The following is a 56,670-nucleotide window of genomic DNA, read 5'->3' as shown; positions in this document are numbered from 1 at the left end:
TGGGGAATCTGAATTCGAATTTTGGTCATCTTTTTGCGCAGCATCTTCAGGACCAACCCGTTCGCGCAGCACGCGTGACAATTCTTCAAAATTATAACGTGCGCTCGGGTCGTCGGTTTCCAATGGTTGTGACGTATCTTCTTCAACAGTTTGCGAAACGCTGTCATCTGACGATGCGGATTCAGCAAGCGGTGGGGCAACTGCTGCATCAGTATCTGATTGTTCGTCTTTCAGCTTCTTTGTCGCGCGGATGGTCCATAGCGTCGGTTGCTCTTCTGCATCAGACGCAGCCTGCTCTTCCACAGGTTCAAATGCACCATCTTCTGGATCGTCAGCCAAAGCGGTAGCCAGTTCCTCGGCTTCAATGTTCGTCAATTTCTCTGGTGCTTCCAGAAGCCCGCTATCCGCGTGATAAAGATGATCGATCAACTCAGTTAGATCATGCGGCGGTTTTTCCGCTTCCTGTCGGGCGTCGCTGACAGTCTCAGCTTTATTCTCAGCATCTCCAGCCACTTCGGGCTTTGTGTGCTCAGTGGTTTCAGCTTTCTCAACACGCTCCGAAACAGTTTCGCCCTCAAGCTGATCAAGCAGGCCATCAACAGGGGCAGCGTCAATATCTTCAGCGACGTCAATCGGCGTTGAAAGGGCATCAGCGCCTATGGTGGCCAGGTCGTGCAGCAATCCTGGCTCAAAAACCAACATGCGCGCCCGTGCCGAAATATCAAACTGGGCTGTTGCACCTTGTGCCAATAGGGCGGCTTCGATTGATGCAATCTCCGGTGGCGTGTCGCCATCCTGCGGCACACCGGCACCCGCAACGACTTCGTCGCCGTCATCAATCACCACATAATCTAGTTCAGGCGTAAACATCTGTGCGCTGGCCGCCAGATCATAGGCATCGCCACTGAACAGTTTGGGATCAATTGTGTCGGTTGAAATCACCAACAGGCCAGTCAAATCATCATTGACGAGCGGAATGCAGCTACAAGTGGTAGAGACAGGCTTTTTGCCAATTTGAAACCGCATCCGTGACAGGCTGGCACGGCCGTGGGAGCCCAAACGGATCAAGCGGTTGATTTGCCCACGCAATGGCACAGGGTCCGGCAAAAGCTTCACGCGTTTCTTCTTGGCTTTCGTGCGGAAAAGGCGTGCGGCGAGGTTGCGCCACAAAAGGCGCGTGCCATCCTCGTCCCAAAACCATACAGGTCTTGGGTCCAAGGTGTAACTCAGCACCCGTTTGCCAATTTCGCTATGTACCCAGTGTGAACGCATATACTTTCAAGACCTTGCCAAGGCTTATCACCAGCTTTGGTGAAAAAATTTACGTTTTCTTAATATAATCAATAGGTCCAGTCGTCTAGCGTCGGGCCTTGATCCGCGCCAAAAGACCTTTTTCATGGTTAAGATGAAAAAGTGAAAATTTTTTTGGAAGAGGGGCTTTTGCCCTCTTGCCAATTCAAAAGTCTGGCCCTATGTTCGCGCGCACAAATGATGTGCCGCCTTAGCTCAGTAGGTTAGAGCGCTAGATTGTGGATCTAGAGGTCCCCCGTTCGATCCGGGGAGGCGGTACCACCTTCCCCGAATGTTACAAATTTCCGTTTGTCCTACTTTGAGAGACGCAGGTCGCTCAGTTGGTCAGCAATCGCTGTGAAAACATCATTGAGCTCGCTTGCGTCCGCTGGGAAATAGGCCTTGCCCGCATCAGTGGCGCAATTGGTCAACATGATGCCGTTGTCGGACGTGGAGGTGACGCCAAGCCCAATCGTGTAAACCTCAATGCCGACATCCCTTGCCTTCGCATTCTCACAAACTTGCAAAGTGCGCTTGTTCATTTCAGTGCGGATTTGTGCTGAGGTAGAGCTTAGGTCGCCCATGCGCTCATTATAGTGCAGGCCATACATGGAATAATAATAGGTGTTGTTGAAGCTATCGCCGCTCGGATAACCCGTATTTTGGCCATCTGTCATCAAGATCATGACTTTGCTGGCGCCTTTGTCGTAACCAACACCTTCGGTGAATGGCTCTTGCGGTGACAGCACCCGCCACCCCCACATCGCGCCCATATGAATGTTCGTGCCCCCAAGCGCATCCATTGCGTTGATCTTGGTTTTGATCGACTTCATGTCGTTGGTGAGCGGTGTTACCGGGTCCACGGTGCAGCTGCCGTTAGGAGAATAATATCCAGTTTGATCTGCACTTGCGCCTTCATATTTACAAGTACGTTCCTGGCGCTCACGGAGACCAAGGCCCACAATATCGCATGTTTTACGTGTCACGTTGCCGTAGTAATAGCTCCACCAGCTCGAACTGGAGGTGATCGGCCGACCAAAGCAGTTACACGTGTTAGGCGGCATACTCGATTGACCTGAATCAGGTTCAAACTCGGAATAGCTCCCAGAAGAGTAAATGCGCCCGGACCACTCAGTCACTTCGCATTCGCCGGTGGAACCAGCGCTTGGGCAACTAGAAGGCGAATCATCCAGATAATTGAAACGGTAGGAAGTGCCGTCAGGTGTATCTGGTTGAAACAGCGGCACGATATAGCTGTCCCCATCAGAAGGGGTAGGGGCCTTATCAAACACATCCAATCGCTCAGCAAAAGGCAGTGAAGGGTTGTGAGGACGTGCCTCCACACAACCTGCCCAAGTTACATCGCTCATGGCATCAAACAAATCAAACCGACTCAGCCGCTGAGATGCCTTGGTGATGTCATGACCCGTTGTTGAATCATCGTCATCATCGAAATTGTCCCAGCTGATGGATGAGCGACCATCTTTGTCGATCCAGTTGGAATTTCGATAGGCTGGGTTGACTTTGATCATGTCTGTAAAGGGCACCAAGCCAAAATAGACCTTGTTGGGGAAGTCTTTATATTCGGAAATGATATCAACCGCCAAAACTGCCGCTTCGCGCAATCGCTCAATTTTTGTGCCGCCCATCGAACCAGAGTTATCGAGCACCATGGCAACTTCCAAACGGTTGCGTGCCCGTGTTGCCTCGGCTTCGATCAACGCTTCCATTTTGTCAATGCCGACAAATTTCACAAAGAAGGTAGAGCGGCTAATCCGCGCTTGCAGCAACAGGCGACCTTCCTCTTTGTCGATTTCTGGGTCGAGCATATTGACGGAAACGCCTGAATTGCCGATGCCTTCATTCAAGAGCTTGGCTGCTGCTGCTTTGATCTCAGCTTTGGTCTGGGTATGGATTTTCGGCTGCAGGGCCAATACGGCCGCATCCATTGAGATCTGAGCAGTAGATCGATTTTGCTGAATGGCTACGAAATCCACCACCGAACCGCCGGTGGCGATCAGCACAATCGCCATAACGCCGAAGATGACGGCGAAAGCACCGGACTCATCGCGATGAAACCGTTTAAGCAGCTTAGCAAGTAATAACATGTGGCCCACAAGTCAGCTAAATTAGGATGCTGAATTGTGGGCCAAAAAAGTAAACTAAATCACAATAACCTTCGCACCGATTGAGGCGCGTTTGTATAGGTCGATTATGTCGTCATTCGTCAGGCGAATGCAGCCGGAGGAGACCTTGCGGCCAATAGACCAAGGTGCCGTTGTGCCGTGAAGACGATATAATGTGTTGCCGATATATAGGGCGCGGGCACCCAGCGGGTTGTTGAGGCCTCCCGGCATAAAGGCTGGCAGCTCCGGCTGACGCTTGCGCATTTCGGCAGGCGGTGTCCAGCTCGGCCATTCGCGTTTGGCGGTGATTTTATGCGTGCCGCTCCATTCAAATCCCTCGCGTGCAACGCCAATGCCATAGCGCATGGCGCGGCCATGACCCAAAATCAGATACAGATAGCGCGAAGTGGTGTCGACAATGATTGTGCCTTTACCCTCTTGCGAGTTATAGGGCACAACTTGCCTAAGATAGCGCGGATGCTGGCCATATTTGTTTTGCACTTGCAAACCGTTGCGCGGCTTGCCTGTTGTCACCGTCATGCCGGAGGGCGGCGCGACATAAATTGTTTGGCCAAAGCTATTTTTGGTTTTCACCAGGCCATTATTGCCCGCAAATGCACTTTGGCCGCCTGTCGCCATCAACGCTACAGTCAACCCCAATGCCAAAATACCTTGCTTCAATGCTGAAAATTGCATGACTCATCACCTTGCCGCGTGCGCGGCGGTTTTCATAAAATTAGAGTCAAATGATAAAGGAGGACGCCAAATAAACCGTGAAGTGAGATGGTAACCATCCCCTAAAAAATAAGGGTTTATAGGCAGTTAAGCCGTATGGTTAACAGGTCTAGCAGTGACGAGAAATGGGCCTACAAAAAGGCGGTGTCTGCGTCGTCATCATCGTCCAGAAGGCGACTATCCAAGGCATCTTCTTCTTGCACCTTATTCAAATCTTCTTCTTGAACTTTATTGAGCAAACCAGACATGGATTGGTAATATCGCCGCCCATTTTGGAAAACTTCGTTCAATGCGTTTGACATGGCGGCAGCTTTGATCGGCTTGGCCACAACTTGGTCAGCACCCAAGCTCAATGCGCGCTCAATATTTTCCCTATTTGTGTAGGCAGACATAACGATGGTGGGAATGGTGTGCGCCGGACCGAAACGGCGGTCGCGGATAACACTTAACATGCCTGCACCTGAGATTTCCGGCATATACCAGTCGATCAGCAAGGCATCATAATGGCCGCTTTGCAAACGCAACAAAGCCTCGGCGCCCGTGTTCGCCTCATCGATATTGTGGAAACCAATTTGCTTTAGATTGGCAACTGCCAAACCGCGTGCATACTGATTGTCATCCACAATAAGCAGATTGATATTATGCAAAGCTGTGCTTGATCGCTCTGACAATTTTGTTAGCCTGCCAGTTAATAAATTGAGAATAGAATTTAGATTGTGGGAATGTAATTAATTCTGAACAGAAAGCAATGCCCAATTATGGATTCCCTAAACAATTCATCACGCTGTTTTTGGTGCGGAGACGATGAGCAATATATTCACTATCATGATAGCGAGTGGGGCTATCCTGTAGACGACGATCGGCGCCTGTTTGAAAAGGTGTGCCTTGAAGGTTTTCAATCGGGTTTGTCTTGGCTGACCATTTTGCGGAAACGCGAAAATTTTCGGGCTGCTTTCGACAATTTCGACATTGAAAAAGTCGCGCGATATGATGAGCGCGATGTGGATCGCTTGTTGGCAGATAAGGGCATTGTGCGCCACAAGGGCAAAATTGCAGCCACCATCAACAATGCTCAGCGTGCCATAGAGCTGCGCGATGAATTCGGAACACTGGCGGCCTATTTTTGGCAGTTTGAGCCGCAGCCAAGTGAGCGGCCCGAGGTGAAAGACGAAGCGACCTTGCGCAAAATGGCGCAAACAGAGGCCTCGCAAAAATTGGCGAAGGACATGAAAAAGCGCGGTTGGAAATTCTTCGGGCCCACCACTGCCTATGCCTTTATGCAGGCAATGGGATTGGTCAATGATCATACGGATGATTGCTTTGCCCATCAAAAGGCAGAAGAGGCGCGCAAAAACTTCTCACCGCCACAGCCAAAATAAGCCCGGTTTTATCGGGCTTTGACTTGTGCGATGGGGCATGATCGTTTAACTAGCGACGCGCATGGTGTTTTTCGTGCCATGCAATCAAGTTCGAACTCAACAACTAGGTATGATCATGGCTAAAAAAGCAAAGCGTTTAACGCCCATTTTGCCGCGCGGATTTGTAGACCGCGACCCCGATGAAATCATCGCGGTGGATGCCATGATCCATCGGATCAAAGCTGTTTACGAACGCTATGGCTTTGATCCGCTTGAAACGCCTATGTTTGAATATACCGAAAGCCTGGGCAAATTCTTGCCGGATACGGATCGGCCTAACGCGGGCGTATTCTCCTTGCAAGATGATGACGAGCAATGGATGAGCTTGCGGTATGATTTGACCGCGCCTTTGGCGCGTTACTTCGCGCAGAACTTTGAAACCTTGCCAAAGCCTTTCCGCTCTTATCGTCAAGGCTATGTGTTCCGCAACGAAAAACCGGGCCCGGGCCGCTTCCGTCAGTTTATGCAGTTTGATGCCGATAGTGTCGGTGCGCCGGATGCAGCAGCCGATGCGGAAATGTGCATGATGATGGCCGACGTGATGGACGAGCTAGGCCTGTCCGGCAAATTCGTCGTGCGGGTGAATAACCGCAAAGTGTTGGATGGTGTGCTGGCAGCAGCCGGTTTGGGTGATGACGCCGAAACCTCTTTGATCGTGCTGCGCGCCATCGACAAGATGGATCGTTTGGGCGTTGACGGTGTGAAGTTGCTGTTGGGCGAGGGCCGTGAAGACGAAAGCGGCGATTTCACCAAAGGCGCAGGCCTGAATGCTGATCAGATCGACCGCATTCTCGCCTACGTGACCGCCGATGCCGACAGTGGAAAACTGTTTGATGTGCTGGCCGAGCAGGTCGGCGACAATGAACAAGGCCAACAGGGCGTGGCTGAACTCAAAGAAATGCAGGCGCTCTTCGATGCGGCAGGCTATAGCCGCGATAAGGTGAAGATCGACCCGTCTGTCGTACGCGGCCTTGAATATTACACCGGGCCCGTATTTGAAGCGGAATTGACTTTCCCAGTGACCAACGAAAAGGGCCAGACCGTGATCTTTGGTTCCGTAGGCGGCGGTGGCCGTTATGACGGACTGGTGAGCCGTTTCCGCGCGGAAGCAGTGCCAGCAACGGGTTTTTCCATCGGCGTCAGCCGTCTGGCCCATGCCTTGCAGCTGGTGGGCGAATTGGGCGACAAAGAACGCTTTGGCCCCGTTGTTGTGCTGATCATGGATAAAGACGAGATCGCCAATTACCAGAAAATGGTCGCCGAATTGCGAGCGGCTGGCGTGCGGGCCGAGCTTTATCTCGGCCAGTCCAAAAATATGGGCAAGCAGATGAAATATGCTGACCGCCGCAATGCACCAGCCGTGGTGATTGAAGGCTCGGAAGAGCGGGCCGCTGGCGAAGTGCAGGTGAAAGATTTGGTGGCGGGAAAGATCGCTTCCAAAGACATCACCGACAACGCGGAATGGCGCGCCGCGCGCCCGGCTCAGGTCAGCGTGAAGCGCGATCAGTTGGTCGAACACATCAAATCGCTTGTCGCGCAAAACGAAACACCGGACGCTGCGAGCTAAGATGGCTTTCTCCGCAACAGAATTGCAGCAAAAGCGCGACGCGCTGGAAGCCAATATCCGGCAACGGGCTGACCTGACCGCGCCGGACATTTTACAAAAGTCGGATTTGTTTTTTGATCTGGCAGGTGAAGATATTGGTCGGCGCTTGTTGTTGACCACGGGCGCCGATGGCACCAATTATTGCCTGCGGCCAGATTTTACCCTGCCAATTGCAGCAGCCTACATCGAAAAACATCCAGACTTCGAACCAAAATCCTTTGGTTATCTGGGGCCAGTTTTTCGCCAGCGCGAAAATGGCCCGGCTGAGTTTGATCAAGCCGGGTTGGAATTTTTGGCTGCGGAAAATGGCGATCAGGCCTTTGAACAGTGTCTGGCCTTTGCCATCGAAACCGCTGCGCTTTATGGCGAAGAAAAGCCGCGCCTGCACTTAGGGGCGGTTGATCTGTTTGAAGCATTGCTAGATCAGATTGAATTGCCAGATGTGTGGCGCCCCCGCGTGCGCGACCGTTTTGGCCATGATGCCGCGATGGGGCGGTTGCTAGACCGCTTGTTTGCGCCAGAAGATCAACATGATCAGCCGGAGCTACCAAAAGATATCGATGCAGCCAAAGCCAAAATCCTCGAAATGATGGATGAGGCAGGCTTGTCGCAATATACCGGGCGTACCGCCGAGGAAATCGCTGTGCGCTATTTGGAAAAGCGGCAATTGGCAGAAGCGCCAGTGCCCGCCACCACAGTGCGCACCTTGCGGGAGTTCCTGTCAATCACAGGCCGGGCGCATGAGCAAGTGTTCCACATCACGGCCTTGGCGCAGAAGGTCGGCATCAATCTTGATCAGCAATTGGAGCGCCTGAGCGCACGGCTGACCAAGCTCAAAGCAGATGCACCTCACATTGAGGTGGAGTTTGATGCAGGCTTTTCGCCGCGGCTCGATTATTACACCGGGCATGTGTTTGAACTTACGTCAAATCTCACAGGCGACGTGTTGGCGTCTGGCGGGCAATATGACCGTCTGTTGCAGCGTTTAGGCGCGCAGAAACCTGTGACCGCGATTGGCTGCGCCGTCTGGGTAGATCGGTTGGAGCAGGGAGGCGCACGATGAGCTCGATACTTTTGGCCATTCCGTCTAAAGGGCGGTTGGAAGAAGCCACCCGCGAAGTTTTTGCAAATTTAGGCATGTCCATTGAGCGCCCTGGCGGCGCGCGCTCCTATCTTGGCGAAATGGCGTCCATGCCGAATGTGACGGTGCGCTTCCTCTCTGCCAGCGAAATTGCCCGCGAACTCATTGCTGGCAATATTGATGTGGGCGTGACAGGCGAAGACCTTGTGCACGAAGCGGCAGAACGCGGCATTGAGCAGGTTGAATTGGCAAAGCCACTAGGCTTTGGCGGTGCAGACGTTGTTGTGGGCTTGCCAGAGAGTTGGGTTGATGTGACCGCCATGCGCGATTTGGCTGATGTGGCGTCAGACTATCGTCACCGCCATGGCCAATGGCTGCGCGTGGCGACAAAATACATCAATTTGACCCGCAAACATTTTGCGCTGCACGGCATTGCAGAATATCGCATTGTGCAGTCCATGGGCGCGACAGAAGCCGCACCGGCGTCAGGCGCAGCTGAATTGATCGTCGACATCACATCTTCTGGGTCAACGCTAACGGCCAATCAGCTCAAAGTGCCAAAAGATGGGGTGATTTTGAAATCTGAGGCGAATTTAGTCGTTGCCCGCAATGCCAATTGGGATGGCGACAAGCTAAACCTGTTGCGGAGCTTTCTCGACAAAATGGAAAAGGGCCTCGGTGAAACAATCACCGAAGCCCTCTAAAATCGCAAGATTATTTGATTAGTCTTTGTCGATGGCAAATGCGCCTGGTCCATTCAACCAGAGGTACAAATAGCCACCTGCCATGGCCAGGTTCTTCATGAAGCTGGTCATTTGCGCTTGATCTGCAGGTTGGAAGTGCGCCATGTAGCCACTGGCCAAGCAAAACAGTGCAAGCAATAGCGCGGCGATGCGAGCCTTAAAGCCAACCAAAACAGCCAAGCCAGCAACAAGCTCAAAAAGGCCGACCAAATAAACACTGACACCCGGCATTGGAATGCCCAGTGCTTCAAAATAGCCAGCGGTTGCTGCAGCAGCAGTTAGCTTTGAAAATCCTGCCATGATGAAAATCACTGACATCAAGATGCGCGCCACAAGAGGCGTTGCCTTATTTACCCCGTCCATAATATTCTCCGTTTTTGACGTGACCCGCAAATTAATCAGACGTAAAAATTATACAATACATTAAAATTTGTACAATTTGTTCGAATAATAGAAACAATGTCTTGTCGTGTATCTTGTCTGGCCCAAGGGTGCACAGAGCGGCATAATGCCCCCATCTTTTCGAGTCGGAACCTTCCATGGAATATGAATTAACGCTGTTAGTGATGATGGCATGCGTTGCCTTCGCCGCCGGATTTATGGATGCTATTGCAGGTGGTGGCGGGCTGTTGAGCCTCCCCGCACTGCTGTTTGCGGGCCTGCCGCCCGTGGCGGCATTGGCCACCAACAAAATGCAATCCGTGGTGGGCGCATTAGTGGCAGCCACCACCTATGCGCGCAAAGGTTATGTAGACTTCCGCCAGTTGGGCTTTGCTATCGTGACCACCTTTATCGGGTCTGTCATTGGCGCTTTTTCCGCAACCCAGTTGAACACCGACATTCTTTTGTTGCTGGTGCCAATCTTGTTGATTGGCGTCGCGGCTTATTTCTTATTTTCACCGCGCCTTTCTGATGAGGCACGCGCAGATCGGCTGAACTTTGCATTGTTTGGGCCATTGATGGGCTTCACCATTAGCTTTTATGACGGCATCTTTGGCCCCGGCACTGGCTCATTCTTCACGGCTGGCTTTGTGACCTTGTTCGGTTTCGGGCTCACCCGCGCCGTCGGCTCCACCAAAGTGCTCAATGCCACATCGAATGCTGCTGCGTTGATCTTCTTCATCTATGCAGGTGAAGTGGTGTGGGCCGTGGGCGGTGCCATGATCATCGGGCAAATTGGTGGTGGCTATCTCGGTGCCATCACAGGCATGCGGTTTGGTGCACGCTTGATCAAACCGATGATTGTGGTGATTTCAACCGCGATGGCTGTTCGTTTGCTCTGGCCGCAAATCATTGATTTATTTGCAACTTAATTCAGTTGTAACTTTCGCTTAATCCGCCGTTAATTAACATGGTTCATATTGCGTTAAGAGGGGGGCCGATCCAATCGGCCATTTATGATGCAAATATGGAGGGGAAAACCTGTGTCTCAGGATCAAGATCAGGTTTCGATTGACGAGCGTCGTGAGATGATGGAGCTAAGCGCTGACGCAGCACAGCGCGTGGCAAATGCCAAAGATCACATTCTATCTCATGTACCAGACGCGCTCGATCGGTTTTACGGCAAAGTCGCAAAGACACCTGCACTCAAAGCCTTTTTTGAGTCAGAAGAATTGCAGCAAAGCGCACGAACGCGGCAAGTTTCTCATTGGGAACGCATCGCGGATGGTGCGTGGGATGAAGAGTTTTTGCGGGCCGGTCGCCAAGTCGGCCATGTCCACGCCACCATTGGTTTGGAACTCAAGCATTATGTTGCGGGATACGCTCTGGTCGCTGAAGACCTCATCAAAGGCGTTATGCTGGACATGCTAGCAGACGACAAAGGACGCAAAGGTCCTTTTGGCATTGGCGGCAAGTCTTCAGGCAATCAGCCCGACATTGTTGCGCAAACTGTTGCAGACATGATGAAAGTGCTGATGCTCGACATGGAACTGGCCATCAGTTCTTACGTGCATCAAACGCGGCGTGAAACTGAAATGGTCAATGCCGAAATGCAAGATGTATTGTCGGCCGCCGTGAATGGCGATTTCGACAAGCGCGTCGATTTGGAAGTGCAGGATGACAATCTAAACGCGCTCATTCAAAGCACCAATCAATTGATGATTGAACTGGGCGACCGCCTGGAAGAGGCGGACGACGCGTTGTTCTCGATGGCCAATGCGGATCTAACCCATCGGGTCGAAGGGCAACGCTCTGGTGCCTTCGCGCGCCTTCAGGGCAATATAAATGGCGTGGCCGATCAACTTTCGGACTTGGTGGGCAAAATTCAAGGCACATCTCGGGCGCTCAAAAGCGCAACTGGCGAAATCCTGTCGGGCGCCAATGATCTGGCAGACCGCAGCAACCGTCAAGCCGCAGCGATCCAAGAAACAACAGCGACGGTGAAAAGCATGTCACAGGCTGTTGCCGAAAATACCTCGCAAGCGCGAGAGGCGATGCAGCAAGCAGATGATGTGCGCCGCACTGCAGAAGAGGGCGGAGAAGTGATGGGCAATGCGAGCCAGGCGATGGAACGCATCACCGACTCGTCGAGCAAGATCTCCAACATTATTGGCCTGATCGACGATATCGCCTTTCAAACCAACTTGCTTGCGCTCAACGCGTCTGTCGAGGCAGCGCGTGCAGGTGAGGCGGGCAAAGGCTTCGCCGTGGTGGCTGTTGAGGTTCGGCGACTGGCCCAGTCTGCGGCTGAGGCTTCAAATGAAGTCAAAGCATTGATTGAGCAATCGGCCCACGAAGTCACTGATGGCACTAAGCTGGTTAATCGCGCGGCGGAAAGCCTCAATGCGATGTTGGATGCCGCACGCAAAAACAATGAGCTGATGGCATCCGTCGCTCAAAAAAGCGAAGAGCAATCCTCGTCAATTGATGAAATTTCAACAGCGATTATGCAGATCGATGAGATGACGCAGCATAATTCTTCCCTAGTGGAGCAAACAAATGCGGCCATCGAGCAAACGGAAAACCGTTCGCAAGAATTGGATATGATGGTGGATGTGTTCAAACTCACCACCGGGCATGAACATAAAGTGTCCAAAGCTGGCTAAGCTTTTCGGTTTTGAATTGATCATGAAAAAGGGGCGATCCGAAGATCGCCCCTAATGCTTTAAAGCGTTGGATAGCTGGCTTAGAAGCCCATACCGCCCATACCGCCCATGCCACCCATATCAGGTGCAGCAGGTGCAGCGCCTTTTTCTTCTGGGATCTCAGCAACCATTGCTTCTGTTGTGATCAACAGTGAAGAAACAGATGCGGCATCCTGAAGGGCAGTGCGCACAACTTTAACAGGGTCAATGATACCCATCTTGATCATGTCGCCATATTCAGATGTCTGCGCGTTGTAGCCATATGTGCTTGAAGAGTTTTCCAACACTTTGCCTACAACAACAGAGGCTTCGTCACCTGAGTTTGTCGCGATTTGACGGATAGGAGCTTGAAGCGCACGCTGAACGATCTTGATGCCTGCATCTTGATCAGCATTTTCACCTTTAGCAGTCAAAGCTGATGAAGCGCGCAGCAATGCAACGCCACCGCCGGCAACAATGCCTTCTTCAACCGCAGCGCGTGTTGCGTTCAACGCATCATCAACGCGGTCTTTACGCTCTTTAACTTCAACTTCTGTTGCGCCGCCAACTTTAATAACAGCAACACCGCCAGCAAGTTTCGCCAAGCGCTCTTGCAATTTCTCACGGTCATAATCAGAAGAAGTTTCTTCGATTTGAGCTTTGATTTGGCCAACACGAGACTCGATGTCTGCGTTTGAGCCAGCACCGTCAACGATTGTTGTGTTTTCTTTAGTAATGTCGACTTTCTTTGCAGTGCCGAGCATATCCAAAGTTACGTTTTCCAGCTTCAAGCCAAGATCGTCAGAGATCACTTGGCCGCCAGTCAACACAGCAATGTCTTCCAACATGGCTTTACGACGATCGCCGAAACCAGGTGCTTTAACAGCAGCAACTTTCAAGCCGCCGCGCAAACGGTTCACAACCAATGTGGCCAAAGCTTCGCCTTCAACATCTTCAGCGATGATCAAAAGCGGACGAGAAGACTGAACGACCGATTCCAAGATCGGCAACAAAGCTTGAAGGTTTGACAATTTCTTGTCGAACAACAAAATGTAAGGATCTTCAAGTTCAGCAACCATTTTCTCAGTGTTGGTGCAGAAGTAAGGTGACAGGTAGCCACGGTCGAACTGCATGCCTTCAACAACGTCAACAACAGTTTCAGAAGTTTTCGCTTCTTCAACAGTGATCACGCCTTCATTGCCAACTTTTTCCATTGCACGGGCAATCTCTTCACCGATGAATTTCTCACCGTTTGCTGAAATCGTGCCAACTTGTGCAACTTCTGCGCTTGTTGAGATGTCTTTTTTCGCTTTAGCGAGGTTTTCGATAACTTCGCTAACAGCCAAGTCGATACCGCGCTTCAAATCCATTGGATTCATGCCAGCTGCAACAAGCTTCACGCCTTCAACAACGATTGACTGAGCCAAAACAGTTGCAGTTGTTGTGCCATCACCAGCAACGTCATTTGTTTTTGACGCTACAGAACGCACCATTTGTGCGCCCATATTTTCGAACTTATCTTCAAGATCGATATCTTTCGCAACAGAAACACCATCTTTAGTGATGCGTGGCGCGCCGAAAGATTTGTCGATCACAACATTGCGGCCTTTAGGACCCAATGTCACTTTAACCGCGTTAGCAAGCACGTTGACGCCTTTAAGCATCTTGTCGCGCGCTTCGGTTCCGAATTTTACTTCCTTAGCAGACATTATGTTTGCTCCTTAGAAACTCATTATGTTGGGGGTGATCAAAAAGGCTAAAAAATTAGCCTTCGATTACGCCCATGATGTCGCTTTCTTTCATGATCAACAGGTCTTCGCCATCGATCTTGACTTCAGTGCCTGACCATTTGCCAAACAAAACGCGGTCATCAGCCTTCACATCAGGTGTGATGTGCTTGCCATCTTCGTCGCGTGCGCCGGGGCCAACAGCAACCACAACGCCCTCAGAAGGCTTTTCTTTCGCAGTATCAGGGATAATGATGCCGCCTGAAGTTTTCTCTTCAGAGTCGACACGACGAACGACTACGCGGTCGTGAAGTGGACGGAAGCTCATGTTCGCTCCTTCAATTTCCAAATGAATTGACAATAATTTCGCTGCTATTAGCACTCTCATTTGGTGAGTGCTAAAAAGCATCGAACAGGAGATAGTGGCCGGGGAGGTGAGAGTCAAGAACTCGCCCAACAAGTTTTATAAAAAAACGATATTTGGGAAGCTAAAGCGATGAATCTATGTTTGCATTGGCCAAAGGATTGCGTTTGGGCAAAACTAGCGCTAAGCCTTCATCGAGTTTTCTAAGGGTAGTTGGGATTTCATGTCAGGGCAAGACCAAACATTGGCCGCCAGTGCAAACTGGAGCGCGCCGCACCTAACCATCGTTGTGCCGACGTTTAACGAACGCGGCAATATTGAGCTGCTGGTTGAAAAGCTGGAGGCCGTTTTTCAGCAAATGCCATTTGAAGTGATTTTTGTGGATGACAATAGCCCTGACGGAACCGCTGAATTGGCCAAGGAGATCGGTCAAGAAAAGCCTTGGGTAAAATGCATCAAACGCATCGGTCGTCGTGGCCTATCATCTGCTTGTGTTGAAGGCATGTCGGCGAGCAACGCTCCTTACGTTGCGGTTATGGATGCTGACCATCAGCATGATGAAACCGTATTGACACAAATGCTTGCCCTTGTTGAGGGGGACAAAGATCTGGTGCTGGCCTCGCGTTTTCTCGATGGCCGCTCAGCGGGCGAAGGGCTTTCCCGCTTTCGGGAATGGGGGTCGAATGTCGCCAACGCCATCGCCAATCTGGTCACAGGTACTAAAATCACTGACCCGATGACCGGCTTCTTTATGCTCAAGCGGGAAAAGTTTGAGCAGGTGGCGCCGTACCTATCGAGCGAGGGGTTTAAGATCCTACTCGATATTATCGCCACCGCGCGCAATAAAGGCGTGCCCCTTAATATTGGCGAAGTCGGCTTTACCTTCCGCGCGCGACATGATGGCGAAAGCAAAATGAGCCCGCTCATTGCCGTGCAGTTTTTCGGGCTGGCGCTTTCAAAAATGACTGGAGGCTATCTGCCGTCCAGCTTCTTCTTGTTCGCAGCAGTTGGCGGCTTCGGCGTTTTTGTGCACCTTTTGGCGCTCACGATTGCCAGCAGTTGGCTTAACTTCAATTTCACCAACGCACAATTGTTCGCCACAATCGTTGCGATGACGTCTAACTTCCATCTCAACAACATGTTCACCTATGCAGACCGACAGTTGCGCGGCATAAACTATTGGAAAGGGCTGCTCAGCTTCTATGCTGTTTGCGCTATTCCAGCCATCGCAAATGTTTCGGTGGCGGCATTCTTGTTCGAGGCGAACTCCTTGTTCTATTTGGCGGCCATCGCTGGCATCATCATCAGCATCGTGTTTAATTATGCCATGACACGTATCTTCACTTGGCGGGTGTGACATGAAATTGGGGCAACGCGACACAGTTCGCTTGATGGCTTGGCCCAAAAATGATGCGAATTACGCAAAACTGGTTATTTGGCTCATTGCGCTCACTGCGCTTTGGCGTATTTGGGCAGGCGCAATGGTCGGCTTCGGCATTGGCGAAGCCTATTATCTGGCTTCTGCGCGCGAATTGCATTTGTCCTATTTCGATCAGCCCCCTTTATTTCTTTGGGTGCTTTGGTTCACCAATCTGATCACACCGGGCGAAGCGCCTGTTTTGCTCAGATTGCCGTTCATCTTGATGTTCAGCCTGAGCACATGGGTCATTTTCCAGATGGGGCGGCGCATACAGAGCGCCCGCGCCGGTTGGATTGCCGCATTACTATTCAACATTTCGCTGCTGTTCCAAATATCCATTGGCGGTTGGGCACAGCCCGAAGCACCGCTAATGCTGTTTTGGCTGCTCACCGTTTGGTTTTTGTTGGATATATTCGCCGAAGAGCCCAAAGCACCACTGATCAGCTGGGCTTGGGTCGGCCTTATGCTCGGCCTGACCTTCTTGTCGAAATATCATGCTGTTTTTCTGCTATATGGCACAGGACTTTTCGCACTGATCGTGCCAAGCGCGCGCAAGTGGATTGTGCATCCCGGTCCATATGTAGCAATGGCGATTGCAGCCCTGATTGCATCGCCCGTATTGATCTGGAACTGGCAAAATGAGTTTATCTCATTCACCTTTCAAGGCGGACGCGCATTTGGTTATGATTTTAGCCCATTGCGATTGCTACGCATGGTGGTGGGACAACTGATCTATATTACACCGTGGATCGCGCTACCGGCTTTGTTTGCGGCCATCGTGGTCATCATCAAAGGTCCGGGCGCCACTTGGCCGCAGTCTAAATCCAGAGGCACAGCGTTCTTTTTGGTGATGCTGGCCCATGGCCCGATCTTTTTGTTCACAGCAGTTGCTGCCTGGTCTGAAACCCAATTTCATTTCCATTGGCAAGCGCCGGGCTACATGATGTTGTTTTTGGTGCTCGCCATGTGGATTGATGCTGCTTGGACGAGACATAAAAACCTGCTGTCTGTTTTCTTGCTGCTGGCGACAATCATCAATTTCGCTTTGATGAGCGTTCTCGTCACACACACCTCAAATGGCTGGTTGCGACAGGTGGTGCCGGGTTTTGCGCAGGGCATAGACCCAACGCGCGATGCGTTACCATGGTCTGCTTTGTCTGATTTTTTGCGTGAGGAAGGCGCATTCGCTGACGGCAATTTTGTGGCTGGCGTTCACTGGACAGAATGCGGCCATGTCGACAATAGCGTCGCCGGAGAAGTGCCGTTTTTGTGCATCTCGAGCGATCCCCGCAATATCGCGTTCAATATTGACCCAACGACACTCGAAGGCGGCACGGGATACATCGCGACGTCGGTGTGGCCCGATGAATCTATTATGAGGAGCTTTTCACCCCTGTTTGAGAGCTTCGCGCAAATTGGCCAAGTCGATATCTTGCGCTCGGGCCGTGCTGAACTGGCGCCAGTACGTATCTATCGCGGCGACCGCTTAATCATTGACCGCGAATTTGGCCCCACAACCACCGGAGAATACAAACTGGCTTTGCTACCGCTCACCAAAATCGTGCGTATTACAGGTAGCGTTGATGAATTGGCAGCACCATTGGAGGTGGATGCCTATATTGGTGATGTGCGGATCGGCGCTGCAAATATCGTTGATGGCCAATTTCAAATGACAACTGGCATGAAAGCCACGTTGCCGCGCAGAACGGTAACGTTGAAATTGCAGTCACAAGACGGAAAGCCGGTTTTTGCCAAATCGATCAAAGTTGAACTCGGGTTCCACAGTTAGGGCATTATGCGTTTGGCGGACTGCGCCAAACCATTTCAACCTCAATATCATCGCGATCAATCGCCGCAAAACCATGCCGAACGTAAAAATGCTCAGCATCACTATCGGTGATTGCAGTTAGATAAATGTCTTCACCCGCCGCTGCCGCCTTGGCTTTTAGCTCTTGAACAATTACTTGGCCGATGCCGCGCCCCTGGTGGGCTGGTGAAATATATAGATGCGCCAGATATAGACCTTGTTCGCGCGGGAAGAGGGCGTAACACCCGATCAGTTGATCATCGGCCAACAATATCGTCGTATGCTCTGGGGCAAACTCATCAACAAAGCGCTGTCGTGCTCGTTCTGGTTTGAAGCGCCCAACCTTTTCCAAGCTGGGACGCATGGCGATAAGACGCAACTCGACCAAGGCTTCAAGGTCGGCCATTTGAGCTGGCCGACGCGCGAAATGTGGGGACATATAAAACTAGGCCGCGTTTCCAGCTTCCATTTTTTCCCAAGACATTTTCTTGCGATAGATGGTGGATGGACTAATTTCTAGCGCCGCTGCTGCCTGCGAAATATTGCCGTCAAACAGTGTAAGCGCTTCTTCAATAATGCGCTGTTCTTGCTTCCATAGAGGTTCAAGAATGGCAGATTGCGCCCGCGCATGACGATTGGCAATAGGAGCCGCACGTAGCTCTTCGCGACTTTGCTGATGCGCTTTGCTTTCAACATCGGCCAAACGCACCATGCGGGCGGTGACCAATTGCTCATCATGCATCACAACGATGCGTCGGACCAGATTTTGGATCTGCCGCACATTGCCCGGCCAATCACGTGCCATAAACTGTTCCGCAGTTTCCCGATCAAAGCCGATAAACTCTTTGCCTTCTTCTTCCGAATATCGCGAAAGGAATGTTTCAGCGATGGGCATAATATCCGCGGGGCGTTGCCGCAAAGGTGGCAAATGGATGGGCAACACATGCAAGCGATAAAACAAATCTTCGCGGAATTGTTTTTCGGTAATCATTTGCATGGGGTTGCGGTTGGTGGCGCAAATAATGCGAACATCCACCTTGCGTGGCATGGCTTCGCCAACGCGATTAATGCTGCCAGTTTGCAAAAAGCGCAGCAATTTTGCCTGCAAGCTTAAATCTAATTCACCAATTTCATCGAGGAACAAGGTGCCGCTATTGGCCAGCTCCACCGCGCCATCGCGATCTTGCATGGCGCCAGTAAAGGCACCTTTCACCACGCCGAAGAGCTCCGTTTCCATCAGGTCGCGAGGGATCGCGCCGCAATTGATGGCCACAAATCGACCGTCTGAACGATTGGACCGCGCATGAAGCGCTTCCGCACAAACTTCTTTGCCCGTGCCGCTTTCCCCGGTGATAAATACAGGTGCGTTGGAAGGCGCAATGCGGCCAATTTGCTCGTAAATCACCCGCATTTGGGGGGATGCACCAACAAATCCTTCAAAATCCAAACGGTCACCTTCTTCTGGCGGTGGAGAGAATTGATATTTTTTGCCGTGTCGGGCGGAAAGTTCTTCTAAACGTTCAAACAGAGTTTTGGCCGTAACGGGCTTGGCAAAATAATCATGAGCACCCGCACGCATGGCCGCAACGGCCATGGTCACAGAGCCCCCCTCAGAAAGCGCGATGATGAGGGCGCCTTGAGAATAATGTGCAATCTTGGAAAGAGCGATTTCAGCATCAGAATCAAGTTCGTCAATGCTGTTGAGGTCCACAAAGATGATGTCGAAATCGTGAGATTTCAGCGCGCTCAAGCCCTGCTTTCCGCTGGAGACGTGGGTGCAGGTAAGTTGCATCCCATTGCCTTTATTGTCCAAAAAATCCTGGCAATCGTTCAAAACTGAATTGCTATGGTCGACAATCAATAGACGCGGTGGCCGTGACGAGCCGCATGAACTTGGCATTCTGCCGTTACTCCCGATTCTGGGTCATATATCGCATTCTTGCTCCCCCCATCTTTCCTAATTAGGGTAAACAAAGTGTTTGCATTTGATGCAAAACTGTAAAAATAGCGCAAAACGACAAGTTTGCGATTGCTTTGACGGACAAAAAAGCGATGCTATGTTGGTAATCGGGGAATCTAGATTGAAGGGCATTTAGTTTAACGTGCGCGCACTCATATTGTTTTTTATCTCTGTTGCGTGTTTGAGTGTGGGTATAACCGCCTACTTCGGGCTTGGTGTGACCCTCATGGATGCCATTTTGGTGACAGGTCTTTTCGCTTTGACCTGCTTTGTGGTCATCGAAGGCCTATTTCGCCGCCGCACGGAAAAATATTTGGCCCAGCGCGTTTCTGAAATTGCTCAACAATTAGGCGTGGTTGCCCGCACCAATGAGATCATGTCCGATCAGGTGAATTATCTCTCCAACATCAATGTGAATAATCGTTTGGAAGATGTTGAAGCCGATATTTCGGTTTTGGGCACTGTTGTGCGCGAATTGGCAGAGGCCGTTGCCGAAGTTGAAGAGGCGCAAGCCACCCAAGCTATGGCCCCGCCGCCAGCGCCTGAACCAGCGCCAGCCGCCCCCTCAAATGTCGCACCGATCAAATCAAGTTTTTCGGCAGAAGAGAACGCCGACGAAGACGAAGAAGATGTGCCGATTTCAATTTTGCAGGACGCGCTGGCCGAGGGCCGTATGCGCCAATATCTGCAACCCATCGTCACGCTGCCGCATCGTCGCGCATTGGGCTATGATCTTGTGCCAAAAATCTCGCAGCCAGGTGGTAAGCTATTGAATGCAAGTGAATTCTTGCCACAAACCGATCTTACCGGAACCATCTCCGAGCTCGAGCAAATGTTGGTGCGGCAGGCAGCCAACATCATCCATCGATCCAACATTACAGGCGAGCCGACTTCGCTGTTTGTCCCAATTTCCTATTGCTTGCTCAATGATACAGATGCTTGTGAACGCCTGATTGAATTGGTGCGCTCCAACCGTGCCGTAACAGCCAGCTTGTTCTTGATGATGGATGAGGAACGCTACGCTGGTCTAAACGAAAATCAACGCGCAATGCTGGCGCAGTTTGTGCGGATTGGCGTGGGCATTTGCCTCAATAAAGTGCGCAGTTTGCGGCTCAACTTCCAAGACCTATATGCACGCGGCATCAAATATGTGAAGGCAGATACACAACGTTTCATCGAAAGCCCGCAATCTTACTCCGACCTGCACAATGCTGATGTGGCAGACTTTGTGAAGCGTTATGATGTGGGCCTGATCATGGATAATGTAGTGCAGGAAGAGCAGATTTTGATGCTGCTGGACGACAAAATCCCATTTGCACAAGGTGAGCATATCGCGCCGCCATCTCCGGTTCGTCCTGATCTATTGGGCGAACAGCAAAAAGTTCAATCCTCCGCCTATTAAGGCGTGTCCCAACACGGAATGAAGTTAACCTATGTCCTTGAATAAAGTAGGCCTTTCCGGCCTAATCGATCAATATGATGCCCTGTTTTGCGATGTTTGGGGCGTGTTGCACAATGGCGTTGCTGGCCACAAAACGGCCATTGCCGCGTTGAGGGAAGCCAAAGCCATGGGCAAAGCTGTGGTGTTGGTGACCAACGCCCCACGTCCTTCGCGCGAGATTGCGGCAGAAATCACAAACCTAGGCGTGACCGCCGATATCTATGATGCCATCGTCACATCGGGCGATGCCACTCGTGACTTGATCCGCCCGTTTGAAGGGCAAACCCTTTATCGATTGGGGCCAGACAGCGATTCAGCACTTTTTGACGGCATTGACGTACATTTCGGCTCGCTCGAAGAAGCCAAGGCCATCATGTGCACCGATCTTGAATATGGTCGGACGCCTGAAGATTATGTGGACGACGCCATTGATTGGCGCGAGCGTGGGTTGCCATTCATTTGCGCTAACCCAGACAAGGTCGTGGAAGTGGGCGATGAGCTGATCTATTGCGGTGGTGCGCTGGCCGATGTTTATGAACAGGCGGGTGGCGAAGTCCGCTTGGCCGGTAAACCCTATGCGCCAATCTATCAGCGCGCGACGCGGCTAGCGGCAGAAAAGCTCGGCACAGACCCAGCCCCCAAACGCACCTTGGCCATTGGCGATAGCGTACGTACGGATGCAACGGGGGCGGCCCAAATGGGCTATGATTTCCTGTTTATCTCCGGCTCCATCCACGCGCAGGAATTTGGCGACGTGGAAAACCCTGATCCTGAAATGATCACCAATCTTGTGAAGCAAAGCGCTGCCAACACTGTTGGCTTTGCCCCACGCCTTTATTGGTAAAGCGCAGGGCATTGGGGGAAGGGCGGCAAGGTTAGAACATCGCGTCGATGTCGGACTGTGAAACGCCTTCGCCCTCATGGGCAGGGCCACTCACTAACTTTTCGCGATTGCGTTTTTCTTGGGCGCTCGGCTCACCAGTGCTGATGGGCGCGATATTGTTGTTTTCGATCATTTTGCACAGCACTTCGATGCGATCTTCAATCACTTCCATGGTGTGGATAATTTTGGTGACACGCTGGCCCGTGAGATCTTGAAAGCTACACGCCTCAAAGATAGCCATCATATGCTGTTCAACCTCGGCGTGATATTTTTCAGGATCGGACTTATCTGCCGATAAAACCTGTTCCGCCACATTCATAATGGTATCGGTCGCCACTTCAGTTGCTTTCACAATGGCGCCCAATTCGCGACCCATCTCTGGGATGCGTTTGGCGAAGATATCGTTGGCATCAACGCGTGAGAGTTCTGTGCGCAAGCTTTCAATGGCGAGCAAGATCTCGCGCAATTCTTGATGCATAGATCGGTCTAAACTCCGCACAAGGGGTTTGAGTGCCGTGGTGACTTTTTCCGCCAAAGCAATCACATCCTTTAGCGGAATGCGTTCTTCGTCTACATTTGCCAAATCAGTCAAATCAAGTTCTGCTGTAGGTTTCTTTGCTGTTTGTGCCATCATGCTAACCCGCCATCTGCTTTTCAAACACCGCTTGCATTTTGGCGAAAAGCACCTCTGTGGTGAACGGCTTGATGATGTAGTTATTCACGCCAGCCCGTTTGGCGGCGATCACATTTTCGGTGGCAGATTCTGCCGTGATCATAATGAAAGGGATCTGTGCATTTTGCGGATCGGCGCGCACGTGGCGCAACAATTCATAGCCAGTCATCGGCTCCATGTTCCAATCTGAAATGATCAAATCATATTTGTTACGCGCAGCCATCTGCGCCGCTTCATGCCCGTCTTTCGCATCATCGACATTTTCGAAGCCCAATTGCCGTAAAAGATTGCGCAAGATGCGCAGCATGGTTGCATAATCATCCACGATCAGAATGCGCATTGAACGATCCAAAGCCATTCTCTTACCCCTATTAATCATTAAATATGTGATTATGGTAAGCGGACGCGTTGAAATAGCGGTAAACCGGCAACTTGGGAAAAGCCCGTAGTCCGTGCTGGTAAAATTTGAAAAGCACCTGCTTGCAAATTGTTGCCAAAAGGGGCAGTTTGCGCCAATTAATTTCCGCCTTTGATTCAATAAGCAGGGCTCTCAATATGGCGTTTACAATTGTCGAAAATCTGGGTGAGTTGCCACAGCATTTGCGTGGCGGCGTTGTCGCCATTGGCAACTTTGATGGCTGTCATCGCGGGCACCAGTCGATTTTTGAACGAGCGAAGCAGATGGCTGCAGCCGATAATGTACCTGCTTTGGTGCTGACATTTGAGCCGCACCCGCGTGATGTTTTTGCGCCAGCGCCTTTCATGTTCCGGCTCACAGAGCGTAATCAAAAAGCGCGCTTGGTTGAAGCCATGGGCTTTGATGGCGTTGTGATCATGCCATTCACCAAAGAGTTTTCACAAAAATCGGCATCTGATTTTATTGAGAATTATATTGTCGATCAGCTTGGCGCATCGATTGTCACCGTAGGGGCTGATTTCCACTTTGGCAAAGATCGTGCAGGCACTCCGCAATATCTGGTTGAAGCGGGGCCGAAATATGGGTTCGACGTGGTGATCAACCATATGTTGGACGAAGGGGATGCGCCTGTTTCATCCACGCGTGTGCGCGAGGCGCTGCGCGATGGCGAAGTTGAATTTGCCAACCAATTGCTTGGCTATCATGCATTTATCGCTGGCGAAGTTAGCCATGGCGACAAGCGGGGCAGGGAGCTGGGATACCCAACGGCAAACTTGCATCTGTCGCCCCATGAAGGCTTGAAGCACGGTGTTTACGTGGTGCGCGCACGGGTCAAGGGCAAAACCTATAATGGCGTCGCCAACTATGGTCGCCGCCCGATGTTCGATAATGGCACCACCTTGTTCGAAACGCATATTTTCGACTTCGCTGAGGAAGTCTATGGCGAATATATGGAAGTTGCCCTTTGCCAATATTTGCGGGGTGAAGAAAACTTCAATTCACTCGATGAGTTGATCGCTGCCATGGATAAGGACAGTGAAAACGCCAAATCTGTGCTGGCTAAAGAGGTTGCCATCTCTGACATTGACGTCACGCTCGGCTTTTTCAGCGGCTAGGGGCAATGCGCCAAGTTTTTCGGGCTAAAGATTGACTTTAGGGGTATTTGTGCCCTAATTCGTTCAGACCAACAATATATCGGTGACCAACTCGTGGCCTTTTTTGATCACACGCCTATTCATTTTCCGTTCGTCGCGTCGCGACGGGCGATTAATCCTGCGCAGATCAATATTCCGATTATTCGAATTATTAGCCGGCCTTCGTAACCAGCGCGAAGCGCGCGAACGAAGTGTCGGATAAAAATTGTAAGTATGCCAGGGCGTATCAGCCCGATGGCTTTTCCAGTGACATAATGAATGACGGTTAGCACCATGAGCGACAATTCATCAGGCGCGGATAATCCGCAAAATGAGAAAAAAGACTATTCGGCAACGTTGAACTTGCCAAAAACAGACTTCCCCATGCGGGCAGGCTTGCCCAAGCGCGAGCCAGGCTGGCTTAAGCGCTGGGAAGATATGAACATCTATCAGCAGTTGCGCTATGCCTCGAAGGACAAAGAAAAATTCATCCTTCATGATGGCCCACCTTATGCCAACGGCAACATCCATATCGGCCACTCACTGAACAAAGTGCTGAAAGATATGGTTGTGCGTTCGCACCAAATGCAGGGCTATAACGCAGCCTATATCCCAGGTTGGGATTGCCACGGCTTGCCCATCGAATGGAAGATCGAAGAGCAATATCGTGCCAAAGGCAAGAACAAGGACGAAGTGCCGATCAACGAATTCCGCAAGGAATGTCGTGAGTTTGCTGCCCATTGGCTGGACGTACAGCGCGAAGAATTTAAGCGCTTGGGCGTGAATGGCGATTGGGACAATCCTTACATCACCATGGCCTATGATGCAGAAGCGCAAATCGCACGCGAATTGATGAAATTCGCCACCTCAGGCCAGCTTTATCGCGGCTCAAAGCCAGTGATGTGGTCCGTTGTGGAACGCACAGCCTTGGCTGAAGCGGAAATCGAATATCATGAATATGAGAGTGATGCGATCTGGGTGAAATTCCCCGTGTCTGCTGCTGGCGGCACTGGCGATCAGGCCGAGTTGGTCGAAAAACTGATGGATGCTAAAGTAGTCATCTGGACGACGACTCCTTGGACGATCCCAACCAACCGTGCGGTGTCGTACTCATCAGACATTTCCTATGGCCTTTATCAGGTTACTGATGCGCCAGACGAAAATTGGGTGGAAAAAGGCGAATTGCTGGTGCTGGCCGATAATTTGGCGGCAGATGTGTTCGGCAAGGCCCGCGTGGATGCGTTTGAACGCGTGAGCGACGTGCCTGCAGCTGTGCTGGCGACCATCGAATGTGAGCATCCTTTGAATGGCCATGGCGGCGGCTATGAATACACCGTGCCTTTGCTTGATGGCGATCACGTAACGGATGAAGCTGGTACAGGCTTTGTGCATACGGCACCGGGCCACGGCGCGGACGACTTTGAAATTTGGATGGACAATGCACGCGACCTTGAAGCACGCGGCATTGATACAACTATCCCGTTCTGCGTGGACGCGGGCGGTTATTACACCAAGGACGCACCGGGCTTTGAAGGTGCGCGCATCATCGATGACAAAGGCAAAAAAGGCGATGCCAACAATAAAGTGATTGCTGAATTGGCAGCCCGTGGTGCCATGGCTGCGCGCGGCCGCTTGAAGCACCAATATCCGCATTCTTGGCGCTCGAAAAAGCCGATCATCTATCGCAACACGCCACAATGGTTTGTGTATATGGATCGCGATATTGGCGGGGCAGGCGACACGTTGCGCACCCGCGCCATGGACGCGATCGAAGCGACAAACTTTGTGCCGCAAACAGGCAAACGCCGCTTGAGTTCAATGGTTGAAGGTCGCCCAGATTGGGTGCTGTCTCGTCAGCGTACATGGGGTGTGCCGATCTGTGTGTTCGTCAATGAAGATGGCGACGTGCTCAAAGATGAGGACGTGAACACCCGCATCGCAGATGCCTTTGAAAAAGAAGGCGCTGATGCTTGGTTTGCCGAAGGCGCAAAGGAGCGCTTCCTGACCGATAAATATAATGCGGCTGAATGGAAGCAAGTGACAGACATTTTGGATGTGTGGTTCGACTCCGGGTCAACCCACTCTTTCGTGCTGGAAAAGCGCGCTGATCACCAATCTCCTGCCGATGTGTATTTGGAGGGCTCCGACCAACACCGGGGCTGGTTCCAATCTTCATTGCTGGAAAGCTGTGGTACGCGTGGCCGCGCGCCATATAAGAACGTCATCACCCATGGTTTCACCATGGCTGAAGACGGGCGGAAAATGTCAAAGTCGATCGGCAACACCATCGCGCCACAAGATATCATCAAGCAATATGGTGCAGATATCTTGCGTCTTTGGGTGGCGTCAGTTGACTATTCGGAAGATCACCGGATCGGCGATACCATCATCAAAACCACGGTCGACGCCTACCGCAAAATGCGCAACACATTGCGCTTCTTGTTGGGCAGTTTGGCACATTACGATCCTGCGGATGAAGTTGCATTCGAGGATATGCCAGAGCTAGAGCAATATATGCTACACCGCATCGCGAAGCTCGATGAAGATGTGCGGACATATTACAAAACCTTTGATTTTAAACGTGTCTTTTCGACCTTGTTTAATTTCATGACAGTTGATTTGTCTGCGTTCTATTTCGATATCCGCAAGGATGCGCTCTATTGCGACCCGAAATCTAGCGTGAAACGCAAAGCAGCGATGACCGTTTTGAACAAACTTTTTGAGTGCCTCACAGCATGGTTGGCACCGATCATGGTGTTCACCATGGAAGAAGTGTGGTTGGAGCGGTTCCCAGATGGCGATAGCTCAGTGCATAAGCGCGAATTCCCAACGGTGCCGGCAAATTGGCGCAATGAGGAACTGGCCGAGAAGTGGGCGAAAATCCGCAAAGTGCGCCGCGTGGTCACCGGCGCGCTGGAAATTGAGCGCCGCGAGAAACGCATTGGTGCCTCGCTCGAATCAGCGCCAAAAATCTATGTCTCTGACGCGGATCTTTATGTGGCGCTACACGGGCAGGATGTGGCGGAAATTTCCATCACAAGTCAGGCAGAAGTGCTGCAAAATGAAGGCCCAACCGAAGCATTCCGTTTGGACGATGTGCCGGGCGTAGCTGTGGTTCCAGCAATGGCGGAAGGCACCAAGTGCGAACGCTCTTGGAAAGTTTTGCCCGAAGTTGGCCAAGATCCTGAGTATCCTGATGTTACATTGCGCGATGCACAGGCATTGCGCGAACTAGCAGCAGGATAAGTAAAAATGAAGGCGAATATTGCCCACAAAAGCCTATTTGCCTTCATTCTGGCCCTGTTGATTGACCAGGGACACAAGCTATTTATGCTCAATGTTTTGGGGTGGACTGGCGGCGAAATTGTCAACGTCACCCCATTCTTTGATTATGTTTTGGCTTGGAATACCGGCATTTCATATGGTTGGCTAGGCAACTCATCACCGTATGTCTTGATCGGGATTATGTCCGTTGCCATGCTGGGGCTCGCCATCTGGTGGGCCACCGCAAAAACAGACCTCACCAGATGGGGAATCGCCATTGTACTGGGCGGTGCATTGGGCAATTTGATTGATCGCATTGCTTATGGTGCCGTGGCAGACTTCTTTTCTTTCCATGCATTTGGCTATTATTGGTATATTTTTAATCTGGCAGATGTAGCAATTGCCCTTGGCCTTATTATCTTGTTATGGGATATAGTGCTAAGGCCCCAAGGCGATGTGTCCTCAAAATAGCCTTTTTTGAGACCTAAGGCCTTTCGGCAAGTATTTTGGAGTGGCATGCATGTTCGGAACGAACCAGAAATCAAATCTTTTCGCCAAATGGACCGGAACTGCGGCCTTGGTGGGCGCATCTCTTTTTGCCCTGTCTGCATGCACAACTGTTGAAGGCACCAACGCCTTTAAGGATGGCAACACCTTTGAACGTGAAGTGATGACGGAAACCTTGCGTGGCTTGGGCGTGATGGAACGGGAAGAAAAAGAAGATATTTCTGCCCCGCGCGCGCCGTTGGTTTTGCCAAAAGACACTAAGTTTTTGCCAATTCCAACAAAAACGGCCGTTGCAGCCTTGCCGGAAGATTCTGATGAGGTGCGGTTGGATGAAACCCAGCTCACCGAAAATGAAATTCGTTTGATCCGGGGTGCCCGTGTTGCTGACCTTAGCGACGCACAAGGCCGCGCATTCACCCCGAAAGAAGCGCAAGAAGTGGCGCGCCGCTTCCGCGAACAGCGTTTGGCCTATCAACAAGCGCTTAAAAATGGCGACAAACGGCCTCTTTATCTGCCACCTGAGAAGTATTTCACCAAGGTTGGCGGTCAAGATTTGATCTGTTTGGCGGAAAATGGCGATTTGGTGCCGTTGGATAGCCCACTTTGTCCGCCAGAGATCAGAGAAGCGTTGCAAGGCTCCTAACAAACGGGTAAACCCGTCCGATATATTTTTATTGCTTCGGAAGGGCTCTAATGGCCAAAAAAGACGCTGGCAGCACAAATGACCGCCAGGACGGTGATCGCATTGCCAAAGTGATGGCGCGCGCGGGCCTATGTTCGCGCCGCACTGCGGAAACATGGATTGAAGACGGCCGCGTTGCGGTGAACGGCAAAACCATCGATAGCCCCGCCATCAAAATCACCGCAAAAGACCGCGTACTTGTTGATGGCAAGCCATTGACCGAGCGCGAAGCAACGCGCGTCTGGCTTTATCACAAGCCGCCTGGCCTTGTTGTGTCTGAAAGTGATCCCGAAGGACGCCCGACAATTTTCCAAGCCTTTGAAGAAGCAGGCTTGCCGCGCGTGCTGACAGTTGGTCGGTTGGACATCAATACAGAAGGGCTCTTGCTCCTCACCAATGAGGGCGGCCTAAAACGGGCTTTGGAACTGCCATCCACAGGTTGGGCACGGCGCTATCGCGTGCGGGCCTATGGCCGCATCACACAAGAGAAACTGGACGAACTGAAAGATGGCGTGACCATCGATAAGGTGCATTATGGCCCTATCGAAGCCACGCTTGAGCGCCAGCAAGGCAGCAATGTGTGGCTGATCGTTTCACTGCGTGAAGGCAAAAACCGCGAAGTTAAAAATGTTCTGTCTGCATTCGGGCTGGATGTGAACCGTCTTATCCGTCTTAGCTATGGACCATTCCAGCTCAATGAATTGAAGCCGGGTGAAATTCAGGCAGTGAAAACCCGCGTGTTGAAAGATCAGTTAGGCCAAAAGCTAGCGGAAGAAGCTGGCGTTGATTTCGATGGTCCAATTGTGCCGGTTGTGCCAAAGGCTGCAAAGAAAAAGTCTGAAGAGAAAACGGGTCAATTTGGCCGCGCGCGTGGCCGCACAGGCGAACCGCGCAAGCCAAAAGATGATCATCGCGCACCGCGCCGTAAGTTTGAAGAGCAGGAAGAAACGCCCAAGCGTCGTGTGTTCTTTGATGATGGCAATATCGGTGAACATATTCCGCGCGCTCGCAAAAAAGACGACGAGGATTCTGGCCCTCGCGGCAAAAGAGGATTTGGCGACAAGGGACGCAAATTTGATCGCGATGATCGCGGGCCCAAGCGCGAATTCTCGAAAGATCGCCCGCCTCGCGATGGTGAAAAAGGCCGTGACGACCGTCGTCGCGATGGTAAGCCTTTTGAAAAACGCGACCGCAAAGAGGGTGGACGCCCCTTTGGCGAGAAAAAGTTTGGCGAAAAGAAATTCGGCGAGAAGAAGCATTTTGGTGATAAGCCACGCGGTGCTGCAGGGCGTCGCGATGATCGTCGACCTGATGATCGGCGCGGTGCATTTACAGATCGCAATGCCGAAAAGTCGGAACGTAGCGAGCGTCAAGGCGAGCGCAAATCATTCGGCGACAAGCCTCGGGGTAGACCTGCTGGCGGTCGCGGTAAGCCACGGGACGATCGGTCACAAGGGTTCTCCGATGCTGGCCGTCATAAGGGTCGTCCAGCAGGTGATCAACGCGGCCCACGTGGTCGCGGCGGCAAGCCAGGTGGCGGTAAGTCATTTGGTGGTGGCAGACCGGGTGGTGGCAAGCCGGGCGGACGTCCGCCGCGCAAATCATAGAGCGGTCTAATTTATGCGCATTGTTGCTGGCAAGTTTAAGTCCAAAACCATCGCCGCTCCTCAATCAAACGACATTCGCCCCACTTCAGATCGGGTGCGGGAAAGCCTATTCAATATTCTGGCCAACCATTTTGGTCCGGTGATGAGCGGATGTCGGGTGCTTGATCTTTTTGCAGGTACTGGCGCGTTGGGGCTGGAAGCTCTTTCGCGCGGGGCAGAGCATTCCACCTTTGTGGATACTGGCGTAGAGGCGCGGGCATTGCTGCGGGAAAATATCCAAAATTTCGGCGTTGCAGGCCAATCCCGCATGTTGCGCCGCGATGCGACAGATCTTGGCCAAATTCAGCGTATCTTGCCCTGCAATCTTGTGTTTTTGGACCCGCCTTACGCCAAGGGGCTTGGCGATAAAGCGCTCGCAGCAGCTTTTGAAGGTGGATGGATCGCACCAGAAGCGATCATCGTATTTGAAGAGCAAAAGGGCGTTGAAGTTGCCGCACCCGAAGGCTTTGAATTGCTCGATGAACGCGCATATGGCGACACCGTAATCCACTTGTTCAAGGCACCGAACGCCTAGTTTTACCGCCGACCAAACAGCCGTTCAATATCTGCTTTCTTAAGTTCCACATAGGTGGGGCGACCATGAATGCACTGGCCCGAATGTGGCGTGGCTTCCATGTCGCGCAGCAGCACATTCATTTCCTCCGCGCGCAATCGGCGACCTGAACGGACCGAGCCATGGCACGCCATCCGCGCGGCCACTTCTTCCAACCGTTCGCGCACGATAGAGATATTGTCCCATTCGGCCAATTGGTCGGCCACATCATGGATCAGTTTATCCACGTTGGGATGCTTCAAAATTGCTGGCGTCTCATGCACGGCAATGGCACGCGGCCCAAAGCGTTCTACGCCGAGGCCAACCTGCGCAAGTTCCTCCTGTGCTTCCTCAAGACGGTCGCAATCCTCTTCGGGCAGCTCGATGACCACGGGGATCAATTGACGCTGTGCTGGCACTGGCCCGTCGCTCAGCTCCCTCTTGAACCGCTCATAAACCAAACGTTCATGGGCTGCATGTTGGTCCACCACAATCAAGCTGTCCGGACCTTGCGCTACAATATAGTTCTCAAACAATTGTGCACGGGCAGACCCCAGCGGAAAATCATCATCCTCTGGTGGAATTTCACTTGTGGTCTCCATGCGCGCGCTCGGCTGATGCACCTCCTGCATTCGCGGCATCCCAGCACCCGGGGGCGGGGCCATATAGCTTGGGCTACGCCATTGCTGCTGTTGCGGCATTGCAAAACCATCACCAGTGGCATTTGGTGCCACATGTGATGCAGGTGCACCGCTTGCGTCTGCGGGAGGTGGAGGCGGTGTGCCACCCGGTTGAAACGCATTCAGCGTTGCATCTGAAACCGTTTTCGAAGCCCTGAACCCAGCGGCATCAAGCGCATTCATCACCCCGCGGATCACCGCCGCACGCACAAGGCCGGAATCGCGAAACCGCACCTCGGCTTTGGCCGGGTGCACATTCACATCTAAATCTTGGCTGGGCAAATCCACAAAAATGGCCGCAACCGGAAATCGATCGCGGTGCAAAAAGTCGGCATAAGCCCCGCGCAAACCGCCAAGCAACACCTTGTCGCGCACGGGGCGGCCATTTACAAAGTAAAACTGCGAAAGTGAGTTGGCCTTTGTGTAAGTGGGCAAAGCTGCCATGCCGCGCACCCGAACAGGGCCGCGCTGATAATCAATCGGCACGGCATTCTGCGCGAAGTCCAACCCCAAAATCTGCCCCAAACGGTTCTTATCGCCTTGAAAGTCATCTTCAATATCGGACATGGGCTGCGCGGGCCAGTTCAGCGTTTGCCGATCAGAACCAGACAAGATGAAGTGCACATGCGGTTTAGACATGGCCAACCGTTTCATCACATCCGTGATGGCATTGGTTTCCGCTCGATCAGATTTCAAAAACTTCAGACGGGCAGGCACATTCTTAAATAGATCACGCACTTCAATCACGGTGCCATGTGGCATCGGGTTAGGCGAAATCACAGCGTCACCGTCCACAAACCGCAATTGTAGTCCCATTTCAGCATCTTTGGGGCGAGTGGCAATCCGCAAGTCGGCCACCGCACTGATGGAGGCTAGCGCTTCCCCCCGAAACCCGAGCGTCGCGATATGGTCCAGATCGTCTTCCGGCAATTTGGAGGTGGCATGGCGTTCCACGCTCAAGCGCAGATCTTCTTCCCCCATGCCAAAGCCATCATCTTCAATGCGGATCAGAGATTTGCCGCCCGCAGCCGTGGAAATCGCGATGCGGGTTGCGCCAGCGTCGAGCGCATTTTCCACCAGCTCTTTCACGATGCTTGCCGGGCGTTCAATCACCTCGCCAGCCGCAATTTTGTTCACCAGATCGTTTGGCAGTTGCCGAATGCGCATTGCTGATTCTCCTATTTCGCCAGCATAGCGATAAGCAGAATGCTTTGCATCCACCGCAAAGCTATGGCAGGTAACATTTCAACAAGAAGGACATTATGAGCAATCAAACCGACCAAACACCCATGCAAATGGCGCTAGATCTAGCGCGGCAAGCCGCCGAAGCGGGCGAAGTGCCTGTAGGTGCGGTCATCATAAAAAATGGTGAGATTGTAGCCAAAGCCCAAAATGAAATGAAGCGAAGCGGCGACCCAACCACTCATGCCGAAATGCAAGCCATCCGCAAAGCGCTGATAGAATTAGGTACTGGACGCCTTGATGGCTGCGACCTCTATGTGACGTTGGAGCCTTGCACCATGTGTGCCGGGGCCATCGCCCACGCCAAATTGCGGCGTGTCTATTATGGGGCGGAAGACCAAAAGGGTGGGGCGGTAGATAATGGCGTTCGGTTTTTCGCATCGCCCACGTGCCACCACCATCCTGAAGTGATTTCAGGCATCGGTGAGGCAGAAGCGGCTGATTTACTTATCCAATTTTTTGCTGAGAAGCGAGCATAAGGTCAATGCGCGTTGCCAAATCGCGCTTGAATTTCTCTTTCACCACATCGCCGGCGGCCAAAATGTCTCGCACGCGCCAAAACTCATAGGCACCAAAATGCCCAACAGGCGGGCGCACATAGATATCAGGCGGATAGGCGGAAATCGCATAGGCGCTTAGCGCATGCATCATAATTTGTGCCGCGCCCAACCCCACATCAATTGCCGATGGCATTGCTGATTCATTAACAGGCACAGGATCGCCGTTTACGTCCACACCGATCAAAATATCCATATTGTGCGCCGCATGATCCAAAGGCAGTGGATTGACCACACCGCCATCCACCAATGTCTGGCCACGGAGTTCAACTGGCTTAAACAAGCTGGGAATAGCAATTGAACCTGCTATGGCGGGGGCGATCTCTCCCTCATGAAACACAGCCTGATGCCATGTACGGTAATCAGTCGCGATTACCCGCAAGGGGATTTTCAAATCTTCGAAGTTTTTCGGTAGGTTTTCCGGCGCAAACGAAGTGAGCACCTTTGTGGCGTCAAACTGCATGGAAATGCCATCTTGAAACATGGCTTTGATGCCAGTCACTTGCGTGCGCCAAAGCCGAGAGCTTAGCGCGCGCATGGAGCCAAGCACATCAATTGCATATTCGCGAATTTCGCTGCCGCTCATGCCCGCAGCCCATCCAGCTCCAATGAAGGAGCCGATCGATGTGCCTGCGATCAAGCTGGGTTTGAGGCCCAATTCGTCCATCGCCTCAATCACAGCTATGTGCGAAAGGCCCCGAGCAGCACCGCCGCCGAGCGCAACGCCAATTTTGGGACCGGTGATTGTCATTTTAACACCCGATGTTCGTATTCAATTCAGATGTTAAATGAAATTGTTTAAACTTTTATATCTTCAAGCCCTGATCACGAAGATTTGCGCTCAATCGCCCGCCACGCAATGTCTTTGCGGTAAAAGCCATTGTCCCAATCGACCTTTTCGATTGCGGCATATGCCTTGTCGCGCGCGTCTTTCGCATCGTCGGCCATCGCGGTCACATTCAGCACGCGGCCACCAGTGGCCACCAACTGATCGCCTTTCAAGCCAGTACCGGCATGAAACACCTTAACACCGTCAGCTTCGGCATTTTCGATGGCATTAATGGGCGTGCCCTTATCATATGAGCCGGGATAACCCTTAGAGGCCATCACTACGGTGAGGGCGGTGCCTTCATGCCATTCGGGGCTGTGTTGATCCAACGTTCCGTCTACCGATGCTTCCATCAAATCTAAAATATCAGATTTAAGCAGTGACATAAGCACCTGGCACTCAGGGTCGCCAAATCGCACATTGTATTCGATCAAACTTGGCCCTTCGCGCGTGATCATCAGGCCAGCAAACAAAACCCCTTTGAAGGGCGTGCCGCGAGCCGCCATGCCTTTGATGGAGGGCTCAATGATCTCTTTTCTCGCGCGCTCGATCATTTCATCAGTCATCACGGGCGCTGGTGAATAGGCGCCCATGCCGCCAGTGTTCGGCCCCTTGTCGCCATCATAGGCGCGCTTATGGTCCTGCGCGGACGGCAGTAATTGGATATTTTCCCCATCGCTGATGGCAAAAAGGCTGGCTTCTTCGCCAACCAGACATTCTTCGATCACCACGGAGGCACCAGCAGCGCCGAATGCGCCATCAAATATGGCATAAAGTGCGTCTTCTGCTTCCTTCAGGCTTTGCGCAACGATCACGCCTTTGCCCGCGGCTAGCCCGTCTGCCTTCACAACAATTGGCGCGCCCTCAGCGCGCACATAATCGATAGCGGAATCAAGATCGCTAAACCGACCATATTTCGCTGTTGGCACATTCATCTCATCGCACAATTGCTTGGTGAAATGTTTGGAACCTTCGAGCTGCGCTGCGGCTTTTGACGGACCAAACACCTTGATGCCTTTGGCTTGCAAATCATCCGCGATACCAGCGACCAAGGGCGCTTCCGGGCCAACGACAACAAGATCGATTTTGTTGGACCTGCAATATTCTGCCACGGCCTCATGGTCGTTCACGTCAAGGCTAACCAATGTGCCGCAGTCGGCCATGCCGGGATTGCCCGGCGCGATATGCAAACTGTTCAACCGAGGTGAACGCGAAATCGCCCAAGCTAATGCGTGTTCACGCCCGCCGGAACCCAAAAGCAAAATATTCATTTTATAAATCCGAAAACTAATCACCATCCAAGCGTGTGTTCCCATATCATGTTGATTTCAAAAGGTCACCCTTGACGTATCAACTATGAACAGGCACCACTTATTTCATGGACGAGCAAACTGGCGAAACGGGCTCCAATGCCCACGAATTTACAGTTTCTGAAATCTCTCAATCGGTCAAACGCACGATTGAGGATCAGTTTGGTCATGTGCGTATACGGGGGGAGATCACGGGTTACCGCGGTCCTCACTCATCCGGCCACGCCTATTTCGCTCTAAAAGACGAAAAAGCCCGAATTGAGGCAGTGATCTGGCGCGGCGTTTTCTCAAAGCTCCGCATCAAGCCTGAAGAGGGCATGGAAGTCATCGCTTCAGGCAAGCTGACCACCTATCCGGGCTCATCCAAATATCAAGTGGTGATTGACCATATCGAGCCAGCGGGCGCTGGCGCGCTGATGGCGCTACTCGAGCAGCGGCGTAAGCAATTGGCGGCCGAAGGATTATTTGACGCAGCGCGTAAGCAAGAACTGCCATATCTGCCGCAGACAATTGGGGTCATTACCTCACCAACAGGCGCGGTTATTCGCGATATCTTGCATCGCTTAGACGATCGATTCCCCACTCATGTGATTGTGTGGCCCGTCCGGGTGCAAGGCGACACATGTGGAGCAGAGGTGGCCAATGCAATCAATGGTTTCAACGCTTTGCCAACTGGGGGGCAAGTAAAGCGTCCGGATCTTTTGATTGTGGCGCGGGGCGGCGGCTCTATTGAAGATTTGTGGGGCTTCAACGAGGAAGAAGTCGTGCGCGCTGCCGCAGCGTCGCACATTCCCCTAATTTCAGCAGTGGGCCACGAAACCGATGTAACGCTCATTGATTATGCTGCCGATAAACGCGCGCCAACACCCACGGGTGCAGCCGAAATGGCTGTTCCTGTGAAGGCCGAGTTAGTGAATTATGTGCTTGACCAGGGCAACCGCCTTCGCGCGGCACAAGCGCGCAATGTCTCAACTGCGAAGGATCGCCTGCGCGCAGTGTCCGCTGCGCTGCCCAAGGCGCAAGATCTAACAAGTGTGCCGCGCCAACGGTTCGACATGGCCACCATGCGGCTTGGAAGTGCGCTCAATCAGTTCATTGATCGCAAACGTGCAGGATTTTCGCAGGTCAGTGCGCGCTTGTCACCCCATGGCTTGCGACAGAAGCAGCAAAACTTTGCCAGCCAAGTCGAAAGCCTGAGCGCCCGTTTGCGTCCCGCAGCCTTGGCGGCGTTTGAACGCAAGCAAACTAAAGTTGAAAATTTGGGCAAACTGCTCGACAGCTTAAGTCACAAAAAAGCGCTCGAACGTGGTTTCGCATTGGTCACGGACGCTGACGGAAATCTGGTGCGCTCAGCCAATACTCCCAAAAAGGGGGAGGGGCTTAGCGTTCAATTTGCCGATGGTGATTTGGGTGTGATGGTGAGCGATGCGCCACCTACAAAAGCAAAATCCCAGCCGAAGCCAAAAGCACCAGAGAAAGAAAAAGACCAAAAACAGCAAAGTCTTTTTTGATTTTTTCGTCCAAGCCACCTAAATAGAGGACGAAAGAGGTTCGAACATGAATATTTTTGAAAGCGGCTTTGGGCAAAGCGAAGCCAAATTGCGATATTTGGATGCAGATTTTTCAGTGATCAAGCCAGGCACATTTGTGCGCTGCGCGGTGACGGGTAAGCAAATCCCGCTCGACGAATTGGCCTATTGGAGTGTTGATTTGCAAGAGCCTTACATCGACGCAGAAGCCTCCCTCAAAGCCCTTCAAGCCAGCAAAAAGTAACGCAATATGCGCGTTTTAATCATTACCAATGGCATGGGCGAAGATGCCATGGGTGCGGCGCTTGCCAAGCAGCTCGCCCTCCATTGTGAGATTGAAGCGCTACCCACTGTCGGCGAGGGCGTCGCCTATAAGGGGATCTGCCCGCTGATGGGACCGCGTGGCCATCTCGCCAGCGAAGGGCATCGCAAACAAGGGTCACTAATCAAAGACTTTAAAAATGGCCTAGCCGTCACGGCGTACAAGCATGTACGCTATATGCGCCAGCAAAAGGAGCGTTGGGACAAAATCATCGTCTTGGGCGATATGGTTGGCCTCGCTCTGTGCAAAACAGCAGGTCATAAAGTCGATCTTTATTTAGACTGCTACAAATCCGGCTATGCCTCAACTTATTCGGCAGTTGAAAAACACCTGATCAAATCCACTGTGGCGAAAACCTTGTGCCGCGATGATATTCTCGCGGGACAACTACGTGCTTTTGGCCTTGATGCCGGGTTCGTGGGCAATATCATGATGGATACGGTGCCCGAGCTGTCCTTCGATATCTCGCCGCTCATTGGTGACAAGATTGCGGTGACATTGCTACCTGGCAGTCGAAATGCCGCCAAGGGCTTGTTTGACCTTGAAATCAGCGCCGTGGGGCGTTTGACAGGCAAATATGATCTGGCGGTGTTAATCCCAGTCGCGCCAACTGCCGATACAGAACAACTTATCCGCGCTGCACATCTGCGTCAGGTTGAGAAACACACCGATATCGATGCGCCAGACTATTTGGCCAAAGCCGAAATGTACGATCAAACGCCGGTTCATTTTTTCGATAAAGGCATCGGGACGCTGGCGAGAAAATCTCGTTTTGTTGCCGGGCAAGCTGGAACGGCTGGCTTTCAAAGCGCTGGATTAGGTGTGCCAGTCATTGCCCTAGTGCCGCCCGATGCACGTCCCTCTCGGGTTGCGCGCAATGAGCGTTTGATGGGCGACAGCAGGATTACCTGTGAACTGAGCACGAGCGATTTGGCGCAGGCCATGGAACTTTTGCTGAAGGATGAGGAAGATGCCAAACGCCGGGGGCGCATTGGCAAGGAACGTATCGGGCCATCGGGCGCATTGGATTATGCGGTGCGCTTAATCCTGAGCCACTGAGAAGTCTGAACGGTCTGGCCGAGGCGGAAGCTCTTTGCCATCTGCCAGCAAAAATGCTCGATCCAACACATTGTCCAATCGCTTAGCCAGTTCTTCAGAGTAAGGCGTCAAATCCTTCGCCGTGCGGGGAACATATAGCGGTTCATCCACCACAGCAGAAATGCGCGAGAAAGGGTGGTTGATTTGCATCTTATCCCATACTTTTTCAAGCACAGATCGCCGCGAGCTCGAAACCGCATATGGGATGATCGGTCGGCCGGAAAAACGAGCCAACAGGGCTACCCCGTCTGAAACGTTGCGACCGGGAATTGGCGGAATGTCTGCAGTTATGCCAATAGATTGACCGTCTTTCATGGCACGCAACATCTCTCGCATCGCGGCCATGCCACCCGTACCTTCATCCTGCTTTGGGCTAGCGCCTGACCCATCAATATGGGAACAGCCAAAGCTCTTGGCGGCGGCAGCCACCAATTGGCCATCGGGATGGCGCGAGGTGAGAATGGTCAATTGTTTGGCCTCGGGCACCAACTTCATGCCCAACATGCCTTGCCCATGCCAGCATACATAAATGGCAGGCATTAAATCCGCACATTTTTGTTCAGCATTGGGCGGATCATAGACGAATTTGGACGTAGCAGATGTCAGGCGCAAATAGCCGCCTAAAATATGCCAGCCAATAAAATGGCGAGCTTTGGTGCTGTTAAGCCCGCGCTCGCCATGTTCTTTTAGGTTTTGCTCATTCACCGACTATTTGGCCTCGGGGTCGAGCAAGCGGTGCATATGTACAATGAAATAACGCATATGGGCATTATCAACCGTCATCTGTGCCTTCTGCTTCCAAACCGCATAGGCAGACTGATAGTCGGGATAAACACCCACAATATCAACTTCATCCAAATTGCGGAATGTCACCTTTTCCAAATCTTCTAGTTCGCCGCCAAAAACCAAATGCAGCAATTGTTTTTCTTCACTCATATAAACCCCACCATTTATTGTCTTATTTTATGCTGCCGGACACCCATAGACCTTGCGCAGCACATCATGGACATCGTCTTTTAGCGTCAGGTCAGACATTGCTGCAAGAGCGCCATGACGAATTTCTTGCTTGTTAAAGCGTGGTACACCTAAACATACATCTTCTAAGAAGTAGTTGCATTCTGTCAAAATCAGCGCAGGTGCCGCAATGTCCCAGTCTTGCGCACCGCGCCGTGCGACTGCAATGTCCAACACGCCAGTGGCCACTTGCACCAAGCGGTAAGCGAGAGATGGGATGGCCGGACCACGCACATATTCAATGCCACGCTCTTCCAATTCTTTATGGACCGCGCCAGGGGCAGGGATAATTGGCCCCGTGCCCAACCGTTCGCGCCGCAATAGCGGTGATTTGTTCAGCATGGCGCCACGGCCCGATACAGCTTCATAAAGCTCATCACGTATGGGCGCATATATAACAGAGACAATTGGCACACCATTTTCAACGATGGCGATGCAGATCGTCCAGCTATCTTCGCCGCGGATAAAGCCGCGCGTGCCATCAATCGGGTCAACAACAAACACGCGCTCCTTCGTCAATCGGCTCGCATCATCTGCTGTCTCCTCACTCAACCAGCCATAATCTGGCCGTGCGGCGGTGAGCATGTTTTTTAAGAAATTGTCGACAGCAAAGTCGGCTTCGGTAACGGGGGTCGCGTTATCTTTTGTCCATGTTTTTACATCTTGGCGGAAAAAACCAGTGGCGATGATCCCGGCGCCGACCACAGCATTTCGTACCAATTCCAGATCTTCCATCAATTCTGCAATATCTGGTTGCGCCATCAAAGGCTCCCGAAACCCTAAGAAACATAAGCTCTTCCGTGCGTATGCGAGGCAGAGCATAAAGGCAAGAACCCGCTTGGGTTAATCGCCAGTTACCCACGGTCATAACCTGCTAACCCTTTTGATAACAAGAAAAACTTAACCCAGTTTTTTAAAGGGATGCCAAAACTTGCCTGCTAGTTTGGCCTCATAAGAAGAGCGGCAAAAATTAAAAAACAGCTCTCAAGTTAACAGGAAGGCACGAGATAAAAATGGTGCAAGGCAAAACAGTTTCAGGATCTGATTTGATCTTGTTTGGAAAAGATAGGGTGAGCTGGCCAACATTGTCCCCTGCGAACGACAATGGCGCTGTCCGTGATGAAGTGCAAACGGTCACCGTGCGGAAAATGCTGTCGAAAAGCGGCGTCCCAATCAAAATTAAAGTTCCAGTTAAAGAATATTATGGAGTAGCGGTCGCCACGCAGATTTCTGAAGATGGCCTGCTGTCCAGCTCTATTGAACTGGTACATGCGGACGAAGATTTAAACTATCGCGTGTTCGAAGAAGAAGGCAATCACACCGTAGTGGCTGAATGGCAAAACTGGGGCAAGCAACTTGGCCTGCCTTTGTTCATTCGCTCAGGCAATGGTGGTTTGGTGCCATATTCGCAGCATGTCGGCGGCGTTATGGTTGGACAAGAAACCAACCGTCGGAAATTGGGACCCGAGGCAAATCGCCGGCCCCGTTTCTTGAACCGGCGTAAGCTGGGCCTGGTTTCAGGCTAAAAAATCAAATCGCGTATTCGATATAGAGCGCGAGGGTGAAGCTTAGGCCCACCCAATAATTGGATTTAAACCGGATCAGGCAGTTTGGTGTCTGGTCCGGTTTCAGTGTGAGGATTTGCCAAGCCAAAATGGCAGGCGCAACCCACATCACCCAATAATAGACAGGGCCCGCGCCCGCGCCGTCCGCGGCCAAAAACCACAAGATCGCAGCGCCCAGATAAAACAATCCGCAAATTAGCTGCGCATGGTCTCCAAAAAGGCGCGCGGTTGATTTTACGCCGATGAGCGCATCGTCCTCCCGGTCCTGCAGCGCATAAATTGTGTCATATCCGATCGTCCACAAAATGCCTCCAGCATAAAGGTAGAAGGCGGGATAATGCAGTTCGCCAAACATGGCAGCCCAGCCCATCAAAGCGCCCCAGTTAAACGCAAGACCCAAAAACAGCTGTGGCCAATAGGTGATGCGTTTCATAAAGGGATAAATGATCACCAATCCAATGGACGAAAGCCCTAAAATTTTAGTGAAGTCGTTGAATTGCCAAAGAATTATAAGTCCAACCGAACATTGAACTGCCAAAAAGACGAACGCTTGCGGCACGCTGATTTGTCCAGAAGGTATTGGGCGAAGCTTTGTCCGTTCTACTTTGCCATCAATATTTCGGTCGACAATATCATTGAGTGTGCAGCCCGCACCGCGCATGACAAATGATCCAACAAAGAACAGTAAGAGGTAATAGAAATTAAATCCGGTGGCCGGGCGTGCTACTGCTGCCAAGGCAAGCGACATTGCACAGGGCCAAAACAACATCCCCATGGGGAGAGGACGATCCCATCGAGCCATCTTGGCATAGGGGTGAATTGCCTTGGGGGCATAACGATCCACCCAGTTGGTTGCACTCGCATCCGCAATGATTTCAGATTTGGGTTTGTCTTGCATCGCTCACCACTTCCACCTATTCAATTGGGGAGACGCTATTATTTAAGCACGGAATGTCAACCTAATGCCGCGCAAACACAAAACTTTACCCCGCCTATTTATCGATCAGCCCTTGGCAATGGGCGATCAAATAAAGCTCGAAAAGGCCCAGTCCAACTATTTGGTCAATGTTCTGCGTTTGGGGGAAGGCGACGAGGTGATTCTGTTTAATGGGCGAGATGGGGCATTTCGCGCCACATTGGCAAATGGCTCTAAAAAGGCGGCGCAACTGGCGGTTGAAGAGCAAACCAACCCCCAAACACCGCCGAGCCATATTGACTATCTATTTGCGCCGATTAAGACAGCGCGGCTTGACTATATGGTGCAAAAGGCCACGGAGATGGGCGTTAACGCCCTGCGGCCCTTGCAAACCCAGCATACACAAATGTCGCGCATCAATTATGATCGCATGAGAGCAAATGCCGTGGAAGCTGCGGAGCAATGCGAAATCCTAAACGTGCCGACAGTACATGAGGCGACCACTTTAGAGAAACTCATCGCCAATTGGGGTGAAACTGATACCGACCGCAAATTGATTTTTGCCGATGAAGAGGCGGAAATAAGCGATGCCGCTGAAGCACTTAAACCGCTGGGGCAAAGCAATGTTGCGGTGCTGATTGGCCCCGAAGGCGGGTTTTCGGAAGCAGAGCGTGAGCTATTGCGGGCGCAAAGCTTTTGTGTTCCGATCAGCTTAGGCCCGCGCATATTGCGTGCCGATACAGCGGCCATCGTCGCATTAACACTCGTGCAATCAAATATCGGTGATTTACGATAAAAGGATTGCATCCTTTTTTTTCCGCGCTATTGTCGCCTGCACACAATGCGCTGGCACAGCGTGGCAAATAAAACAATTCGGACGGACCACCTATGGCCAATGCAGTTGAAAACTCGCCCCTCATTGAATCAAAAGCTGACCTGATTTACGCGCTGGAAAAAGGCTGTAAACCAAAGAGCGATTGGCGCATCGGCACCGAGCACGAAAAATTTGTGTTCTGCAAAACCAGCCATTTGCCTGTGCCTTACGAAGGCGAAAACGGTATTGGCGCGATTCTTACTGAGATTCAAAAGCGCACCAATTGGACGCCGCTGATGGACAAAGGCCACCTCATTGGCTTGAAAGATGAGGGCACTGGCGCCTCTATTTCGCTTGAGCCCGGCGGTCAATTGGAGCTGTCTGGCGCGCCGTTGGAACGGCTGCACGATACATGCTCAGAAACCGGCAACCATTTGCGTTTGCTGCGCGGTATCACTGACAAGCTGAATATCGAGTTTTTAGGCCTGGGCGTTGCGCCTGAATGGTCACTCGAAGAAATGCCGATGATGCCAAAGTCCCGCTATGGCATCATGAAGCCCTATATGGAAAAAGTCGGCACCCTTGGCACGTCCATGATGTTCCGCTCCTGCACGGTGCAAGTGAACCTAGATTTCTCATCTGAAAAAGACATGGTCGATAAACTGCGGGCCAGCTTGGCGTTGCAGCCAATTGCAACCGCGTTGTTTGCCAATTCGCCATTTATTGATGGCAAGCCATCAGGCTATCTCTCATACCGCTCAAAAATCTGGCAGAATACAGACAATGACCGCACAGGCATGTTGGATTTTGCCTTTGAAGACGGCATGGGCTTTGAGCGCTATGTGGATTATGCACTTGATGTGCCGATGTATTTCGTGATGCGCAATGGCGAATTCGTCAATTGTGCTGGCGAGAGCTTCCGCGCCTTTTTGAAAGGCGAACTGCCGCAATTGCCCGGCGAAAAGCCAACCATGGCGGATTGGGAGGATCATCTGTCCACCTTGTTCCCCGAAGTTCGGTTGAAAACATTCTTGGAAATGCGCGGCGCTGATGCGGGACCGTGGGACAATATTTGCGCGCTGCCCGCTCTTTGGGTTGGCTTGCTTTATGATCAAGGCGCGCTTGATGGCGCATTAGATCTGGTCAAAGACTGGACAGCCGAGCAGCGCAATCAATTGCGCATCGACGTGTCAAAAATTGCGCTTCAAGCCGAAATCAATGGCCGCAAAGTATTGGATGTCGCCAAAGACGTTTATAAACTAGCCAAATCGGGCCTCGTGGCGCGTGAGAATTTGAATTTCGAAGGCTTTGATGAATCCGTGTTCTTAAACATGATCAAAGACACCCTCGACACTGAAAAGACGCCAGCGGACCATATGCTTGATGCTTATAATGGCACTTGGGGTGGCGACATCACCAAAATCTACACAGAACGTTTGTTCTAATTCGCGAGCTTTTCAGCGAGAAAGTCAAACACCCTGCGCACGCGGCGATTGGTCTTTAGTTCTCTATGGGCCACCAGCCAAATTGAGAAGTTGAGCGAAGGAAATTCTGGCAAAACGCGGCGTACGCCCGGCTCATGGTCACCAACACTGGTGTCCATAACGCCAATACCAGCGCCGCTTTTCACCAAATTCCACATGACCACATAGCTATCCACCTGCAAGGCGAAGTTGGCGGCGGTCAATGTCATGCCATGCGCGTTAAGGCCATGCATCACCGCATTTTCAGAATCCAGGCTGATAAATTCAGCGCGGTTGATGCTGTCGAGCGTGAGGGGCGGGTCAAAACGAGCGAGATAGTCATCGCTGGCATAAAGTTGCGCCTGCACGTCTAACAGCTTGCGCGCGTATAAGTCTGGCTCTGTCGGTCGGAAAAAGCGCAAAGCAATATCTGCCTCGCGTCGATGCAAATCGCTGGCATGGTTTGAAACAACCAGCTCAATCTCCAGCTTAGGCTCTGCTCGCCGCAGTTCAGTTATGATGGGTGGCAACTCCGTTGCGGCAAACATTTCGGCTGCGGCGATCGAAACGCGCCCTTCAATGGCGCTGGATTGCCCATGCGCTGCCAACGAGAATGCACCAGCGGCTTCGCCCATGTGGCGGGCATATTGCAGCAATTCAACACCGCTTGGCGTCAAAATGATGCCGCGACCATCGCGCTCAAATAAAGTGACATTTAAGTCCTGCTCGAGAGCTTCAATTTGCCGACCTAAAGTAGGTTGCGCAATATTGAGTGCACGTGCCGCAGCAGAAAAAGACCCTTCCTCAGCCGCCACCAAAAACGAGCGCACCTTGCTCCAATCAAAATTTATGTTTTTCCAGCTCATGCAAATATGCATATCAGCTGTAGAAAAATCGTCAATTTATTATATGTAGCTCTCGTTATATGACCATGCAAACATTTGAGGAATGAATGCATGACCCAAGCGCTACATCAAGACAGATCAATCGCCCGCCTATACGGCATCTTTTTCATCTGCACCTTTCTCGCTTACGGCATCGGATATGGTGTGCTCGAGGCGATGTTGCATGGCGAGAATGGCACACTGCAGGCCGTGGAACCCGATTTAACATTCACGGTAGCCGTTCTTGCAATGGTCGTCGCCCATTCACTTCTAAATTTGGGCATCTTGGTGATCATGTACCGTGTCATTGAGCAATTTGCCCCCTTGCTATCCATGGGATTTTTGGGCCTCGGCATCATGTCGACCGTCTCACTCTTGGTTGGGGGCGTAGCGCTCATGCTGATCGGGACGGCAGGGGCGGATGCACCGACACTGGCGCAAATTTTATATGACGCGAACTTCTATCTTTATCAGACGGGCATGACTCTATGGGGCGTCGGCGGTTTGTTGATGTGTACTGTGTTGTGGCGCACGCAATTGGTGCCGCGCTTTTTCGCTATTTGGGGCTTTGTGGGCTATACCGTCTTTATTGTCGGCACCATTTCAGAGTTTTTCCAAACGGGGTGGGGCGTCATGTTGGCGCTGCCGGGCGGCTTCTTCGAGATTGGGTTAAGCCTGTGGCTCATCTTTAAAGGCTTCAACGCCACTTTAAATGTGCCGAAAGCCAATCACGCCGCTTCTTCCATGGCCTGATCCAACTCAGATTTAATGTGTGCAACCAACGCGCTATAAATCCCACCATATGCATTGGCCGCCCGACGGATCGCAATTTCTGCCGGGCGAAGCGGGGGCAACCCATCTTCGGCACCCAATTTGCGCATACCGGGAAGAATTGAGCTTTCCGCCAAAACGCCAACGGACAACCCGGCCATCACCGCGCTCGTAATGGCGGTCGCATTTGATGACGTATAGGCAACACGATAATTGATGCTGGTTTCGCGCAGGGCGCTTTCAGCATTGGTACGCCAGCAGCACTGCTTGTTGCCACATGCTATGGGTAGCGGATCCTGCTTGTGCGCATCAGAGTTTGGCCCAATCACCCACGATAACGGCTCAGTGCGCACCAATTCACCAGTTTCGTGGTTTGTGCCTTGGGTAAACACGATCAAATCAAAGTCACCCTGCTGCATGCCTGCAATCAAATCCTCGGAAGAGTTACACTTCACATCCACCAAGATCTTGGGGTGCGTTTGCTGAAACGAACTCAACAAAATTGGCAAAACTTTCACCGCATAATCGTCTGGAATGCCAATGCGAATGGTGCCAGACAATACGTCTGACGAAAACAAATCTTCAATTTCGGCATTGATCTCCAACATGCGTCTTGCATGATGGTACAGCGCATCACCTGCGCGGGTGAGGGAGATGGATCGACCGTCTCGCACCAGCAAATCTTCACCCAGCCGTTCTTCCAGCCGTTTGATCTGCATAGACACAGCGGATTGAGTTTTAAACACACGCCGCGCCGCTTCGGTAAAGCTGCCGCAATCGGCAATAACGGCAAAAGTGCGCAACTGGTCAAGGTCGAGTGGATTGGCCATATCATTCATCACAGAAATTGATTTGTTTGATGAATTCTATTTGTTAGACGAATGAGTAAAATGTCAATAGCGTGCAAGAACCAAACTGGTCCAACCGATATGGTTGGCCGTGTTTGCCCTAGACTAACCCCGAATACTTTGCCGAGCGCCTTTTGGCGTCTCGGCATTTTTTTATGAAGGTGTCGCTTCTGCAGCTTCGGTTGCCTCAGCCGCCTCTGTGTTTTCCTGCGCTGCGTTGCGATCAGGCGTAAGCCGCTGGATCAGCCAAAACGCACCTACAACAGGCAGAATGCCAAAAATAACCGCCCCGATGGATGCGCCCCAAATAATGCCCGGAAGGCCCGCCCACATCGCACCAAAATAAATAAAGGGAATCACGCCCAATGTTTGCCGTGACCAGTTGGCGAGGGTGGCCAGCAGCGGATAACCCAAATTGTTATACGCAGCGTTCGAGACGAACAACATGCCGTTGAACAAGAACGACCCGGCAAGCACATTGCAGAACAAACGGATGACCAATGCCATATTGCCTTCGGCTTGGTAGATCGCGATGATCTGCTCCTGCGCAATGAACAGCAGGCCCCATGCAATCAAAATATAGACGCAGTTGAAAATAAGCCCGTCAATAAGTGCTTGGCGGACGCGATCCATCTGCATTGCACCAAAATTCTGCCCGATGATTGGACCTACGGCACCAGACAGCGCAAACACCACGCCAAATGCCAATGGGATCAAACGATCAACAACAGATTGCCCAGCCACCGCCGCGTCGCCATATTCGGCAACCGCGCGGGCAATAAGAAATGCACCGACCGGAGCTGCAAGGTTTGTGACCACGGTGGGCGCGGCAATCTTCAAAATATCGATCAGATCTTTGAAATAGCGGCGGAACTTAGGAACCGTAATCGCTTTGTGAATGCCGATAACATAATACAGCCCGAGTACCGCAAAGGACACGCGCACAATTGCCGACACAACAGCCGCGCCAATCACTTCCCAGCCAAAAACGAAGATGAAGAGGGGGTCGAGCATCGCAGTCATGATCCCGCCTATCAGCGTGATATACATTGACCGCTTTGCATCACCGTGCGCCCGCAAAATCCCCATGGTGACAATGCCGATGGCGAAAAACGGTGTAGAGGGTAAAACGATATAGAGATATGTCCGCGCATATTCGAGCGCTTGGCCTGTCGCGCCGAGCATTTCCATCAACCAGTCGGTGAGCAAAAAGCCGGAGCCAGCTAAGAGGAAGCCAAATATGGTCACGCTGATGATCGACGAGCCAGCGTAGGATTTTGCGGCTTCATCCTGCCCAGCGCCAACAGCGCGAGCCACCATGGCGGACGTGCCGATCATAAACCCAACTGACATGCCAATGATAAAGGCCAGCACATAAGCTGCGCGCCCAACGGCGGCTGTTTGGCTTGGGTCGCCCAATTGGCTGATGTAAAACAGTGTGATCGCATCCACGAAAAAGATCGACATCAAGCCAATCGCCGAGGTTGTGGTCATGATGATGACGTGGCGCATAGTCGAGCCGGTCAGAAAAACGGCATTCTTGCCGCTGGCGGATGCATTGCTCATAAGACGAAACTCTTATTTTCGGCGCTGGTGACAAATTTTCGATTTTTACCGCGCCTAACTAGGCGCAATTGTCCGTCCGGTTCAAGGCAATTCTTGTCGTAGGCAAATTGAATGGGAGGATGTGAGGCGCGCTATTTGCTTATGGCAGCGCTTGATAACCCTCGCCAAATCCGTTCATTGAAACCGGAATACCAATGCCTTCTTCAGGCGTTTTAAACACAACAAACAAAGCTGTTTCCGCGTCCGTCAGTTCGGTAATGAGATCTGGCGTAAGCACAACTTCCGCCATGCAGCCATTGGGCAAACAGCGAATAAAGGGCGCACGGCCTTTGTCTTCACCATCAAGCACCAAGCCAAGTTGGTTGGGCAACAAAACGCCAAGTGGTGCCAAAACCCGCAGCAATTGGGTCTTTTTATCGGCAGTTTTCAAAACAATCACGCTTAAGGCAACACCGGGTTGGTCTTCAGCCGTAACATTTTGAATAAGAGCGCACTGCTCAAATGTTGCGCCGGGAGGGGTGTCGCAGGTCATCTGCCAATCACCGTGATCGCCTTTCACAACGCCTTGTGCCAGCGCACCTGAAGAGAGCAGGCCAGCAAAAACGATACCTATAATCAGCTTGATCAAACGCATGATGAGACGATTCCTTTACTCAACGATTTATTGAATTTGCTTGCTTTATCCCTGCCAGTCAATTCGTGCAGTTGCGATTGCAAGGCTTATTCACATGCGAAAAATGCGGCGCAACAATGTCAGATGGTGCCCCTTAAACTGAAATTTGGACTGAAATTGTGTAAATTTGTGCAAAAAACAGCGATTGCAGCCATATGCCGCACTGAATAATGGCGGTTTGGAATTGCTTTGCGACTTCTGTTATGATTTTAGTCTGTTTCGAGATTCTGCGCTTTTACGACCAAACGCGAATTGACAAGTGTATTCGCTTGCTCTTATGCGTTACCGTCGAAAAAGGGCCTAAACATGTCGCAAAGGGAGACTGGCGTGAGCAAACTTCTTGCACGTCTGGCTAAAATTACATCTGCAATCACATTGGGGCTTTTGCCCACCGCCGCTTTGGCGCAAAACGGGCAGCCAGAGCCCGGCGCAATCGGTTTGCAAGAATCTGTAACTCCAATTATGGACTCAACGATTGCCTTTCATGATGGTTTGTTGATGTGGATCATCACTCTTATAACCATTTTCGTAACCGCGTTATTGATCTGGGTCATTGTTCGTTACAATAAACGTGCAAATCCAACCCCATCAAAATTCACCCACAATACATTAATTGAAATTGTGTGGACCGTGGTGCCAATCATTATCCTGATTGTGATTGCCGTGCCGTCTTTCGGCGTGTTGTCAGATCAAATGACAGTGCCAGATGGTGAGCGCAAATATTTGGGCTCCAACATTTTCTCCCGCGATGGTGGGGAAGTGGTGCCGGCGCCTGAATTGACCATCCGCGTAATCGGCCAGCAATGGTATTGGGATTATGAATATCCAGATCTAAACGACGCTGCTTATTCATCATACATGCTCTCTAAAGAAGAGATTGCCGAGCAAAAGCCTGGGCAGCCTTACCTGTTGGCAGTGGATAATGAGCTTGTGGTGCCAGTCGACACAACCGTTCGGGTTGAGGTGACTGCTGGTGACGTGATCCACGCTTTCGCCGTGCCAGCTTTCGGCATCAAAACCGATGCGGTGCCTGAGCGCTTGAACGAGACATGGTTCCACGTCCGCAAAGAAGGCCTTTACTACGGTCAGTGTTCTGAACTGTGCGGTAAAGACCACGCCTTCATGCCAATCGCAGTGCGCGTTGTTTCGAAAGAGCAATTTGCGGCATGGGCCGAAATTATGGAAGCCGAAGACGATGTCGAGGCTGCTAATGTGACTTTGGCGAGCCTTAACTAAGGCCCGCCGCTAATTTTGCCGCCCAAGTTGGGGTCTCAAGGGGGATCTTAGGGCGTTAAGGAAAGAGGCAAGGAAAGCAAATGGCGAACGCAACTGCTGCCCAAAATTCACATGATGCGCATGACCACCCTACGGGCTGGAAGCGCTATGTATATTCAACCAACCATAAAGACATCGGCACGATGTACCTAATCTTTGCGATTGTCGCAGGGATTATCGGTGGTGCATTGTCGGGCTTTATGCGCTGGGAATTGGCTGAGCCGGGTATTCAAATTTTCCCAGGTTTAGCGTCTATTGTTTATGGTGCTGAGTGGCAAAGCGCTGCAGCGCTGGACGCGGGCAAACACATGTACAATGTGTTCACCACAGCGCACGGCCTGATCATGGTGTTCTTTGTGGTGATGCCAGCGCTTATTGGTGGCTACTCAAACTGGTTTGTGCCTCTGATGATCGGCGCGCCTGATATGGCGTTCCCACGGATGAACAACATTTCATTCTGGTTGTTGCCACCGGCATTCATCCTATTGCTGATGTCAATGTTCTTTGAGGGCCCTCCAGGTGGCATGGGTACTGGCGGCGGTTGGACCGTTTATCCGCCATTGTCCACATCTGGTCAGCCTGGCCCGGCAATGGACTTTGCCATTCTGTCGCTGCACGTCGCCGGTGCATCGTCAATTTTGGGTGCCATCAACTTCATCACAACCATTTTCAACATGCGCGCTCCTGGCATGACATTGCACAAGATGCCTTTGTTCCCTTGGTCAATCTTGGTAACAGCTTTCTTGTTGTTGTTGTCTCTTCCTGTTTTGGCTGGCGCCATCACCATGTTGTTGACTGACCGTAACTTCGGCACCACCTTCTTCGATCCTGCAGGTGGCGGCGACCCAATCTTGTTCCAGCACTTGTTCTGGTTCTTTGGTCACCCTGAAGTGTACATCATGATTTTGCCTGGCTTTGGTGTGGTATCTCACATCGTGTCAACCTTCTCTCGCAAGCCTGTGTTCGGTTATCTGGCCATGGTTTATGCGATGGTTGCAATTGGCTTTGTGGGCTTCATCGTGTGGGCGCACCACATGTACACCACAGGCATTTCGCTTGATACACAACGCTACTTCGTGTTCGCCACAATGGTGATCGCGGTACCGACAGGCGTGAAGATCTTCTCTTGGATTGCAACAATGTGGGGTGGTTCGATCGAATTCCGCACACCAATGTTGTGGGCCATCGGCTTCATCTTCTTGTTCACCGTTGGCGGTGTAACAGGTGTGGTATTGGCCAACGCTGGCGCTGACCGCTCTTTGCACGACACGTACTATGTGGTCGCACACTTCCATTACGTGCTTTCACTTGGTGCTGTGTTCGCAATCTTCGCGGCTTGGTACTACTGGTACCCCAAAATGTTTGGCTACATGTACAACGAGACATTGGCCAACCTGCACTTCTGGGTAATGTTCATTGGTGTGAACTTGATCTTCTTCCCGCAGCACTTCCTCGGGTTGAACGGTATGCCACGTCGTTACATCGACTATCCTGATGCCTTCGCATTGTGGAACATGGTGTCTTCAGTTGGCTATTTGATCATGGCTCTTGGCTTGCTCTTCTTCTTTGCCACAATCATCGAATCTTTGATGAAAAAGCGCAAAGCAGCTGACAATCCATGGGGCGAGGGTGCCACAACACTTGAGTGGACTTTGCCTTCACCACCGCCATTCCACCAGTTCGAAACTTTGCCAAAAGTTAAGTAAGCGAACCGGTTTGGATAAGGAAAGTACGACAATGGCCTATATTGGCGATCAAAGTGACAACACGGCATGGGGCGGCGCGGAAGTCGAAGACTATTTCGCGCTCCTGAAGCCGCGTGTAATGTCGCTGGTGATTTTCACGGCCATTGTCGGTTTGATGATCGCGCCGGGTAACCTGCATCCGCTTCTCGCCATCACAGCTATTCTGTGCATTGCCATTGGGGCGGGCGCATCTGGCGCGCTCAATATGTGGTATGATGCTGACATTGACGCGGTCATGAGCCGCACAATCAATCGGCCCATTCCTGCAGGACGTGTAACCAAGTCTGAAGCTTTGGGCTTTGGCTTGGTGCTGTCCTTCTTCTCGGTGGCCATTCTTGGCTTGGTGACCAATTGGGTTGCCGCTGGCCTCTTGGCATTCACCATCTTCTTCTATGCAGTGATCTACACAATGTGGCTCAAACGCTGGACCCCACAGAACATCGTCATTGGCGGTGCTGCGGGCGCATTTCCGCCAATGATTGGCTGGGCAGCTGTTACGGGTACAATCACCATTGAGAGCACTGTGTTGTTTTTGATCACCTTCTTGTGGACGCCGCCCCACTTCTGGGCATTGGCGCTGTATAAAAAAGGCGACTATGCAGAAGCAGGCATCCCTATGCTGCCGAACGTGGCTGGGGAACGGGCGACCCAACATCAAATTTTGATCTACACGCTCATTCTGGCTGCCATTTCGATTGCGCCAACATTGCTCGGCTTTGCCAGCCTTGCCTATGGCATTGTCGCTGGTGGTTTGGGCCTTGCCTTCACCTTCTATGCCGTCCGCTTGTGGTTGCAAAAGGAAAGTGTTGCGCTGAAAAAGGCTGCACGTCAGCTCTTCGCGTTTTCTTTGATCTACTTGTTTGTGGTTTATCTGGTTCTGCTTGCAGATGTAAGCGTGGCTAACTTTCTTGGCGGGGTGAACGCATGAGCGATGAAGTGAAAATGACTGAAGAAGAAAAGTTGGCTAAACGTCGGCGTAAGCGCTCTATTGCGCTTGCTCTCATCTTGGGCGCATTGGCCATCTTGTTTTATGCCATCACCATTGTGAAAATTGGCCCTGCCATTTTCCAGCGACCATTATAGGAACACGCAACAATGGCTCATATCGATACCCAAAATTCATCTAACCGAAACAATAAGCGCATGGCCTATGGCCTGGTGCTGGTTGTCGCGTTGATGGTGGGTATGGCTTATGCTGCGGTGCCGATTTATCAAATCTTTTGTCAGGTAACTGGCTATGGCGGCACTACGCAACGCGCTGAAGATAATGCTGTTCCAGTAATCGACCGCGAAATGACTGTGCGCTTTGCAGCGCAGGTTGCCGGCGACTTGCCTGTAAAGATTGTTCCGGCCGCCACGCAAGTGGACAAGGTTGGCAAAAAGATCACGGTGACCTATTTGGCAACCAACTTGACCGATAAAGAAATCACCACAACTGCAAGCTTCAATGTGACGCCACAGTCCATGGGGCCCTACTTCAACAAGATTGAATGTTTTTGTTTCACCGAGCAAAAACTTGCACCGAATGAAACAGTAGAAATGCCGGTTCTATATTATCTAGATCCGGAACTGGATTTAAACGACGAGCTTGACACAATTCGGGAAGTCACGCTCTTTTATGCATTCCATGCTTCATAAGATTGGGAGAAGCTAAATATGGCCGCACACGCCAAAAATCATGATTATCACTTGGTCGACCCAAGCCCATGGCCATTCATTGGGTCTTTTTCAGCACTTATTATGGCAATTGGCGGTATCGCTTGGATGCAAGACTGGACACCTTATGTCTTCTTCCTTGGCCTCGCTGGCGTGCTTTACACCATGTTTGGCTGGTGGCGCGATGTCATTAAAGAAAGCCAAGCGGGCGACCACACACCAGTTGTGCAGTTGCATCACCGCTATGGGATGATCCTGTTCATCATTTCAGAAATCATGTTCTTCGTGGCGTGGTTCTGGGCCTATTTCGACATGTTCTTCTATGTTGATGAAGCACAGCAAATCGGCCGCGTCGCCGCCACTGGTGGCCATTGGCCTCCAACCGGCGTCGAGCTGTTTGACCCATGGCACTTGCCGATCTTCAACACATTGTTGTTGCTGACATCTGGCATGACTGTGACTTGGGCGCACCATTCATTACTGTCCGGCGATCGTGATGGCTTGAAGTGGGGCTTGGTGCTCACAGTGATTTTGGGCGCAGTGTTCACATTGGTACAAGGCATTGAATATGCTTCAGCCGGCTTCAGCTTCTCAGGCAACATCTACGGCGCGACATTCTTTATGGCGACCGGTTTCCACGGTTTCCACGTGTTCGTCGGCACGATCTTCTTGCTGGTATGTTTGTTCCGCGCTTTGGCTGGTCATTTCACTGAGAAACAACATCTCGGCTTTGAATTTGCCGCTTGGTATTGGCACTTTGTTGACGTGGTTTGGCTCTTCCTGTTTGCGTCCATCTATGTATGGGGCGCATGGGGTGTCGCAGTTGGCCACCACTAAGGTGCACCACTAAAAATCTTCAAAGGGCGCGCCATCGGTCGCGCCCTTTCTCGTTTGTATGGCATAAGGCGTCAAACATGACTGAATATCCAGAGAGCTCACCCACATCTGCCGGATTGCGCTGCCGCTGCCCACGCTGTGGCGAAGGGGATTTACTGCGCGGCTTCTTGCAGGTCGAGGACCAATGCGAAAGCTGTGGCCTTTCTTATGATTTTGCAGATAGCGGCGATGGTCCAGCTGTCTTCATCATGATGATTGTTGGGTTTGTCATTGTGGGGGCGGCCTTGGCTGTAGAGGTGAGCTTCTCACCCCCCTTGGCCGTTCACCTGCTATTGTGGATTCCGGCGACCATCATTTTGAGCTTTTGCCTATTGCGCCCCCTCAAGGGCTTGATGATCGCCTTGCAATATAAAAATGACGCCCAAGAAGCGAAATGGGCTGACGATGACAACGAGGAAAAGCCAAATGAGTGAAGCCAGCGAAAAACTGCGTCAATCTGGATTGGGCAAAGCCTTCTTTGTCGGCTTCTTGCTGCTGTCGATGATCTTGTTTTTGGCGCTCGGTTTTTGGCAAATGGATCGGCTGCAATGGAAAGAGCAACTGATCGCCTCTGCCAATGATCGTCTCAATGCCGAGCGCGTGCAACTTCCGGCTCAAACCGAGTGGGCAGAATTGAACCCAGACGCATTCGACTTTCAAAAGGTCCGCCTTAGCGGACAATTCTTAGAATGCTGTGAGGCGCGCGTGTTTATCTCGTTGCCCAAAAAGCGTGATCGCTATTCCGGCCCCGGCTATTGGATCGTCACGCCGTTTCAGGTGGCCGATGGCGGTGTCGTATTCGTCAATCGCGGCTTCGCACCACAAGAGCAAGTTTTGCCTAAAGCCGATTATGCGTCCGCGCCCAAAGGCACAATTGAAGTCGAAGGCTATATGCGGCGCCCAGAACGTGTGGGCAGCGCGACGCTGGAGCCGGATTTGGCAAAGCAAGTGGATTGGGTCATCAATCCGCCACGGCTCAATGAAGTGTTGTTTCCAGAACTTGAAAATGTGGCGCCGTTTTATGTGAATTTGTCGAGCCCGGTGGCAAGTGAGTTGCCGCAAGCGCCAGACGATGCAACGCTCGATTTCTCCAACCGCCACATGGAATATGCCTTCACTTGGTTCGGCTTGGCGGCCCTGATGCCGATATTGGCGATTTTTTGGCTCATTCGTACCCGTCGACCGCGCCAAGAACTTGCGAAAACGAAAGCAGAAGATTAGGGTGCCCCTTCAAAATTACCTTCGGACGACCTTATGCAATATATAAGTACGCGCGGCGATGCACCGCGATTGGGTTTTTGTGACGCAGTCCTTGCTGGTCTTGCCCGCGATGGCGGCCTCTATCTGCCAGAAAGCTGGCCGCAATTCTCAAGCGAACAAATCGCGGCAATGGCCAACCGGCCATTTGCTGACATCGCTTTTGAAGTGATCTCGCCCTTCGTTGATGGTGAAATTGCCGATGAAAAATTGCGCGAAATGTTGGATGCCGCCTATGGCACCTTCCGCCATGATGCCGTGGCACCATTGGTGCAGATCGAGCCGGGCCATTTTGTATTGGAATTGTTCCACGGGCCAACGCTCGCTTTTAAAGATGTGGCGATGCAATTCTTGGCGCGCGTCATGGATCATATCCTGGGCGAGCGCAATCAACGCGCCACCATTGTCGGTGCCACGTCTGGTGACACAGGGTCCGCTGCAATCGAAGCATTCCGTGGTCGCGACAACACAGATATCTTTATCCTGCATCCCAAAGGCATGGTGTCGCCGGTGCAACAGCGCCAAATGACAACGGTGCTGGATGAAAACGTGTTCAACATCGCGTTGGAAGGCAATTTTGATGATTGCCAGACCATCGTCAAAGACATGTTCAACAATCACCATTTCCGGGATTCTGTTCTGCTCTCTGGCGTCAACTCCATCAATTGGGGCCGGATTGTTGCGCAAGTGGTGTATTACTTCACCGCCGCTGCCGCGCTTGGCGCACCGCATCGTCAAATCAGTTTCACGGTGCCCACAGGCAATTTTGGCGATGTCTTCGCGGGCTATGTGGCAAAGCGCATGGGCTTGCCGATCAAAAACCTGATCATCGCCACCAATGAAAATGATATTCTGCGCCGCACATTGGATGAAGGGCGCTATGAAATGGATGGCGTATCGGCAACGACCAGCCCGTCCATGGATATTCAGATATCTTCAAATTTTGAACGCTTGCTATTTGAAGCTGCGGGGCGCGATGCCGAGTTGGTCAAACGCCAGATGGCGCAGCTCAAGCAATCGGGCGGTTTTGAACTGACGGCAACGGAAGCCAACGCCATCCGCGCCGAGTTTAAAGCAGGCACCGCTGATCAGGCACAAACTGAACAGGTGCAAGCGCATACTTTAAGTCATTCCGGCTATCTGCTCGATCCGCATACAGCTGTTGCGGTGGCCGTCGCCAAAAATCAGATTGAAACAACAACGCCGATGGTGTCGCTCTCAACAGCGCATCCGGCGAA

The 56,670-nt window shown here is 51.7% G+C and carries 55 protein-coding genes and 1 tRNA gene (2 of these 56 cut by a window edge); 34 read left to right on the top strand and 22 right to left on the bottom strand.

Annotated elements, in window-relative coordinates; all coding sequences use genetic code 11:
* Window positions 1–1,272, bottom strand: partial view of a PAS domain-containing protein gene (locus tag ACP15Y_RS05470; RefSeq protein WP_424981990.1) — the start only. The gene continues 1,647 nt to the left of window position 1, outside the view; only the first 1,272 of its 2,919 coding nucleotides appear in the window; it begins with the start codon at window positions 1,270–1,272; the stop codon falls past the left edge of the window.
* 223 nt (window positions 1,273–1,495) lie between these two features.
* Here ACP15Y_RS05470 and ACP15Y_RS05465 point away from each other — a divergent pair.
* Window positions 1,496–1,572 (top strand) — tRNA-His (locus ACP15Y_RS05465).
* A gap of 32 nt (window positions 1,573–1,604) precedes the next feature.
* Here ACP15Y_RS05465 and ACP15Y_RS05460 read toward each other — a convergent pair.
* From ACP15Y_RS05460 to ACP15Y_RS05450, 3 genes are all read right to left on the bottom strand, one after another.
* The gene (locus tag ACP15Y_RS05460; protein ID WP_424981989.1) at window positions 1,605–3,398 is read right to left on the bottom strand and encodes a hypothetical protein; all 1,794 of its coding nucleotides are present in this window, start codon (window positions 3,396–3,398) and stop codon (window positions 1,605–1,607) included.
* Window positions 3,399–3,452: 54 nt separating this feature from the next.
* Window positions 3,453–4,112, bottom strand: coding sequence for a L,D-transpeptidase (locus ACP15Y_RS05455; protein WP_424981988.1), 660 nt, complete (start codon window positions 4,110–4,112; stop codon window positions 3,453–3,455).
* Window positions 4,113–4,282: 170 nt separating this feature from the next.
* A complete protein-coding gene (locus ACP15Y_RS05450) occupies window positions 4,283–4,822 on the bottom strand; it encodes a response regulator (protein WP_424981987.1) in 540 nt (179 codons plus the stop codon).
* A gap of 87 nt (window positions 4,823–4,909) precedes the next feature.
* On the opposite strand from ACP15Y_RS05450, the gene ACP15Y_RS05445 reads away from it, so the two are divergent.
* The 4 genes from ACP15Y_RS05445 to hisG all read left to right on the top strand — a co-directional run bounded on the left by ACP15Y_RS05445 (window position 4,910) and on the right by hisG (window position 8,960).
* Window positions 4,910–5,530, top strand: coding sequence for a DNA-3-methyladenine glycosylase I (locus tag ACP15Y_RS05445; RefSeq protein WP_424981986.1), 621 nt, complete (start codon window positions 4,910–4,912; stop codon window positions 5,528–5,530).
* 115 nt (window positions 5,531–5,645) lie between these two features.
* A complete protein-coding gene (hisS, locus tag ACP15Y_RS05440; protein ID WP_424981985.1) occupies window positions 5,646–7,136 on the top strand; it encodes a histidine--tRNA ligase in 1,491 nt (496 codons plus the stop codon).
* A 1-nt stretch (window position 7,137) separates the two neighbouring features.
* On the top strand, window positions 7,138–8,238 hold the full coding sequence (locus tag ACP15Y_RS05435) for an ATP phosphoribosyltransferase regulatory subunit (RefSeq protein WP_424981984.1): 1,101 nt from the start codon (window positions 7,138–7,140) through the stop codon (window positions 8,236–8,238).
* Window positions 8,235–8,960 (top strand): ATP phosphoribosyltransferase, encoded by a 726-nt coding sequence (hisG, locus tag ACP15Y_RS05430; protein WP_424981983.1) that lies wholly within the window; start codon window positions 8,235–8,237, stop codon window positions 8,958–8,960. Before ACP15Y_RS05435 ends, hisG begins: the two co-directional genes overlap by 4 nt.
* 18 nt (window positions 8,961–8,978) lie before the next feature.
* On the opposite strand, the gene ACP15Y_RS05425 is transcribed toward hisG, so the two are convergent.
* Window positions 8,979–9,362, bottom strand: a complete 384-nt coding sequence (locus tag ACP15Y_RS05425) for a DoxX family protein (protein ID WP_424981982.1) — start codon at window positions 9,360–9,362, stop codon at window positions 8,979–8,981.
* Between the two features lie 176 nt (window positions 9,363–9,538).
* On the opposite strand from ACP15Y_RS05425, the gene ACP15Y_RS05420 reads away from it, so the two are divergent.
* Together ACP15Y_RS05420 and ACP15Y_RS05415 are read left to right on the top strand one after the other, a co-directional pair.
* Window positions 9,539–10,312: a TSUP family transporter gene (locus ACP15Y_RS05420; protein WP_424981981.1), complete on the top strand. Its 774-nt coding sequence runs from the start codon at window positions 9,539–9,541 to the stop codon at window positions 10,310–10,312.
* Between the two features lie 111 nt (window positions 10,313–10,423).
* The gene (locus tag ACP15Y_RS05415) at window positions 10,424–12,046 is read left to right on the top strand and encodes a methyl-accepting chemotaxis protein (protein ID WP_424981980.1); all 1,623 of its coding nucleotides are present in this window, start codon (window positions 10,424–10,426) and stop codon (window positions 12,044–12,046) included.
* Between the two features lie 80 nt (window positions 12,047–12,126).
* Here ACP15Y_RS05415 and groL read toward each other — a convergent pair whose 3' ends face one another.
* Both groL and ACP15Y_RS05405 read right to left on the bottom strand, forming a co-directional pair.
* Window positions 12,127–13,773 (bottom strand): chaperonin GroEL, encoded by a 1,647-nt coding sequence (gene groL, locus ACP15Y_RS05410; RefSeq protein WP_424981979.1) that lies wholly within the window; start codon window positions 13,771–13,773, stop codon window positions 12,127–12,129.
* Between the two features lie 55 nt (window positions 13,774–13,828).
* On the bottom strand, window positions 13,829–14,119 hold the full coding sequence (locus ACP15Y_RS05405; protein ID WP_236113308.1) for a co-chaperone GroES: 291 nt from the start codon (window positions 14,117–14,119) through the stop codon (window positions 13,829–13,831).
* Between the two features lie 259 nt (window positions 14,120–14,378).
* On the opposite strand from ACP15Y_RS05405, the gene ACP15Y_RS05400 reads away from it, so the two are divergent.
* Both ACP15Y_RS05400 and ACP15Y_RS05395 read left to right on the top strand, forming a co-directional pair.
* A complete protein-coding gene (locus ACP15Y_RS05400) occupies window positions 14,379–15,512 on the top strand; it encodes a glycosyltransferase (protein WP_424981978.1) in 1,134 nt (377 codons plus the stop codon).
* Between the two features lies 1 nt (window position 15,513).
* The gene (locus ACP15Y_RS05395; protein WP_424981977.1) at window positions 15,514–17,364 is read left to right on the top strand and encodes an ArnT family glycosyltransferase; all 1,851 of its coding nucleotides are present in this window, start codon (window positions 15,514–15,516) and stop codon (window positions 17,362–17,364) included.
* Window positions 17,365–17,368: 4 nt separating this feature from the next.
* Here ACP15Y_RS05395 and ACP15Y_RS05390 read toward each other — a convergent pair whose 3' ends face one another.
* Window positions 17,369–17,821: a GNAT family N-acetyltransferase gene (locus tag ACP15Y_RS05390; RefSeq protein ID WP_424981976.1), complete on the bottom strand. Its 453-nt coding sequence runs from the start codon at window positions 17,819–17,821 to the stop codon at window positions 17,369–17,371.
* A 6-nt stretch (window positions 17,822–17,827) separates the two neighbouring features.
* Complete coding sequence (locus tag ACP15Y_RS05385) at window positions 17,828–19,282, bottom strand: sigma-54-dependent transcriptional regulator (protein ID WP_424981975.1); 1,455 nt, start codon at window positions 19,280–19,282, stop codon at window positions 17,828–17,830.
* A gap of 286 nt (window positions 19,283–19,568) precedes the next feature.
* Here ACP15Y_RS05385 and ACP15Y_RS05380 point away from each other — a divergent pair, with 286 nt between their 5' ends.
* Both ACP15Y_RS05380 and ACP15Y_RS05375 read left to right on the top strand, forming a co-directional pair.
* Entirely contained in the window at window positions 19,569–20,744 is a 1,176-nt protein-coding gene (locus tag ACP15Y_RS05380; protein WP_424981974.1) for an EAL domain-containing protein, read from the top strand.
* 31 nt (window positions 20,745–20,775) lie between these two features.
* Window positions 20,776–21,627 carry a TIGR01459 family HAD-type hydrolase gene (locus ACP15Y_RS05375; protein WP_424981973.1) on the top strand — a complete coding sequence of 284 codons (852 nt, stop codon included), beginning with the start codon at window positions 20,776–20,778 and terminating at the stop codon, window positions 21,625–21,627.
* A 31-nt stretch (window positions 21,628–21,658) separates the two neighbouring features.
* Here ACP15Y_RS05375 and ACP15Y_RS05370 read toward each other — a convergent pair whose 3' ends face one another.
* Window positions 21,659–22,300, bottom strand: a complete 642-nt coding sequence (locus ACP15Y_RS05370) for a protein phosphatase CheZ (RefSeq protein WP_424981972.1) — start codon at window positions 22,298–22,300, stop codon at window positions 21,659–21,661.
* A 1-nt stretch (window position 22,301) separates the two neighbouring features.
* A complete protein-coding gene (locus ACP15Y_RS05365; RefSeq protein WP_424981971.1) occupies window positions 22,302–22,697 on the bottom strand; it encodes a response regulator in 396 nt (131 codons plus the stop codon).
* Between the two features lie 197 nt (window positions 22,698–22,894).
* On the opposite strand from ACP15Y_RS05365, the gene ACP15Y_RS05360 reads away from it, so the two are divergent.
* From ACP15Y_RS05360 to rsmD, 6 genes are all read left to right on the top strand, one after another.
* Window positions 22,895–23,872 (top strand): bifunctional riboflavin kinase/FAD synthetase, encoded by a 978-nt coding sequence (locus ACP15Y_RS05360; protein WP_424981970.1) that lies wholly within the window; start codon window positions 22,895–22,897, stop codon window positions 23,870–23,872.
* Window positions 23,873–24,169: 297 nt separating this feature from the next.
* Window positions 24,170–27,136 carry an isoleucine--tRNA ligase gene (gene ileS / locus ACP15Y_RS05355; protein ID WP_424981969.1) on the top strand — a complete coding sequence of 989 codons (2,967 nt, stop codon included), beginning with the start codon at window positions 24,170–24,172 and terminating at the stop codon, window positions 27,134–27,136.
* A 6-nt stretch (window positions 27,137–27,142) separates the two neighbouring features.
* Window positions 27,143–27,625, top strand: coding sequence for a signal peptidase II (gene lspA, locus ACP15Y_RS05350; RefSeq protein ID WP_424981968.1), 483 nt, complete (start codon window positions 27,143–27,145; stop codon window positions 27,623–27,625).
* Window positions 27,626–27,674: 49 nt separating this feature from the next.
* Window positions 27,675–28,304, top strand: a complete 630-nt coding sequence (locus ACP15Y_RS05345; RefSeq protein ID WP_424981967.1) for a hypothetical protein — start codon at window positions 27,675–27,677, stop codon at window positions 28,302–28,304.
* Window positions 28,305–28,354: 50 nt separating this feature from the next.
* A complete protein-coding gene (locus ACP15Y_RS05340) occupies window positions 28,355–29,950 on the top strand; it encodes a pseudouridine synthase (RefSeq protein WP_424981966.1) in 1,596 nt (531 codons plus the stop codon).
* A 13-nt stretch (window positions 29,951–29,963) separates the two neighbouring features.
* Window positions 29,964–30,524, top strand: a complete 561-nt coding sequence (gene rsmD, locus ACP15Y_RS05335; protein ID WP_424981965.1) for a 16S rRNA (guanine(966)-N(2))-methyltransferase RsmD — start codon at window positions 29,964–29,966, stop codon at window positions 30,522–30,524.
* Window positions 30,525–30,526: 2 nt separating this feature from the next.
* On the opposite strand, the gene mutL is transcribed toward rsmD, so the two are convergent.
* Window positions 30,527–32,389 (bottom strand): DNA mismatch repair endonuclease MutL, encoded by a 1,863-nt coding sequence (gene mutL, locus ACP15Y_RS05330; RefSeq protein ID WP_424981964.1) that lies wholly within the window; start codon window positions 32,387–32,389, stop codon window positions 30,527–30,529.
* A gap of 95 nt (window positions 32,390–32,484) precedes the next feature.
* Here mutL and ACP15Y_RS05325 point away from each other — a divergent pair, with 95 nt between their 5' ends.
* Window positions 32,485–32,943 (top strand): nucleoside deaminase, encoded by a 459-nt coding sequence (locus tag ACP15Y_RS05325; RefSeq protein WP_424981963.1) that lies wholly within the window; start codon window positions 32,485–32,487, stop codon window positions 32,941–32,943.
* Here ACP15Y_RS05325 and ACP15Y_RS05320 read toward each other — a convergent pair.
* Entirely contained in the window at window positions 32,912–33,772 is an 861-nt protein-coding gene (locus tag ACP15Y_RS05320; RefSeq protein ID WP_424981962.1) for a patatin-like phospholipase family protein, read from the bottom strand. The genes ACP15Y_RS05325 and ACP15Y_RS05320 overlap by 32 nt on opposite strands.
* Window positions 33,773–33,846: 74 nt before the next feature.
* Window positions 33,847–35,121: a phosphoribosylamine--glycine ligase gene (gene purD / locus ACP15Y_RS05315; protein WP_424981961.1), complete on the bottom strand. Its 1,275-nt coding sequence runs from the start codon at window positions 35,119–35,121 to the stop codon at window positions 33,847–33,849.
* A gap of 107 nt (window positions 35,122–35,228) precedes the next feature.
* Between purD and xseA the strand changes: the two genes are divergently transcribed.
* Genes xseA through ACP15Y_RS05300 form a run of 3 tightly spaced genes read left to right on the top strand, consistent with a single transcriptional unit; the run spans window position 35,229 to window position 38,070 of the window.
* Entirely contained in the window at window positions 35,229–36,671 is a 1,443-nt protein-coding gene (gene xseA / locus ACP15Y_RS05310) for an exodeoxyribonuclease VII large subunit (protein ID WP_424981960.1), read from the top strand.
* Window positions 36,672–36,717: 46 nt separating this feature from the next.
* A complete protein-coding gene (locus ACP15Y_RS05305) occupies window positions 36,718–36,933 on the top strand; it encodes a DUF2093 domain-containing protein (protein ID WP_424981959.1) in 216 nt (71 codons plus the stop codon).
* Between the two features lie 6 nt (window positions 36,934–36,939).
* Window positions 36,940–38,070 (top strand): hypothetical protein, encoded by a 1,131-nt coding sequence (locus ACP15Y_RS05300; RefSeq protein WP_424981957.1) that lies wholly within the window; start codon window positions 36,940–36,942, stop codon window positions 38,068–38,070.
* Here the strand turns inward: ACP15Y_RS05300 and ACP15Y_RS05295 are convergent.
* The 3 genes from ACP15Y_RS05295 to ACP15Y_RS05285 are packed head-to-tail and all read right to left on the bottom strand — an operon-like array spanning window position 38,053 to window position 39,885.
* Complete coding sequence (locus ACP15Y_RS05295; RefSeq protein WP_424981956.1) at window positions 38,053–38,814, bottom strand: lysophospholipid acyltransferase family protein; 762 nt, start codon at window positions 38,812–38,814, stop codon at window positions 38,053–38,055. The genes ACP15Y_RS05300 and ACP15Y_RS05295 overlap by 18 nt on opposite strands.
* 3 nt (window positions 38,815–38,817) lie before the next feature.
* Window positions 38,818–39,045 (bottom strand): DUF4170 domain-containing protein, encoded by a 228-nt coding sequence (locus ACP15Y_RS05290; protein ID WP_424981955.1) that lies wholly within the window; start codon window positions 39,043–39,045, stop codon window positions 38,818–38,820.
* A 27-nt stretch (window positions 39,046–39,072) separates the two neighbouring features.
* Window positions 39,073–39,885, bottom strand: coding sequence for a 3'(2'),5'-bisphosphate nucleotidase CysQ (locus ACP15Y_RS05285; protein WP_424981954.1), 813 nt, complete (start codon window positions 39,883–39,885; stop codon window positions 39,073–39,075).
* A gap of 251 nt (window positions 39,886–40,136) precedes the next feature.
* On the opposite strand from ACP15Y_RS05285, the gene ACP15Y_RS05280 reads away from it, so the two are divergent.
* Window positions 40,137–40,649 (top strand): DUF6101 family protein, encoded by a 513-nt coding sequence (locus ACP15Y_RS05280; RefSeq protein ID WP_424981953.1) that lies wholly within the window; start codon window positions 40,137–40,139, stop codon window positions 40,647–40,649.
* A gap of 4 nt (window positions 40,650–40,653) precedes the next feature.
* Here the strand turns inward: ACP15Y_RS05280 and ubiA are convergent, their stop codons facing one another.
* Entirely contained in the window at window positions 40,654–41,586 is a 933-nt protein-coding gene (gene ubiA, locus ACP15Y_RS05275) for a 4-hydroxybenzoate octaprenyltransferase (RefSeq protein ID WP_424981952.1), read from the bottom strand.
* A 64-nt stretch (window positions 41,587–41,650) separates the two neighbouring features.
* Between ubiA and ACP15Y_RS05270 the strand changes: the two genes are divergently transcribed.
* Both ACP15Y_RS05270 and ACP15Y_RS05265 read left to right on the top strand, forming a co-directional pair.
* Window positions 41,651–42,400: a 16S rRNA (uracil(1498)-N(3))-methyltransferase gene (locus tag ACP15Y_RS05270; protein WP_424981951.1), complete on the top strand. Its 750-nt coding sequence runs from the start codon at window positions 41,651–41,653 to the stop codon at window positions 42,398–42,400.
* Between the two features lie 92 nt (window positions 42,401–42,492).
* On the top strand, window positions 42,493–43,863 hold the full coding sequence (locus tag ACP15Y_RS05265; RefSeq protein WP_424981950.1) for a glutamate--cysteine ligase: 1,371 nt from the start codon (window positions 42,493–42,495) through the stop codon (window positions 43,861–43,863).
* Here the strand turns inward: ACP15Y_RS05265 and ACP15Y_RS05260 are convergent.
* The gene (locus ACP15Y_RS05260; protein ID WP_424981949.1) at window positions 43,860–44,747 is read right to left on the bottom strand and encodes a LysR family transcriptional regulator; all 888 of its coding nucleotides are present in this window, start codon (window positions 44,745–44,747) and stop codon (window positions 43,860–43,862) included. The genes ACP15Y_RS05265 and ACP15Y_RS05260 overlap by 4 nt on opposite strands.
* Window positions 44,748–44,837: 90 nt before the next feature.
* On the opposite strand from ACP15Y_RS05260, the gene ACP15Y_RS05255 reads away from it, so the two are divergent.
* Window positions 44,838–45,518 (top strand): DUF4386 domain-containing protein, encoded by a 681-nt coding sequence (locus ACP15Y_RS05255; protein ID WP_424981948.1) that lies wholly within the window; start codon window positions 44,838–44,840, stop codon window positions 45,516–45,518.
* Here the strand turns inward: ACP15Y_RS05255 and ACP15Y_RS05250 are convergent.
* From ACP15Y_RS05250 to ACP15Y_RS05240, 3 genes are all read right to left on the bottom strand, one after another.
* Window positions 45,494–46,366 (bottom strand): LysR substrate-binding domain-containing protein, encoded by an 873-nt coding sequence (locus ACP15Y_RS05250; protein ID WP_424981947.1) that lies wholly within the window; start codon window positions 46,364–46,366, stop codon window positions 45,494–45,496. The genes ACP15Y_RS05255 and ACP15Y_RS05250 overlap by 25 nt on opposite strands.
* A 171-nt stretch (window positions 46,367–46,537) precedes the next feature.
* Complete coding sequence (locus tag ACP15Y_RS05245; RefSeq protein WP_424981946.1) at window positions 46,538–47,950, bottom strand: MATE family efflux transporter; 1,413 nt, start codon at window positions 47,948–47,950, stop codon at window positions 46,538–46,540.
* 139 nt (window positions 47,951–48,089) lie between these two features.
* A complete protein-coding gene (locus tag ACP15Y_RS05240) occupies window positions 48,090–48,584 on the bottom strand; it encodes an invasion associated locus B family protein (protein ID WP_424981945.1) in 495 nt (164 codons plus the stop codon).
* A 366-nt stretch (window positions 48,585–48,950) separates the two neighbouring features.
* Here ACP15Y_RS05240 and coxB point away from each other — a divergent pair, with 366 nt between their 5' ends.
* From coxB to thrC, 9 genes are all read left to right on the top strand, one after another.
* The gene (gene coxB, locus ACP15Y_RS05235) at window positions 48,951–49,859 is read left to right on the top strand and encodes a cytochrome c oxidase subunit II (RefSeq protein ID WP_424981944.1); all 909 of its coding nucleotides are present in this window, start codon (window positions 48,951–48,953) and stop codon (window positions 49,857–49,859) included.
* An 80-nt stretch (window positions 49,860–49,939) separates the two neighbouring features.
* Window positions 49,940–51,604, top strand: a complete 1,665-nt coding sequence (ctaD, locus tag ACP15Y_RS05230; protein ID WP_424981943.1) for a cytochrome c oxidase subunit I — start codon at window positions 49,940–49,942, stop codon at window positions 51,602–51,604.
* Between the two features lie 31 nt (window positions 51,605–51,635).
* On the top strand, window positions 51,636–52,571 hold the full coding sequence (locus ACP15Y_RS05225; protein ID WP_424981942.1) for a heme o synthase: 936 nt from the start codon (window positions 51,636–51,638) through the stop codon (window positions 52,569–52,571).
* Window positions 52,568–52,726, top strand: coding sequence for a hypothetical protein (locus tag ACP15Y_RS05220; protein WP_424981941.1), 159 nt, complete (start codon window positions 52,568–52,570; stop codon window positions 52,724–52,726). The genes ACP15Y_RS05225 and ACP15Y_RS05220 overlap by 4 nt, the downstream gene beginning before the upstream one ends.
* Before the next feature lie 12 nt (window positions 52,727–52,738).
* Window positions 52,739–53,281, top strand: coding sequence for a cytochrome c oxidase assembly protein (locus ACP15Y_RS05215; protein ID WP_424981940.1), 543 nt, complete (start codon window positions 52,739–52,741; stop codon window positions 53,279–53,281).
* Window positions 53,282–53,299: 18 nt separating this feature from the next.
* Window positions 53,300–54,136 carry a cytochrome c oxidase subunit 3 gene (locus ACP15Y_RS05210; RefSeq protein WP_424981939.1) on the top strand — a complete coding sequence of 279 codons (837 nt, stop codon included), beginning with the start codon at window positions 53,300–53,302 and terminating at the stop codon, window positions 54,134–54,136.
* 77 nt (window positions 54,137–54,213) lie between these two features.
* Complete coding sequence (locus tag ACP15Y_RS05205; RefSeq protein WP_424981938.1) at window positions 54,214–54,609, top strand: DUF983 domain-containing protein; 396 nt, start codon at window positions 54,214–54,216, stop codon at window positions 54,607–54,609.
* Window positions 54,602–55,396, top strand: a complete 795-nt coding sequence (locus tag ACP15Y_RS05200; RefSeq protein WP_424981937.1) for an SURF1 family protein — start codon at window positions 54,602–54,604, stop codon at window positions 55,394–55,396. The genes ACP15Y_RS05205 and ACP15Y_RS05200 overlap by 8 nt, the downstream gene beginning before the upstream one ends.
* Before the next feature lie 33 nt (window positions 55,397–55,429).
* Window positions 55,430–56,670, top strand: the 5' portion of a protein-coding gene (gene thrC, locus ACP15Y_RS05195) for a threonine synthase (RefSeq protein WP_424981935.1). 163 nt of this gene lie beyond the right edge of the window; only the first 1,241 of its 1,404 coding nucleotides appear in the window; its start codon is at window positions 55,430–55,432; the stop codon falls past the right edge of the window.

The organism is Maritalea sp. S77 (assembly GCF_049801075.1).
Lineage (GTDB): Bacteria > Pseudomonadota > Alphaproteobacteria > Rhizobiales > Devosiaceae > Maritalea.
This window is presented reverse-complemented; position numbering and strand designations above follow the sequence as displayed.

Excerpts from the sequence above, each read along its gene's own strand:
- ACP15Y_RS05460 (WP_424981989.1), bottom strand. The coding sequence starts at position 3,398 with ATGTTATTACTTGCTAAGCTGCTTAAACGGTTTCATCGCGATGAGTCC.
- ACP15Y_RS05455 (WP_424981988.1), bottom strand. The coding sequence starts at position 4,112 with ATGCAATTTTCAGCATTGAAGCAAGGTATTTTGGCATTGGGGTTGACT.
- ACP15Y_RS05445 (WP_424981986.1), top strand. The coding sequence starts at position 4,910 with ATGGATTCCCTAAACAATTCATCACGCTGTTTTTGGTGCGGAGACGAT.
- hisS (WP_424981985.1), top strand. The coding sequence starts at position 5,646 with ATGGCTAAAAAAGCAAAGCGTTTAACGCCCATTTTGCCGCGCGGATTT.
- ACP15Y_RS05435 (WP_424981984.1), top strand. The coding sequence starts at position 7,138 with ATGGCTTTCTCCGCAACAGAATTGCAGCAAAAGCGCGACGCGCTGGAA.
- hisG (WP_424981983.1), top strand. The coding sequence starts at position 8,235 with ATGAGCTCGATACTTTTGGCCATTCCGTCTAAAGGGCGGTTGGAAGAA.
- ACP15Y_RS05425 (WP_424981982.1), bottom strand. The coding sequence starts at position 9,362 with ATGGACGGGGTAAATAAGGCAACGCCTCTTGTGGCGCGCATCTTGATG.
- ACP15Y_RS05420 (WP_424981981.1), top strand. The coding sequence starts at position 9,539 with ATGGAATATGAATTAACGCTGTTAGTGATGATGGCATGCGTTGCCTTC.
- groL (WP_424981979.1), bottom strand. The coding sequence starts at position 13,773 with ATGTCTGCTAAGGAAGTAAAATTCGGAACCGAAGCGCGCGACAAGATG.
- ACP15Y_RS05405 (WP_236113308.1), bottom strand. The coding sequence starts at position 14,119 with ATGAGCTTCCGTCCACTTCACGACCGCGTAGTCGTTCGTCGTGTCGAC.
- ACP15Y_RS05400 (WP_424981978.1), top strand. The coding sequence starts at position 14,379 with ATGTCAGGGCAAGACCAAACATTGGCCGCCAGTGCAAACTGGAGCGCG.
- ACP15Y_RS05395 (WP_424981977.1), top strand. The coding sequence starts at position 15,514 with ATGAAATTGGGGCAACGCGACACAGTTCGCTTGATGGCTTGGCCCAAA.
- ACP15Y_RS05390 (WP_424981976.1), bottom strand. The coding sequence starts at position 17,821 with ATGTCCCCACATTTCGCGCGTCGGCCAGCTCAAATGGCCGACCTTGAA.
- ACP15Y_RS05385 (WP_424981975.1), bottom strand. The coding sequence starts at position 19,282 with ATGCCAAGTTCATGCGGCTCGTCACGGCCACCGCGTCTATTGATTGTC.
- ACP15Y_RS05380 (WP_424981974.1), top strand. The coding sequence starts at position 19,569 with ATGGATGCCATTTTGGTGACAGGTCTTTTCGCTTTGACCTGCTTTGTG.
- ACP15Y_RS05375 (WP_424981973.1), top strand. The coding sequence starts at position 20,776 with ATGTCCTTGAATAAAGTAGGCCTTTCCGGCCTAATCGATCAATATGAT.
- ACP15Y_RS05370 (WP_424981972.1), bottom strand. The coding sequence starts at position 22,300 with ATGATGGCACAAACAGCAAAGAAACCTACAGCAGAACTTGATTTGACT.
- ACP15Y_RS05365 (WP_424981971.1), bottom strand. The coding sequence starts at position 22,697 with ATGGCTTTGGATCGTTCAATGCGCATTCTGATCGTGGATGATTATGCA.
- ACP15Y_RS05360 (WP_424981970.1), top strand. The coding sequence starts at position 22,895 with ATGGCGTTTACAATTGTCGAAAATCTGGGTGAGTTGCCACAGCATTTG.
- ileS (WP_424981969.1), top strand. The coding sequence starts at position 24,170 with ATGACGGTTAGCACCATGAGCGACAATTCATCAGGCGCGGATAATCCG.
- lspA (WP_424981968.1), top strand. The coding sequence starts at position 27,143 with ATGAAGGCGAATATTGCCCACAAAAGCCTATTTGCCTTCATTCTGGCC.
- ACP15Y_RS05345 (WP_424981967.1), top strand. The coding sequence starts at position 27,675 with ATGTTCGGAACGAACCAGAAATCAAATCTTTTCGCCAAATGGACCGGA.
- ACP15Y_RS05340 (WP_424981966.1), top strand. The coding sequence starts at position 28,355 with ATGGCCAAAAAAGACGCTGGCAGCACAAATGACCGCCAGGACGGTGAT.
- rsmD (WP_424981965.1), top strand. The coding sequence starts at position 29,964 with ATGCGCATTGTTGCTGGCAAGTTTAAGTCCAAAACCATCGCCGCTCCT.
- mutL (WP_424981964.1), bottom strand. The coding sequence starts at position 32,389 with ATGCGCATTCGGCAACTGCCAAACGATCTGGTGAACAAAATTGCGGCT.
- ACP15Y_RS05325 (WP_424981963.1), top strand. The coding sequence starts at position 32,485 with ATGAGCAATCAAACCGACCAAACACCCATGCAAATGGCGCTAGATCTA.
- ACP15Y_RS05320 (WP_424981962.1), bottom strand. The coding sequence starts at position 33,772 with ATGACAATCACCGGTCCCAAAATTGGCGTTGCGCTCGGCGGCGGTGCT.
- purD (WP_424981961.1), bottom strand. The coding sequence starts at position 35,121 with ATGAATATTTTGCTTTTGGGTTCCGGCGGGCGTGAACACGCATTAGCT.
- xseA (WP_424981960.1), top strand. The coding sequence starts at position 35,229 with ATGGACGAGCAAACTGGCGAAACGGGCTCCAATGCCCACGAATTTACA.
- ACP15Y_RS05305 (WP_424981959.1), top strand. The coding sequence starts at position 36,718 with ATGAATATTTTTGAAAGCGGCTTTGGGCAAAGCGAAGCCAAATTGCGA.
- ACP15Y_RS05300 (WP_424981957.1), top strand. The coding sequence starts at position 36,940 with ATGCGCGTTTTAATCATTACCAATGGCATGGGCGAAGATGCCATGGGT.
- ACP15Y_RS05290 (WP_424981955.1), bottom strand. The coding sequence starts at position 39,045 with ATGAGTGAAGAAAAACAATTGCTGCATTTGGTTTTTGGCGGCGAACTA.
- ACP15Y_RS05285 (WP_424981954.1), bottom strand. The coding sequence starts at position 39,885 with ATGGCGCAACCAGATATTGCAGAATTGATGGAAGATCTGGAATTGGTA.
- ACP15Y_RS05280 (WP_424981953.1), top strand. The coding sequence starts at position 40,137 with ATGGTGCAAGGCAAAACAGTTTCAGGATCTGATTTGATCTTGTTTGGA.
- ubiA (WP_424981952.1), bottom strand. The coding sequence starts at position 41,586 with ATGCAAGACAAACCCAAATCTGAAATCATTGCGGATGCGAGTGCAACC.
- ACP15Y_RS05270 (WP_424981951.1), top strand. The coding sequence starts at position 41,651 with ATGCCGCGCAAACACAAAACTTTACCCCGCCTATTTATCGATCAGCCC.
- ACP15Y_RS05265 (WP_424981950.1), top strand. The coding sequence starts at position 42,493 with ATGGCCAATGCAGTTGAAAACTCGCCCCTCATTGAATCAAAAGCTGAC.
- ACP15Y_RS05260 (WP_424981949.1), bottom strand. The coding sequence starts at position 44,747 with ATGAGCTGGAAAAACATAAATTTTGATTGGAGCAAGGTGCGCTCGTTT.
- ACP15Y_RS05255 (WP_424981948.1), top strand. The coding sequence starts at position 44,838 with ATGACCCAAGCGCTACATCAAGACAGATCAATCGCCCGCCTATACGGC.
- ACP15Y_RS05250 (WP_424981947.1), bottom strand. The coding sequence starts at position 46,366 with ATGGCCAATCCACTCGACCTTGACCAGTTGCGCACTTTTGCCGTTATT.
- ACP15Y_RS05245 (WP_424981946.1), bottom strand. The coding sequence starts at position 47,950 with ATGAGCAATGCATCCGCCAGCGGCAAGAATGCCGTTTTTCTGACCGGC.
- ACP15Y_RS05240 (WP_424981945.1), bottom strand. The coding sequence starts at position 48,584 with ATGCGTTTGATCAAGCTGATTATAGGTATCGTTTTTGCTGGCCTGCTC.
- ctaD (WP_424981943.1), top strand. The coding sequence starts at position 49,940 with ATGGCGAACGCAACTGCTGCCCAAAATTCACATGATGCGCATGACCAC.
- ACP15Y_RS05225 (WP_424981942.1), top strand. The coding sequence starts at position 51,636 with ATGGCCTATATTGGCGATCAAAGTGACAACACGGCATGGGGCGGCGCG.
- ACP15Y_RS05220 (WP_424981941.1), top strand. The coding sequence starts at position 52,568 with ATGAGCGATGAAGTGAAAATGACTGAAGAAGAAAAGTTGGCTAAACGT.
- ACP15Y_RS05215 (WP_424981940.1), top strand. The coding sequence starts at position 52,739 with ATGGCTCATATCGATACCCAAAATTCATCTAACCGAAACAATAAGCGC.
- ACP15Y_RS05210 (WP_424981939.1), top strand. The coding sequence starts at position 53,300 with ATGGCCGCACACGCCAAAAATCATGATTATCACTTGGTCGACCCAAGC.
- ACP15Y_RS05205 (WP_424981938.1), top strand. The coding sequence starts at position 54,214 with ATGACTGAATATCCAGAGAGCTCACCCACATCTGCCGGATTGCGCTGC.
- ACP15Y_RS05200 (WP_424981937.1), top strand. The coding sequence starts at position 54,602 with ATGAGTGAAGCCAGCGAAAAACTGCGTCAATCTGGATTGGGCAAAGCC.